This is a genomic window from Enterobacter sp. RHBSTW-00593 (assembly GCF_013784105.1).
GTDB classification, from domain to species: Bacteria; Pseudomonadota; Gammaproteobacteria; order Enterobacterales; family Enterobacteriaceae; genus Enterobacter; species Enterobacter ludwigii.
In genome coordinates this window covers 2,698,541-2,756,211 of the sequence record NZ_CP056393.1, presented here as the reverse complement: position 1 = coordinate 2,756,211, position 57,671 = coordinate 2,698,541, and the positions used below count along the sequence as shown (strand labels likewise).

General features: G+C 52.9%; 50 protein-coding genes and 5 pseudogenes (2 of these 55 running past the window's edge). 41 read left to right on the top strand and 14 right to left on the bottom strand.

The annotated features are described in order from the left end of the window. The 18 genes and pseudogenes from HV242_RS13070 to comJ form a co-directional block, all read left to right on the top strand. Positions 1 to 331, top strand: the 3' portion of a protein-coding gene (locus HV242_RS13070; protein ID WP_044867266.1) for an immunity protein Tsi6 family protein. Its footprint begins 50 nt before the window's first position; 331 of the gene's 381 nt are visible here — the last part of the coding sequence; the start codon falls outside the window, past its left edge; it ends in the stop codon at positions 329 to 331. A 35-nt stretch (positions 332 to 366) separates the two neighbouring features. Further along, complete coding sequence (gene tri1 / locus HV242_RS13065; protein WP_044867271.1) at positions 367 to 1,467, top strand: ADP-ribosylarginine hydrolase Tri1; 1,101 nt, start codon at positions 367 to 369, stop codon at positions 1,465 to 1,467. Positions 1,468 to 1,586: 119 nt separating this feature from the next. Beyond that, positions 1,587 to 2,036, top strand: a complete 450-nt coding sequence (locus HV242_RS13060) for a hypothetical protein (protein WP_044857986.1) — start codon at positions 1,587 to 1,589, stop codon at positions 2,034 to 2,036. A 1,185-nt stretch (positions 2,037 to 3,221) separates the two neighbouring features. Further along, entirely contained in the window at positions 3,222 to 5,144 is a 1,923-nt protein-coding gene (locus HV242_RS13055) for a type VI secretion system Vgr family protein (protein ID WP_050736955.1), read from the top strand. Positions 5,145 to 5,154: 10 nt separating this feature from the next. Next, complete coding sequence (locus HV242_RS13050) at positions 5,155 to 5,631, top strand: hypothetical protein (protein WP_072126450.1); 477 nt, start codon at positions 5,155 to 5,157, stop codon at positions 5,629 to 5,631. 75 nt (positions 5,632 to 5,706) lie between these two features. Further along, positions 5,707 to 6,261 (top strand): hypothetical protein, encoded by a 555-nt coding sequence (locus HV242_RS13045; RefSeq protein ID WP_237760687.1) that lies wholly within the window; start codon positions 5,707 to 5,709, stop codon positions 6,259 to 6,261. 3 nt (positions 6,262 to 6,264) lie between these two features. Beyond that, positions 6,265 to 7,341: a hypothetical protein gene (locus HV242_RS13040; protein ID WP_050736954.1), complete on the top strand. Its 1,077-nt coding sequence runs from the start codon at positions 6,265 to 6,267 to the stop codon at positions 7,339 to 7,341. Between the two features lie 76 nt (positions 7,342 to 7,417). After that, positions 7,418 to 7,858, top strand: coding sequence for a DcrB-related protein (locus HV242_RS13035; RefSeq protein WP_050736953.1), 441 nt, complete (start codon positions 7,418 to 7,420; stop codon positions 7,856 to 7,858). 3 nt (positions 7,859 to 7,861) lie between these two features. Next, on the top strand, positions 7,862 to 12,250 hold the full coding sequence (locus HV242_RS13030; protein WP_050736952.1) for an RHS repeat-associated core domain-containing protein: 4,389 nt from the start codon (positions 7,862 to 7,864) through the stop codon (positions 12,248 to 12,250). Further along, complete coding sequence (locus HV242_RS13025) at positions 12,250 to 13,248, top strand: hypothetical protein (protein ID WP_044867400.1); 999 nt, start codon at positions 12,250 to 12,252, stop codon at positions 13,246 to 13,248. The genes HV242_RS13030 and HV242_RS13025 overlap by 1 nt, the downstream gene beginning before the upstream one ends. A gap of 760 nt (positions 13,249 to 14,008) precedes the next feature. After that, positions 14,009 to 14,491, top strand: a complete 483-nt coding sequence (locus tag HV242_RS13020; RefSeq protein ID WP_181616731.1) for a hypothetical protein — start codon at positions 14,009 to 14,011, stop codon at positions 14,489 to 14,491. Between the two features lie 456 nt (positions 14,492 to 14,947). Then, a pseudogene (locus tag HV242_RS13015) lies at positions 14,948 to 15,879 on the top strand (RHS repeat-associated core domain-containing protein); the annotation flags it as partial. 452 nt (positions 15,880 to 16,331) lie between these two features. Beyond that, complete coding sequence (locus HV242_RS13010) at positions 16,332 to 16,850, top strand: hypothetical protein (RefSeq protein WP_044867404.1); 519 nt, start codon at positions 16,332 to 16,334, stop codon at positions 16,848 to 16,850. A 396-nt stretch (positions 16,851 to 17,246) separates the two neighbouring features. Next, positions 17,247 to 17,540, top strand: coding sequence for a YciI family protein (locus tag HV242_RS13005; RefSeq protein WP_014170518.1), 294 nt, complete (start codon positions 17,247 to 17,249; stop codon positions 17,538 to 17,540). A gap of 91 nt (positions 17,541 to 17,631) precedes the next feature. Then, positions 17,632 to 18,585: pseudogene (locus HV242_RS13000) on the top strand (RHS repeat domain-containing protein); the annotation flags it as partial. A gap of 71 nt (positions 18,586 to 18,656) precedes the next feature. Beyond that, positions 18,657 to 18,998, top strand: a complete 342-nt coding sequence (locus HV242_RS12995) for a GIY-YIG nuclease family protein (protein ID WP_127341429.1) — start codon at positions 18,657 to 18,659, stop codon at positions 18,996 to 18,998. After that, entirely contained in the window at positions 18,995 to 19,426 is a 432-nt protein-coding gene (locus tag HV242_RS12990) for an immunity 26/phosphotriesterase HocA family protein (protein WP_050736948.1), read from the top strand. The genes HV242_RS12995 and HV242_RS12990 overlap by 4 nt, the downstream gene beginning before the upstream one ends. Before the next feature lie 141 nt (positions 19,427 to 19,567). Continuing rightward, on the top strand, positions 19,568 to 20,050 hold the full coding sequence (gene comJ / locus HV242_RS12985; RefSeq protein ID WP_044866952.1) for a competence protein ComJ: 483 nt from the start codon (positions 19,568 to 19,570) through the stop codon (positions 20,048 to 20,050). A 75-nt stretch (positions 20,051 to 20,125) separates the two neighbouring features. On the opposite strand, the pseudogene HV242_RS12980 reads toward comJ, so the two are convergent. Beyond that, positions 20,126 to 20,533 (bottom strand): annotated as a pseudogene (locus HV242_RS12980) (DUF933 domain-containing protein); the annotation flags it as partial. Between HV242_RS12980 and HV242_RS12975 the strand changes: the two are divergent. The 4 genes and pseudogenes from HV242_RS12975 to HV242_RS12955 form a co-directional block, all read left to right on the top strand. Beyond that, a pseudogene (locus HV242_RS12975) lies at positions 20,523 to 21,665 on the top strand (RHS repeat domain-containing protein); the annotation flags it as partial. The pseudogenes HV242_RS12980 and HV242_RS12975 overlap by 11 nt on opposite strands. Beyond that, positions 21,662 to 22,144, top strand: coding sequence for a hypothetical protein (locus tag HV242_RS12970; RefSeq protein WP_020882338.1), 483 nt, complete (start codon positions 21,662 to 21,664; stop codon positions 22,142 to 22,144). The pseudogene HV242_RS12975 and the gene HV242_RS12970, both read left to right, overlap by 4 nt. Positions 22,145 to 22,642: 498 nt before the next feature. Then, the gene (locus HV242_RS12960) at positions 22,643 to 23,008 is read left to right on the top strand and encodes a hypothetical protein (RefSeq protein WP_072049778.1); all 366 of its coding nucleotides are present in this window, start codon (positions 22,643 to 22,645) and stop codon (positions 23,006 to 23,008) included. 105 nt (positions 23,009 to 23,113) lie between these two features. Continuing rightward, positions 23,114 to 23,407 carry a YciI family protein gene (locus HV242_RS12955; RefSeq protein ID WP_014170518.1) on the top strand — a complete coding sequence of 98 codons (294 nt, stop codon included), beginning with the start codon at positions 23,114 to 23,116 and terminating at the stop codon, positions 23,405 to 23,407. Between the two features lie 54 nt (positions 23,408 to 23,461). Here HV242_RS12955 and HV242_RS24515 read toward each other — a convergent pair. Next, positions 23,462 to 23,561, bottom strand: a pseudogene (locus HV242_RS24515) (DUF933 domain-containing protein); the annotation flags it as partial. 640 nt (positions 23,562 to 24,201) lie between these two features. Between HV242_RS24515 and HV242_RS24275 the strand changes: the two are divergent. Further along, on the top strand, positions 24,202 to 24,369 hold the full coding sequence (locus tag HV242_RS24275) for a hypothetical protein (RefSeq protein ID WP_237760685.1): 168 nt from the start codon (positions 24,202 to 24,204) through the stop codon (positions 24,367 to 24,369). After that, positions 24,362 to 24,433 carry a hypothetical protein gene (locus HV242_RS24510; RefSeq protein ID WP_072049784.1) on the top strand — a complete coding sequence of 24 codons (72 nt, stop codon included), beginning with the start codon at positions 24,362 to 24,364 and terminating at the stop codon, positions 24,431 to 24,433. The genes HV242_RS24275 and HV242_RS24510 overlap by 8 nt, the downstream gene beginning before the upstream one ends. 144 nt (positions 24,434 to 24,577) lie before the next feature. Here HV242_RS24510 and ychF read toward each other — a convergent pair whose 3' ends face one another. After that, complete coding sequence (ychF, locus tag HV242_RS12940) at positions 24,578 to 25,672, bottom strand: redox-regulated ATPase YchF (RefSeq protein ID WP_014170508.1); 1,095 nt, start codon at positions 25,670 to 25,672, stop codon at positions 24,578 to 24,580. Positions 25,673 to 25,798: 126 nt separating this feature from the next. Further along, on the bottom strand, positions 25,799 to 26,383 hold the full coding sequence (gene pth, locus HV242_RS12935; protein WP_006175913.1) for an aminoacyl-tRNA hydrolase: 585 nt from the start codon (positions 26,381 to 26,383) through the stop codon (positions 25,799 to 25,801). Between the two features lie 274 nt (positions 26,384 to 26,657). Here pth and ychH point away from each other — a divergent pair, with 274 nt between their 5' ends. Continuing rightward, positions 26,658 to 26,933, top strand: coding sequence for a stress-induced protein YchH (gene ychH, locus HV242_RS12930; RefSeq protein WP_014170506.1), 276 nt, complete (start codon positions 26,658 to 26,660; stop codon positions 26,931 to 26,933). A 124-nt stretch (positions 26,934 to 27,057) separates the two neighbouring features. After that, a complete protein-coding gene (locus HV242_RS12925) occupies positions 27,058 to 28,116 on the top strand; it encodes a MerR family transcriptional regulator (protein WP_050736928.1) in 1,059 nt (352 codons plus the stop codon). On the opposite strand, the gene dauA is transcribed toward HV242_RS12925, so the two are convergent. From dauA to lolB, 4 genes are all read right to left on the bottom strand, one after another. Continuing rightward, positions 28,102 to 29,781: a C4-dicarboxylic acid transporter DauA gene (gene dauA / locus HV242_RS12920; RefSeq protein ID WP_014170504.1), complete on the bottom strand. Its 1,680-nt coding sequence runs from the start codon at positions 29,779 to 29,781 to the stop codon at positions 28,102 to 28,104. The two genes, HV242_RS12925 and dauA, sit on opposite strands and share 15 nt — an antisense overlap. Positions 29,782 to 29,905: 124 nt before the next feature. After that, a complete protein-coding gene (prs, locus tag HV242_RS12915) occupies positions 29,906 to 30,853 on the bottom strand; it encodes a ribose-phosphate diphosphokinase (protein ID WP_003856663.1) in 948 nt (315 codons plus the stop codon). 126 nt (positions 30,854 to 30,979) lie between these two features. Then, positions 30,980 to 31,849 carry a 4-(cytidine 5'-diphospho)-2-C-methyl-D-erythritol kinase gene (ispE, locus tag HV242_RS12910; RefSeq protein WP_047356818.1) on the bottom strand — a complete coding sequence of 290 codons (870 nt, stop codon included), beginning with the start codon at positions 31,847 to 31,849 and terminating at the stop codon, positions 30,980 to 30,982. After that, complete coding sequence (gene lolB, locus HV242_RS12905) at positions 31,846 to 32,457, bottom strand: lipoprotein insertase outer membrane protein LolB (protein WP_020882344.1); 612 nt, start codon at positions 32,455 to 32,457, stop codon at positions 31,846 to 31,848. Before lolB ends, ispE begins: the two co-directional genes overlap by 4 nt. Before the next feature lie 201 nt (positions 32,458 to 32,658). On the opposite strand from lolB, the gene hemA reads away from it, so the two are divergent. Genes hemA through kdsA form a run of 6 tightly spaced genes read left to right on the top strand, consistent with a single transcriptional unit; the run spans position 32,659 to position 37,962 of the window. Then, a complete protein-coding gene (gene hemA / locus HV242_RS12900; RefSeq protein WP_014170500.1) occupies positions 32,659 to 33,915 on the top strand; it encodes a glutamyl-tRNA reductase in 1,257 nt (418 codons plus the stop codon). 41 nt (positions 33,916 to 33,956) lie between these two features. Next, positions 33,957 to 35,039, top strand: a complete 1,083-nt coding sequence (gene prfA, locus HV242_RS12895) for a peptide chain release factor 1 (protein WP_014170499.1) — start codon at positions 33,957 to 33,959, stop codon at positions 35,037 to 35,039. Beyond that, positions 35,039 to 35,869, top strand: a complete 831-nt coding sequence (prmC, locus tag HV242_RS12890) for a peptide chain release factor N(5)-glutamine methyltransferase (protein WP_014170498.1) — start codon at positions 35,039 to 35,041, stop codon at positions 35,867 to 35,869. The genes prfA and prmC overlap by 1 nt, the downstream gene beginning before the upstream one ends. After that, positions 35,866 to 36,258 carry an invasion regulator SirB2 gene (sirB2, locus tag HV242_RS12885; RefSeq protein WP_020882348.1) on the top strand — a complete coding sequence of 131 codons (393 nt, stop codon included), beginning with the start codon at positions 35,866 to 35,868 and terminating at the stop codon, positions 36,256 to 36,258. Before prmC ends, sirB2 begins: the two co-directional genes overlap by 4 nt. Before the next feature lie 3 nt (positions 36,259 to 36,261). Continuing rightward, positions 36,262 to 37,071 (top strand): invasion regulator SirB1, encoded by an 810-nt coding sequence (sirB1, locus tag HV242_RS12880; protein WP_014170496.1) that lies wholly within the window; start codon positions 36,262 to 36,264, stop codon positions 37,069 to 37,071. Positions 37,072 to 37,107: 36 nt separating this feature from the next. Continuing rightward, the gene (gene kdsA, locus HV242_RS12875; RefSeq protein WP_014170494.1) at positions 37,108 to 37,962 is read left to right on the top strand and encodes a 3-deoxy-8-phosphooctulonate synthase; all 855 of its coding nucleotides are present in this window, start codon (positions 37,108 to 37,110) and stop codon (positions 37,960 to 37,962) included. A 92-nt stretch (positions 37,963 to 38,054) separates the two neighbouring features. Here kdsA and chaA read toward each other — a convergent pair whose 3' ends face one another. Beyond that, a complete protein-coding gene (chaA, locus tag HV242_RS12870) occupies positions 38,055 to 39,149 on the bottom strand; it encodes a sodium-potassium/proton antiporter ChaA (protein ID WP_020882349.1) in 1,095 nt (364 codons plus the stop codon). Between the two features lie 269 nt (positions 39,150 to 39,418). On the opposite strand from chaA, the gene chaB reads away from it, so the two are divergent. Beyond that, the gene (chaB, locus tag HV242_RS12865) at positions 39,419 to 39,649 is read left to right on the top strand and encodes a putative cation transport regulator ChaB (protein ID WP_020882350.1); all 231 of its coding nucleotides are present in this window, start codon (positions 39,419 to 39,421) and stop codon (positions 39,647 to 39,649) included. 177 nt (positions 39,650 to 39,826) lie between these two features. Further along, the gene (locus HV242_RS12860; protein ID WP_020882351.1) at positions 39,827 to 40,522 is read left to right on the top strand and encodes a gamma-glutamylcyclotransferase; all 696 of its coding nucleotides are present in this window, start codon (positions 39,827 to 39,829) and stop codon (positions 40,520 to 40,522) included. A 40-nt stretch (positions 40,523 to 40,562) separates the two neighbouring features. Here the strand turns inward: HV242_RS12860 and HV242_RS12855 are convergent, their stop codons facing one another. From HV242_RS12855 to HV242_RS12845, 3 genes are all read right to left on the bottom strand, one after another. After that, positions 40,563 to 40,802, bottom strand: a complete 240-nt coding sequence (locus HV242_RS12855; RefSeq protein WP_014170489.1) for a DUF1883 domain-containing protein — start codon at positions 40,800 to 40,802, stop codon at positions 40,563 to 40,565. 211 nt (positions 40,803 to 41,013) lie between these two features. Continuing rightward, positions 41,014 to 42,798: a methyl-accepting chemotaxis protein gene (locus tag HV242_RS12850; protein ID WP_044867054.1), complete on the bottom strand. Its 1,785-nt coding sequence runs from the start codon at positions 42,796 to 42,798 to the stop codon at positions 41,014 to 41,016. Positions 42,799 to 42,904: 106 nt separating this feature from the next. Continuing rightward, positions 42,905 to 43,258, bottom strand: coding sequence for a DsrE/DsrF/TusD sulfur relay family protein (locus HV242_RS12845; RefSeq protein WP_020882353.1), 354 nt, complete (start codon positions 43,256 to 43,258; stop codon positions 42,905 to 42,907). 72 nt (positions 43,259 to 43,330) lie between these two features. On the opposite strand from HV242_RS12845, the gene nasR reads away from it, so the two are divergent. From nasR to HV242_RS12810, 7 genes are all read left to right on the top strand, one after another. Continuing rightward, on the top strand, positions 43,331 to 44,515 hold the full coding sequence (nasR, locus tag HV242_RS12840; RefSeq protein WP_050736927.1) for a nitrate regulatory protein NasR: 1,185 nt from the start codon (positions 43,331 to 43,333) through the stop codon (positions 44,513 to 44,515). 228 nt (positions 44,516 to 44,743) lie between these two features. Then, positions 44,744 to 45,991 (top strand): CmpA/NrtA family ABC transporter substrate-binding protein, encoded by a 1,248-nt coding sequence (locus tag HV242_RS12835; RefSeq protein ID WP_063858469.1) that lies wholly within the window; start codon positions 44,744 to 44,746, stop codon positions 45,989 to 45,991. Between the two features lie 2 nt (positions 45,992 to 45,993). Then, complete coding sequence (ntrB, locus tag HV242_RS12830; protein ID WP_063858468.1) at positions 45,994 to 46,875, top strand: nitrate ABC transporter permease; 882 nt, start codon at positions 45,994 to 45,996, stop codon at positions 46,873 to 46,875. 9 nt (positions 46,876 to 46,884) lie between these two features. Further along, entirely contained in the window at positions 46,885 to 47,673 is a 789-nt protein-coding gene (locus HV242_RS12825; RefSeq protein ID WP_014170481.1) for an ABC transporter ATP-binding protein, read from the top strand. Between the two features lie 11 nt (positions 47,674 to 47,684). Further along, positions 47,685 to 51,671, top strand: a complete 3,987-nt coding sequence (nirB, locus tag HV242_RS12820) for a nitrite reductase large subunit NirB (RefSeq protein ID WP_074172487.1) — start codon at positions 47,685 to 47,687, stop codon at positions 51,669 to 51,671. Next, entirely contained in the window at positions 51,668 to 54,166 is a 2,499-nt protein-coding gene (locus HV242_RS12815; protein ID WP_063858467.1) for a nitrate reductase, read from the top strand. The genes nirB and HV242_RS12815 overlap by 4 nt, the downstream gene beginning before the upstream one ends. Positions 54,167 to 54,241: 75 nt before the next feature. Beyond that, the gene (locus HV242_RS12810; RefSeq protein ID WP_050736924.1) at positions 54,242 to 55,648 is read left to right on the top strand and encodes a YchO/YchP family invasin; all 1,407 of its coding nucleotides are present in this window, start codon (positions 54,242 to 54,244) and stop codon (positions 55,646 to 55,648) included. Positions 55,649 to 55,651: 3 nt separating this feature from the next. Here HV242_RS12810 and narL read toward each other — a convergent pair whose 3' ends face one another. After that, a complete protein-coding gene (gene narL, locus HV242_RS12805; protein ID WP_003856701.1) occupies positions 55,652 to 56,302 on the bottom strand; it encodes a two-component system response regulator NarL in 651 nt (216 codons plus the stop codon). Beyond that, on the bottom strand, positions 56,295 to 57,671 hold the 3' portion of the coding sequence (narX, locus tag HV242_RS12800) for a nitrate/nitrite two-component system sensor histidine kinase NarX (RefSeq protein ID WP_050736923.1). It continues 420 nt past the right edge of the window; only the last 1,377 of its 1,797 coding nucleotides appear in the window; its start codon lies off the right edge, out of view; the stop codon is at positions 56,295 to 56,297. The genes narL and narX overlap by 8 nt, the downstream gene beginning before the upstream one ends.

Sequence of the window (57,671 nt, the reverse complement as noted above, 5' to 3'; positions counted from 1 at the left end):
TCAAAAGAGATATGCTGAAGTTAGAAAAAGTAATCCCCAATCCCCGCTTTTGCAAATGTACGACTCTACAGTACAACAATTATTATTTCTGCGGGACCTAATCGAAGACAAGGAAAAGGATAAGGCGAAGTTATGGAAAATGACGTTCGGTATGTATGCAGCTAAGGAGTTTGATAATTCGGATGAGTTGTTTTTTGAAAGGTTGTCGGATGCCTGGTTTATTGTTGATCAAATCCGCCGAGGATTAAAGGTTAGGCTCCCGCATGAGGTTGATGCCAATTATAGAATAAAACAACAAAATCTTAAAATGAAATATCCTGATGAATTTTAGGGTTGATATTAGATATATTTTATTATGGGTGGATGGTGATTGATTTACATGCTAATTTGAATGTATTGTTAAAATATGTAGATAGATATCGTAAGTACTTACCTGTTAGTAGTCTTTCAGTCCAGCAGAAAATGCAGTATAAATATAATGATAAACTATTAGAATCATCTTTTGATTGCGATGCCCAAAAACAATGGGACTTAACACCATCATGCAACATCTCACTAGTGGAATCGCGAGATCGTGCTGTTGGTGCGCTTATTGGTCTTGCTGTTGGAGATGCTGTAGGGACGACGCTCGAATTTCTACCTCGTGACAGAGCATACGTCAAAGATATGACAGGAGGTGGGCCATTTCGACTTCGCGCAGGCGAATGGACGGATGACACATCCATGGCATTATGTCTTGCGGAAACGCTTCTTGAGAAGGGTGATGCTGATACTATATGCTTCAGGAATAAGCTTCTGGAATGGTATCAGCATGGTTATAACAGTTCAAATGGCATCTGTTTTGATATAGGTAATACAACTCGCTTTGCTTTAGAACAATATTTAACTGTTGGTCCTGGGTGGAGCGGTAATACTTCGCCAGAAACTGCAGGTAATGCTTCTATTATCAGACAAGCGCCTGTCTCAATTTTTTTTAGAAAGTCATTAAGCAAAGCGTTTTATGAAGCTAAAAAACAGAGCATCGCCACGCACGGTGCCGCGGAAGCAATAAATAGCACACAGTATTTAAGTTATTTACTTGTACAAATGATTAATGGCAGCAATAAAGATTTTGTTTTTGCTCCACACGTCATGCCGCTTCAGCCACGTGTAATGATTATCAACGCGGGTGAATATAAGCAAAAAACTCGCGATCAGATTCGTTCAAGTGGTTATGTCATCGATACGCTTGAGGCCGCGATGTGGTCCGTATGGAATACGGATAATTTCAGAGATGCTATTCTGTTGGCCGCCAATCTTGCCGATGATGCTGACAGCGTTGCGGCGACGGCGGGGCAAATCGCGGGTGCGCTGTATGGTTATTCCGGTATCCCACAGGAGTGGAAAGACAAATTGGTACAACACGAACGTATCGCCAGAATGGCAGGTGAATTATTCGACAGGGCTCCTGAAGATACTTTCTTGTAATTGTTTTCATATTTGGATAGTGAGGGTTTGAGCTGGTCGTAATTTCCGCTCAGGCAGATGGCGGAATTAATGGTATTGCTGAGTGTGTTGCCCTTTTGAAAAAAGATTAAAGAGGATAAATGGGAAATATTGTAATGCATTGGTTTTTCTTTATTTTCTTTATGATTTGGACACTAGCGCTTATCTGGAATGGGAAAGATTTTTTTAACAAGAAAAAGTGGCTCCTGGCGGGGATGATGTTGGTTCTGGTGTTAGTAGCCACAGTTGTCATTGGCTTTACGCTTAAATGGCTTTCTCAGTCGATGTCATTGTTTTCTATCGCAACGGCCAAACAATATTCGATCATTTTTTCTATGTCTTTTCTGTGCGTATGGGGTTTAAAGGTCACAGTTGTGCTGCTCTGTACTGTTTTCTCGGGGATTCTGAGGGGGCACAAAAGCTACAATGTGGAAAATTATGAAAAAATATCGTCTATATCACGCATCGTCGCGCCTGGCTTACTTATCGTTGCTAAAAGCTTAATTTCCCTCGGAAGCGTCCTTATGTTTTCGGGTCTTTGGCTAAAGTAAGCACAATGATTAAGGTTGCATAACGGATACCCTAGTTTCTACTGTTACCGCAACCACGTCTCCGCTTTGCGTCATGCCCTTGACCCGACCCGGATGCGTGCATCGACCGCAGCAGGCAGCTCGGTCAACTGGTTGCGGTGATCATCCTCACGCAACCCGCCATGCGCCAATTGTTAATACTGGGCGGTGTGACTGTCATAGTCGGGCGAGCGAATAAGGAGCAGCGGATTCAATGAAGTTTCTCGGGTTTATTATTTTTTCATTGGGTCGCTCTTGCCTATATCTGGAATGGCAAAGATAATTTTAACAAAAAAGAATGGGTGGTTTTTTTCGTAAAATTATCTTTTATATTAGTCGGCACTTTTATTCTGGTTTTCGTGTTGATCGGATTGCGGGAAATTTTCCCCTCGATGACAAAAGAAGATGGTGAGTTGGTACTAATCGTTATTCCGCCTTCGTTTGTTACACTGTTATTGGCTAAATTTTTCGTCATTATGCTTTGCACAATATTTGAAACTATAATGCGTTTTCATCAGCGATATAACACGGTGAAAAATTATTCGATTTTGTCATCGCTGGCAAATAGATATGGCCCCAGGTTGCTTTTGCTGGCGAAATGCCTGGCATCATTTGGATGCATTCTTATATTCTATGGTATCTGGCTAGCCTCCGCGGCCTAAGTGAAGAGACATTATAAACACTTAGAACAACTATCCGTTTCCCATAGCCTCCGCTACCAGTAACGAAGACCTTGAGGCGAACGATTGGAAATGGCTGTACACCTCAACTGACAAGTAAATACTTCATTACCAGGTGATATTGCCCATGCGTGTTAAGCCAGCAGGTTTGACTCCACCACACATTACTGAAGTCGGCTTGACGAATGAGAGGGGGTATCCATCTCCGGGAGTAACACTGTGGACGTGCTGGGGAAATTTCATCGCTGCGGAAGAAATGTGTGCTTTATACCAATGCTTTGTTTTTAGCATGGGGAAAGTATGGTGCCATGCGTAGGGTGTATTTTTAATTAGTTAATTAAGTGTTCCATATTAAATGATAGATTCCTCGTTGATTTCCCTCAGGTGATTTTTCATCTGCCTGGTTACATGTAATAGTAAATGACTTTTTTCATTTATCCGTTTTTTATTATCTTCTCCAGCATAAAACCATTACGGAATAAAGATTATGCTCAACCGAATTACCGTTCAGCTCCCGGTGGAGGGGCTTCTGTTCTGGAAACTCACAGGTCGCGAGGCGATGTCCGAGTCGTTCGCCCTGACGCTGACCGTGCTCGGCACGGACGCGCGCATTGACCGCAGCAAACTGCTGGGTCAGCCGGTCACGGTGACCATCCCGACGCAGAGCCTGCTGACGCCCCGCTATATCAATGGAAAAATCACCCGCGTGACGGTGAGTGCCGTCGAGCTGACGGGCACCCGCTATGCGGTGTACCAGCTGACGGTGGAGCCGGACCTGTGGCCGATGAAGCGCGACCGTAACCTGCGTATCTTCCAGGGCCAGACGGTGCCACAGATTGTGAAAACCCTGCTGGGTGAACATCAGGTCAACGTGGAGGATAAGCTCACCGGGAGCTACCGGGTGTGGGACTACTGCGTGCAGTATCAGGAGTCGAGCCTGGACTTCATCAGCCGTCTGATGGAGCTGGAGGGGATTGCGTATCACTTCAGCCACGAGGCGGACAAGCACACCCTGGTGCTCACCGACGCCGCGACGCAGCATCAGCCGTTCAGCGGCTACGAAGTCATTCCTTACCACCAGACGCCGTCAGGCGGCAGTACGGATGAAGAAGGTATCAGCCAGTGGGCGCTGGAGGACAGCGTCACCCCGGGGATTTACAGCCTCGATGACTACGACTTCCGCAAGCCGAACGCGTGGCTGTTCCAGGCGCAGCAGAACCCGGCGTCACCGAAACCGGGCAGTATCGACGTGTACGACTGGCCGGGACGGTTTGTTGAGACCGGGCATGCGGAGTTCTACGCCCGTATCCGTCAGGAGCGCTGGCAGGTAGAGCACCAGCAGATTCAGGCGACGGCCACGGCCGCGGGTATTGCACCGGGACACACCTTCACCCTGACTAACGCCCCGTTCTTCAGTGATAACGGTGACTATCTGGTCACGGCGGCGGGTTACCACTTCGAGGAGAACCGCTACGCGAGCGGCGAGGGGGAAACCATTCACCGCACTGATTTCGCGGTCATCCCGGCGTCGGTGTCATACCGTCCGGCGCAGAGCACGGCGTGGCCGCGCACCTACGGCCCGCAGACGGCAAAGGTTGTGGGACCAAATGGGGAGAGTATCTGGACGGACAAATATGGCCGCGTGAAGGTGAAATTCCACTGGGACCGTCTGGCGAAGGGGGATGACACCAGCTCCTGCTGGGTGCGCGTGTCGAGCGCCTGGGCGGGTCAGGGGTACGGCGGAGTGCAAATCCCGCGCGTCGGCGATGAGGTGGTGGTGGACTTTATCAACGGTGACCCGGACCGTCCGATTATCACCGGCCGGGTGTACAACGAAGCAAGCATGCCGCCGTGGGCGCTGCCGGCGGCGGCCACGCAGATGGGTTTTATGAGCCGCACGAAGGATGGCTCCGTGGATAATGCCAATGCCCTGCGCTTTGAGGACAAGGCGGGCGCAGAGCAGGTGTGGATCCAGGCTGAGCGCAACATGGACACCAGCATTAAGAACGATGAAACGCACAGCGTCGGTGGCGAGCGCAGCCATTATGTGAAGAAAAATGAGCTGCATCGGGTGGAAGCGAATCAGATCCAGGCGGTGAAAGGCGGAACAGAGATCCTGACGGGCAAAGGCAAGCTGGATGCGGCGGTGGAGCAATATGTCATTGCTTCCGGTACGAAGCTACGGCTGGTCTCTGGTGAAAGCGCAATTGAGCTGAACGCTAACGGCAAGATTAACCTCATTGGCAAAGAGTTTAATTTCTTCGTTGAAGGGGATGGTCATATCACCACCGGCGGTAAGCTGCACCTGAATACGTCTGGCACACAACCGGGCACCACGGCGCCGGGTTCCGGGCATAAAGGGGATATTGATGCGGCAGTTCAGGAGAAATTTACGACTAAAGGTGAGTAAGGTCGTAGCAGTGCTTATTGCATTATTAACGACAGGAGTGGCTGAGGGAAATTCAGAGAAAAAGGATCTCTGGGCGTTCATTTCACAAATGAGCGCCTCACTCAAAACGTTATCCGTTACGAGTCTAAATGACATGCCGTTGCATTTTAACTACATGAAAAATAATGCATATATGAACTTCTACCATGCTGATGATTTCAAGCTTTTGGAGGGTACGAGCATTACTACCATTGATTTACGAGTAAGCAAAGAAAATGATGGCATGGCTCCCTTACTGAATTTTTCACCATCAGGCCAGTGCATCACACTTCAAACCGTTAAAAAGCATTACCCACAACTGACGTTAACTGATTATCCCCGAGGCCGCTCGGAGAATGAAGTGACCAGTTATACAGCACCAAAAGATATGAATGGACAAAAAGTGAGTTTCAGTTTCACCGTAAAAAAACCTGACTGTCTGAGCTCTGTTGTTATTAGCGCTGACTAAGAAAACAGCTTCCATGACTCGCGGTTTCCCACATCGGTGAGAAGCGTAATTTAGATTGAGAAAATGACGATTAACGTGAAAAAACAGACTCCGACATATCTTTGTTTTGTTCTGATGCTTACCTGTCTGTGCAGCAGTGCGGTATTGGCTCAAGTTATACCGCCCGTTCTGACAAATCACGATTTTTCTGTGCAGATAAAAAGTCAGCCTGTCGAATTGGGTGACAGATGGACTCCTGACGTTGCGCGCAGAATTGACGTGCCAGTGGAAGGCAGTTTTACCGGTGAGGTTCCTTTTGACGGAGCTAACTATAAATTCTTCCAGCATCAAAAGTCTGGGTTAGACATTTTCAGTTCCAATCTCTGGTGGGATAAAGCGGAACGAAGCGTTGATGATTATATCGTGTCGCAGATCACGCTGACTGCTACAGATGTCGCAACGCCGCGTGGTGTCCATGTTGGTTCAACGAGAACGGACTTGAACACAGCATACGGTGACGGTCAGGTCGCAAAGGATGCCGGAGAACAATGGATTACCTATGAGTTGGGTAAAAAGGTCCTCTCTTTTGAGATCAAAGACAGTAAAATTGTTAAGATAACAATGAATTACGACAATGGAAATCCAGAGTAATTTATGAAAAGGAAATATCTGGCAGCCGTATTGCTCACCGCTTTCTTGGCAGATGCAGCTGAAACTGCAACTGCGCTACAGTTATCACAATACAATAAGCTCAATACGGTCAGTCGCATCGTTAACGATAGCGAAGTGACAGACCTCCTCAGAGAGGCCCTGGGAAGCGATTACCAGACGTTTATCAACAATTTTGATGTATTTGGTGAACCGCATTCCACGGCTGACGGAGGATTGTTGATTGAAGGCTGGCTAAAAAATCTTTATCTGGAAAACGCCTCTGCTTTGGTTATCGAACCAGATGGCAAAATCTACGCTGCCTGGGTCATACCCGAGTCTGACGTTATTCATTATCAGTCTTCTGAACATCGCCAGGATATTAACGGCGATATTAAAAAATGGGCTGCAAGATTTGGCACACTGCATTTTGAAACGATAAGCCAATCTGGTCCCGCATTTGGCGGAGTATGGTCAGGCGGGTACGCGAACGACTCGACGTTAACTCTGCGGTTAGCTGAATCAGGTGGCCGTATCTCCGGATCTTATTGCTATATTTCTCAAAGAGGAAACCGCATTGATTGCCCGGAAGATGATGAGCGTAATCTTAGCGGTACGATCGCGGGCAATCGTGCCAATGTTGAGTTCAACTCATCGTTTGGCGGTATAGGCGGACGGGCTGTTCTGGAAATTAAGGGGAGTGAAATGGAATGGCGTTTAGTTACTCCTCCTCAAAAAGGAAATTATTATGCTCCGCAGCGTTATACGTTACAGAAAGCTGCTTCGGCTCAGACAGTTGAAACCCGAAAACTCAATACTGAAAAGTTCGCTATTTCTCTGGTCAATAAATGCGGGCGTTTTACTAGTGAATGTGACCAGATGTATTATCTCGGCGTGCGCAAAAGTGATAATAGTACGCTCTCCCTTAAGGGGAAAACGTTGCACGATCCTGCAGGTAAAATAATTGGCTCTACCTATAAGAATGGCGAGATCGCTTACACCGTGACTTACTCACCCGTGAAATTGGTCGTGAGCAAAGGCAGCCATGTGTTAGTTGAACAGTCAGGTCAGTGGCTTAAATAATGCATTCGCCAGCCAAAAGGCCAGCATGGATTGGCCTCTTTTGTTTCTCACACTATTAATCATCCCGAGTTCCCATATGAAATATACCCTCCAGGAAGGTTCCTTCTCCCTTTTTCCTGCCGCGTGGCAGGATAACAGTATGAACATTATTCGCGACGACGAAAGCGGGTTGTCCGTGGTGGTCAGTCGCGGCGTTATTCCGGATGGCAGCGACTATGAGAAAGAGTTTCACCGCCAGTGGGAACTACTACGTCCGCAGATGGGCGAGATTGCCCAAAGCGCATTCCAGGGCGTAAAGGTCGGGCCTGACGGAAAAATTAACGCGCTGGAAGTCGAGACGACTTTTGACAGTAACGGACAGCGCATTTGGCAAAAACAACTGGCCGTACAAACGCCGGGCAAGCCGGTGTTGATGATTTTTACCCTCTCGGCGCTCAGAGCATTCACCGCAGAGGATGAGGGGCGCTGGAGCGCACTTAAGCAGAGTCTGACGCTAAACGACAACCGGAATGTGTAAGGCATGAGCGATAACAACGCGGCCCGTCAGGGCGACGAGATCATTCACTCCAGCATTTTTGCGGATATCACCAGTATTGTGGCGGAAGGTGCGGCCTATGCCGTTATCGGCGCTGCCGTAGGCGCGGCGGCAACCGTTGCTGCTCCGCTGCTGGGGGCGGGTGCTGCCGCCGCGGGCGTGGCGGCGATTGGATCCAGCTGTCTGTTAAGTGGGATCATTGGCGGCGTACTGGCAAACGTGGCGGGTATAACTGACGATATCAGCAACGCCGCCGAAGGCTTAGGCAACGCGCTGTTCCCGCCGTCGCCAGCGGGCAAAATCACCACCGGGTCTGATAACGTTCTGACGAACGCAATTCCCGCGGCACGAGCGGCCGGGACGCTGACGCCCGCCGATACACCGTCACCTGAACCACAGTCTCCGGGCAGCTTTGCCGATTACGCCGGCATGCTGCTTTCCGCCGCTGGACAGTTTGGCAGCGAGATGTGGCAGCCGAGCGTGGCTTCTGCCGCCGCGGGAACCTCGCCGCTGGAAGAAGACAAGGTGGCGTGCGAAAAGCACTCCGGGCCGCAGTATCTGGCGGAAGGCTCTAAAAGCGTCTTCATTAACGGGCAGCCCGCGGTACGTGCAAAAGATCGCACCACCTGCGAAGGCACCGTTTCCGACGATGTCTCCCCGAATGTGATCATCGGCGGGGACACGCTCACGGTCCGCGATATCAAAAGCGGTAAAACGCCGGGTCTGGCGCTGGGGATGATTGCGCTCTCCCTGCTGCGCGGGCGTCCGGGTAAAATCCTGAAAAATATGCCCTGTGCGCTGGCGGCAGCCGGCGGTGGCATGCTGGCCGATATGGCCGTTAATGCTGTGTTTGGCTCATCGCACCCGGTTCACGCCGCCACCGGCGTGAAGGTGCTGAATGATGACGATGAACTCGATTTCTCGCTGCCGGGGCGCTTCCCGCTGCGCTGGCAGCGCAGTTACAACAGCCTGACCACCCGTGAAGGGCTGTTTGGTCTGGGTTGGGCGACAACCTTTGACAGCTATCTGACGCTCGAAGAGAACAACGCGATCTGGTTCGACGAAACCGGCCGTGAGCTGAGCTTTGAGCTGCCGCCCGTCGATCGCGCGTTTTACAGCATCAGCGAAGGCATCATCATCCGCCGCAATGAGAGCGGCGACGTGGCGATTGCCGACGATGACGGCGCGGTATGGCGTCTGTATAAACCAACCCGGGCGAATCCCACCCTCCTGCGTCTGGCCTCCCTCAGCGATGAATATGGCAACGCGCTGCTGACGGAGTGGGATGAACACGGCAGGCTGGTCAATCTTCACGATGAGCCACGGGCGATTGATGTCACCCTGCGCTATGAAGATGAGCGTTTCCCGCAGCGCGCCACCTCTGCCAGCCATTTTGACGGCAACCGTACCTGGCCGCTGATGCAGTGGGGTTACGATGCGCGTGGTCAGCTGGCGAGCGTGACGGATGCCTCTGGCGTAGTAACGCGTGAATACCGCTATAACGACCACGGCCTGATGGTCTGGCATCGCCTGCCGGGCGGGCTGGAGAGCGAATACCGCTGGCAAAAATTTGACCACTGGCGCGTGGTGGAAAACCGCACCAGCTCCGGCGACGGCTGCCGCTTCACCTACGATTTAGCCGCCGGGCTGACGACCGTCGAACACTACGATGGTCAGACGCGCCGCCACTACTGGAATGCCCAGAATCTGATTGTCCGCTACGTTGACGAGCGCGGTGAAAACTGGCGCTATGAGTGGGATGACAACGAACTTCTGACCCGTCGCATCGATCCGCTCGGTAACGCCGTCACCTTTGTCTACGACGAAATGGGCAACCGGGTGCAGGAAATCGACGCCGACGGCAATACCCGCACCACCACCTGGCTGGAACACCGCGCGCTGCCGTCAGCCATCATTGAAGCTGACGGCAGTGCGACCCGTTTCTGGTACGACGAGCATCACGGGCTGAAGCGTGTGGTAGACCCGATGGGGCAGACAACATTGCTGCGCCGGGACGAGTTTGGTCAGGTCGTTGAAGAAGTTGATGCCGCGGGAAACAGTCGCTACCAGGAGTACAACGAGGCCGGGCAGGTCATTCGTGCCACAGACTGTTCAGGACGTATAACCCGCTATACCTATCATCCGCTGGGCTGGTTAACGACTGAGATCGGCGCTGACGGCGAAGAGACGTGCTATCGCTACGATGCCGCAGGGCGTCCGGTGCAACTCGATCGACCGGAAGGCTGGACAGAGTCGCTCGCATGGAACGAACGCGGCCTGCCGGTGACCCATGCGGGCGCTGATGGCAAAGAAAGTGAGTTTAAATACGACGAGGCAGGACGATTAACCGCTACGCGTAATACTCAGGGTGAAGAGGTCCGTCGCCGCTGGGACAGCCGCGGGCGACTGATTGCCCTGGAAAATGAAAACGGCGAAGCTTACCAGTTCCGCTGGGGCGCGGACTCGCTGCTGCTGGAAGAGGTGGGGCTCGATGGCGTGGCCTCACAGTATCGCTATGACGCCTGCGGGCGTACGATAGCGCGCACGTTTGCCGCCGGTCATCCGGAAGCCATCACCCATGCCTTCGCCTGGAGCGCCAGTGGCCAGCTGGTTGCCCGCACCACGCCGGAAGGGCAGACCCGTTATCACTACACACCGTCAGGTTTGCTGAGTCGTATTGGACTTCATCCGGCACTTTCCGTTGACGCCTGGAGTGCAGAGGCAGAACAGGAACTTGCCTTTGAGTATGACGCCCTGGGGCGTGTCACGCATGAAGTGGGCGAGCACGGTGAGCTGGCATGGGAGTATGATGCTCTCGGCAACCGCACCTCCGTCACGCTGCCCGATGGCCGCGAGCTGAAGCAGTTTTACTACGGCAGCGGGCATCTGCTCAGCATTGCTCTCGATAAGCTGTCGGTCTCCGATTTTACCCGCGATGAACTCCACCGGGAGACCAGCCGCACTCAGGGGCTGCTGACCACCCGTAGCGAATACGATCGTCTTGGGCGACTGCATCGCCGGGACGTCTTTACCGGCAATGCCCAGCGCCCGTCGCCGCGCCGCTGGTCCCGCCGCTGGGATTACGACTACCGCAATAACCTGGTGCGGGAAGAGCGGGACGATAACCCGTTCAGCTGGTACCGCTGGCAGTACGACAGCGCCGGGCGTCTGCTCGTTCAGGACGGCACGCTGCCCGGCCAGGAGCAGTGGCGCTGGGACGCTGCCGGTAACCCGCTCGAAGGATCTGCTGAGAAGGTCACGCACAACCGCCTGACGCAGCTGAACGGCATTCGCTGGCGCTATGACATCCACGGCCGCACCGTGGAGAAAGATAACGGCCAGACCCGCTGGCACTACCGCTACGACGGTGAGCACCGTCTGACGGAAGTCATCAGCCAGCCGCGGGACCGCAACAAACCGCAGACGCAGGTCAGCTTCCGCTACGATCCACTCGGGCGACGCATCAGCAAAACGCGACGCCAGATGCTGGGCGGACAGCCAACCGGCAAGCCGGTTACCACCCGGTTTGTCTGGGAAGGGTTCCGCCTGCTGCAGGAGCTGCACGGGGATGTGCCGCTGACCTACGTCTACAGCGATCAGGACAGCTACGACCCGCTGGCGCGTATTGACGGCGTTGATGCCCCGGAGATCTTCTGGTTCCACTGTCAGCCGAACGGCACGCCGGAGCGGATGACAGATATCGAAGGGCAGGTGCGCTGGGAAGGGGTGAACAGCGCCTGGGGCAAGCTGCTGCGTGAAAGTGAAACGCAGGTATCAGGATATTCTCAGAACCTGCGGATGCAGGGGCAATACCTGGACCGTGAGACGGGGCTGCACTACAATCTCTTCCGGTATTACGACCCGGACTGCGGGCGGTTTACGCAGCAGGACCCGATAGGGCTGGCGGGGGGGATAAACCTTTACCAGTATGGTGCAAATAGTTTAACCCGAATAGACCCTCTGGGATTAAAACAAGAGGAAGTTATACGCTATATGAGTAAAGATGAAGCGATTGCATCAGCTTCTGAACGCGATGGTAAAGGCGGATTGGTTCCTAATAATCGTGGTGAAAAAGCCATATGGGTTAATCATGATAGCCGACCAGGGTTTAACCCTGGAAATGAAAAGTATCGTGCCGTTATGACCGTAAATGACTCTGGGGTTGAGCTTCTTAATCAACATAGTGATATATCAAAAGTTGATTACAAAGAAACCGGGCTGAAAGATGGAGTTCTATCAAAGAGAAATGAACCTGGAGCAAGGGGCATCGGTAAAAATATCCTTTCTCGTTTTAATGATAAAATCACTTCATTCCAGATTGAAAAGAAAGATGCTAAAGGTAATTGGAAGAAATGTGGTAAGAGGATTACTTAATGATTTTTGAAATGTATCTACATAAAATTGAACACTTCACTAATGCGAGAGCAGAGATTGAAAGTTTTGGAAATTATGTCTATGTTCAAGATGAACCAGACCTTTTTCCCGTTTATTTTAAAAAAGAAAATGGGAAGTATGCAGAGTTGAGTCGTTGGCAAACTTGCTTTCCTAAGGTTATGTTACAGCGTGCATTAAAGAAGCTAGGCCTAAGTGAAGAAGGGAAATATGCATTTGAAGTTTTTCTTTCTCGATTAGGTTATCTGTTTCAAATAGATAATCGACAGCGTATAGATAAAGATATCGTTATATTATTTTATATACATCAACTTCTTTCCTTAAAAAACAGCAAAGAAGATTACGCAATAAAAGCAAAAGACTTTTTTTTAAGGTTTTTGTGTTTTGAAATGGGCATGGATGATGACTCTTATAATTTACTATGCATTACTAATGATGGGCTCTGTATAAATACTGTTCGGCATGGCAATGTAACTGTATTATCATTGCTTGAGCAATTTTATGCACAATTTGAAAAAAAGAAAAACTTTGGAGATATTAAGGCTATAAAATACTATCAATCATCGGTATTGAATTTTTTGTTTGTTGCGAATAACGAAGATAATCACCTGTTGTTTAATGATAAAAATTGCTATCTTATCGATCCTGGTAATTTTATTAATGCATATAAAAAATCTAAAAAAATAATATATAAAGCTTTGGAGCAGTGTTTTGATAAGTATCAATCTACAAAAAATTTATTAATATCCAACTTCATTCTAATGAATTACGCTTATTATATTCTTAGAGATAATTTAGCAGATCTTAAAACATTGAGAAGACACGTTTCTTCAGATATATTTGGAAGGATAATTTCCGCTATAGTATACAGAGGTTTCTTTGTAGATGAAGAAAAAATACTGAGGTTAGTTGGTGATGAATATAAATTCGGACCTGAAGGTGAAGATCGGAAATTATTTAATTTAATATATTCGATTTAAAATGTTAATGTTCGACCACAATCGAGGGTGTTAGGATTTGAATAATGAATCCGATGTGGAACCCTCGATTCTAAAAAACCAGGTTATGGACTGTTAATAACTTTACGGTACGCATGTTGTCAATAGAACAATATGTATACCTCTTACAGTGCATTAGTGTACGCTGCTATAAAGATTACAGATTATTTTCTTAACAAAAAGTATCATATAAATTTTATTGATGTTCGGTATTTAAGGTTATGCTAACAAACCACAGACGACTTTGTGGCATTCGCTGGCGCTATGACTCCATAAACTTACCGAATGTGTTGAAAGATAACGTCCAGATTTCCTCTCAACCTCATATTCATGGTAATGAATACTGGAATGTTTATCGCGAAGTTGATGGTGCTAATGTGGTAAGTGGCAAGGACCTCATAATAAAGATTATAAAGGTATTGATAGTTACTCGAACAGAACGCTTAAAAAAGAACGATCCTCTATGCATTGCATTCAAATGGTGATCAGTTACCTGCATATACCATAACTCATACTACAGTTAGGCAATCTAAAGGTGATTCATTAGGATATCATGAGGTGTCACAAGTGACACTTAACTCAGATTTCCCTATAGGAACCAAAGTTAGGGAATATTATGTATTAAGGATATATTTGTTTCTAGGGGTTGTGCAACGGCGAATCCTCAATCCGGAAAGGGGGGGCAGTTTTACATACCTGAAGAAGCAAGAGGTAAATTAATTCCTGGTAAGATTATAGATATATGAAGAAGATGACATTTAATGTTAAAAATGGGAATGTTAAAATTGATGGTTATCCTATTGAACTTAGCTCTTTTGAAACATTCACTTCATCTGAATTTTACAAAACCCATCCGCAATTCACTAAGATAGGTAAATTTTATTTTTCGAAAAATGATATTGAATGGGAAGGGCAGAACTTTATCGTAGAGTTCAGACCAGCAATTTTCTCATTTAACCCATCTCTTTTTCTTACAAGTAAAGACGGAGATTTTTATCAATCACTCAAAGATTGGGATAAGAGGGCATCGTTAAAAAATCTAGAAGAGGAAGAAAGACGATTGACAGAATGGGTTCAAAATAAATTTTCCAGAAACAATATGGGAAAGATAAATAAGCCTCAATATGGAACAAAATGGACTTATGAATGGGGAGAGATAACAGTGCAATCAAATGAAAGATCCTTTGATTGTGGGATATATATTGGATGGGATCTTAATCTCTGATGGTAATAAATCGTACATTACATATATGAGTTATCCATTCATGTAACGGAAGTCATATTGTCCAATAGTGATATTTAAATTTATTATAGATGACTGCCTTATTTGGTATACGAGATAAAAACTCGGATTAATCCCTTTTTTCTAAATGAAATAATAATCTTCTTTGTACATCTTTTAAAAATGAGTCTAAAAAAGAGAAATGTATAATGAAATGCATAAAGAATAGTTAGATAATAATTTTGTAAAAATTGGATTTATGGCGAGATGAATTACTCACTTTCAGGATTCACTATATACACCTTAGTTGATCTTTCAATAAAAAATCAAGATATGGCGTTGGTTATTTGTAAATGCCTTAAGGTAAAGAGAGTCTCAAGACACAACTGAAACTATTTAAACTTTACTCAGGAAGTTTAGTATGTCGCCATCTTTAACAGTGCAATTTTTCCATTCTGCACGCAGGGGGCGCTGACCACCCGCAACGAGTACGACTATTTTGGTCGACTGCATCGCCGGGACGTCTTTACCGGCAATGCCCAGCGTCCGACACCACGATGCGAGTCCCGCCACTGGGATTACGACTACCGCAATAACCTGGTACGGGAAGATCGGGATGATAACCCGTTCAGCTGGTACCGCTGGCAATACGAAAGGGTCGGGCGTTTGCTTGTTCAGGACGGCACGCTACCCGGGCAGGAGCAGTGGCGCTGGGATGCTGCCGGTAAACCGCTTGAAGGTTCTGCTGAGAAGGTTACGCACAACCGCCTGACGCAGCTGAATGGTATTCGCTGGCATAATAATATCCATGCTCGCACCGTAGAGAAGGATAACGGCCAAACCCGAGGAACCGCAACAAACCGCAGACGCAGGTCAGCTTCCGCTACGATCCGCTCGGTCGCCGCATCAGCAAAACGCGACGCCAGATGATGGGCGGACAGCCAACCGTCAAGCCGGTCACTACCCGGTTTGTCTGGGAAGGGGTCCGCCTGCTGCAGGAGGTGCACGGGGACGTGCCGCTGACCTGTGTCTAAAGCGATCAGGACAGCTACGACCCGCTGGCGCGCATTGATGGCGTGGATGCCCCGGAGATCTTCTGGTTCCACTATCAGCCGAACGGCACGCCGGAGCGGATGACGGATATTGAAGGGCAAGTGCGCTGGGAAGGGGTGAACAGCGCCTGGGGCAAGCTGCTGCGGGAAAGTGAAACGCAGGTATCAGGATATTCCCAGAACCTGCGGATGCAGGGGCAATACCTGGATCGTGAGACAGGGCTGCACTACAAACTGTTCCTGTATTACGGCCCGGGCTGAGGACGGTTTACGCAGCAGGATCTGATAGGGCTATATGGCGGGTTAAATCTTTACAGCTATGCTCCTAATCCATTAGGTTGAATAGCTCCGCTGGGTTTATGCAAGAGAGGGGATCCCAATGCAACTGAGTATATATTTAGGATTCAAGCGGGAATTCCACCAAATGCAAGTCGGGTCAGAATCAAATTAGATTCTGCTAATAACCCCAAAATTCAGCGTGGACCCTTAAATAGTGGAACCTTAAATATCAGTATTGGAGATAGCTCGCATGCTCAGCATTTCCTTGATATTAGAGGTGGTAATGCAGAAATTGTCTCCTTTCAACTTCCTAAGTGGATGGCGGATTTCATAGAAGAAAGTGCAATACCTCAGGCCGTTTATCGTACTAATCCGTTAAATCAAGGTTGGTTAGCTCCTAAGCGTGTCGATCCGACAACGCCAGGTAGATCGTATGAATTACCATCAATATGGGCAGAATGGCTTGAAGAAGTAGCGATTCCAGGCACGGGGAATGTAAAATAGGTTACTATATGAATGTTAATAAAGATGATGAACTCCTTGTAATAGTAAAGAACGAAGGAAGATTTTACTGGTTCGTTGCCTTTAAAGAAATGTGGGTTTTGGACAGAGTTAAATGGGTAGACGATTTTGTGAAAAACGGGGTGGAAATTAACTTACAGGATATCCATAAAGAAAGATATGACATACCAGTAGTAAATGAAGAAAACGTACAAATATTCATTGATAACTTAATTAAAGAGGGTTATTTATACGATAAGGATGATATGTCTGTGGCGTTTTACAATAGTCTTTCAGACAAAACAACCTGGTGGGATATATATGATCTAATGCCGGATTTGTTTATAGACTTTGATAGTAAGCGACTATATTCTGAATATGTTGAGAATATGCATTATCACAAATATGTTCCTGATGGATGGTTAGGTGAACTTGTTGATTTCTGCAGTGATGGAACGTTACCTCAAGATGAAATATTCTGGATAAAAAATGAAACAGATTATAGAAGCATTGTGATCGTTAAACGGTAAAAATATACTTTCGGCATATCATTATTAGACTATGCAATGTTAGATTCAACACGTTAATTAGTCTTTGTATTAAATGAACAAAAGCCGTTACCAGCCGTTTTGACAAACTTCAATGCACTGTGTGAGAAAGTATATTTGTCTGCACTTCCCCAAGGGACTTTTTTATTGCTTAACATTCACTCTTCCAAGGGAAGTTGTCATTGTCTGTAGCTTTGCGGTAAAAAAAACGGCTGGCATGATTGGTTTTTTCCTATGATGCATAACGTGTTGTCCCAATCCGGACCCGCTTATTAAGATTAAAATACACATAAACGTTATAACAATACTGGGTGGCAACAGAGGAGCTGCATAAACAGTTCCAACAATCGGCGTAAAAACCTAACTGAGAGGCAAAGGATGAGCACGGTTTACATTGTCATTTTGACCTATATAAAACCACTCGATGAAATCGACGCAGCGATACCTGCTCATGTTGAGTGGCTAAAAAAGGGGTATGCAGAGGGGATTTTTCTGGCGTCCGGTAGACGGATCCCAAGAAACGGTGGTGTCATTCTCGCTAAGTGTGAGAGTCTTGCCTCTCTTGAAGAGCGCTTACGCGAGGATCCTTTTCAGAAGTTAAAGCTTGCGACTGTTGAAATCATTCCCTTTGAACCCAGCATGAAAACAGAACTCCTGGAAAATGTGTTTTAACCCCGTAAGAAAATCAAACGTTAAACAAGAGTTCATCACATCGCCATATTTAACGATGTAATCTTTGCCTTACGCACGCATCTTGCCTGCTTCTTCGCCCCTTGTTCACCCTGCTCTCAATAAGCTGTCGGTCTCAGATTTTAGCCGCGACGAACTTCACCGTGAGACCAGCCGCACCCAGGGGCTGCTGACCACCCGCAGTGAGTACGACCGTCTTGGTCGACTGCATCGCCGGGATGTATTCACTGGCAATGCCCAACGTCCGTCGCCGCGCCGCTGGTCTCGCTGCTGGGATTATCACTACCGCAATAACCTGGTACGGGAAGAGCGGGACGATAACCCGTTCAGCTGGTACCGCTGGCAATACGACAGCGCCGGACGCTTGCTTGTTCAGGACGGAACGTTGCCTGGCCAGGAGCAGTGGTGCTGGGATGCTGCCGGTAACCCGCTGGAAGGTTCTGCTGAAAAGGTCACGCACAACCGCCTGACGCAGGTCAGCTTCCGCTACGATCCACTCGGTCGCCGCATCAGCAAAACGCGACGCCAGATGCTGGGCGGACAGCCAACCGGCAAGCCGGTCACTACCCGGTTCGTCTGGGAGGGGGTCCGCCTGCTGCAGGAGGTGAACGGGGACGTGCCGCTGACCTGTGTCTACATCGATCAGGACAGCTACGACCCGCTGACGCGCATTGATGGCGTGGATGCCACTGAGATTTTCTGGTTCCACTGTCAGCCGAACGGCACGCCGGAGCGGATGACGGATAGCGAAGGGCAGGTGCGCTGGGAAGGGGTGAACAGCGTCTGGGGCAAGCTGCTGCGGGAATGCGAGAAGCAGGTATCAGGATATTCCCAGAACCTGCGGATGCAGGGGCAATACCTGGACCGTGAGACAGGGCTACACTACAATCTGTTCCGGTATTACGACCCGGACTGCGGGCGGTTTACGCAGCAGGACCCGATAGGGTTAAATGGCGGGTTAAATCTTTACAGCTATGCTCCTAATCCTATAATCTGGACGGATCCTTTAGGTCTAACACCTTGTAAGGTTTTACCTTCTACACGTAGGGGTGGGGGGCAGGTAAACATTATGATCCTGTAAATGGACAAGGGTTGTATGTGCTACACGATGGAAAGAATATTATCTATGTAGGACATGGGGATGCACCAACGCGTTTGAATAGCCATGCGAATACACAGGGTAAATCTCATTTGGAACAGTTGACCATATTTGATAATAATTCGACCAAAGCTGAAGCTAAATACTTGGAACAAAGAATTATGGATCTTAATGGTGGAGCTAAGTCAACGAATTTTTTAACAAATCTCCTCAATAAAATCAGATCGTATAGTCCTAATAACCCAAAGGCTAGCACATATGATATTGTGGGTCATAGCAGTGATTGGGGTGGAAAAGTATTGAATGATGCGTTATCAATTCTGAAAGGTAATGGCTTATGAAAGTAAAATACAAAGAGGGTGACATCTTTGTCATTCCATTGAGCAATGGGAAATATGCGATTTGTCATATTGTTTTTGCTCCAAGCAAAAAATTTCAGCAAGCCATAGGGTTCTGCATATTATCAATCCAGCAGGGTAAAGAACTTATTGATGGCGGTTCATTAACACCGCTAAGTTTTGAAAAGTTTGGTAAAGAGACGAAAGTTATCTTTACCGGCAACCAAAATATCAGCAAGGGCGTTTGGAAAATTATTGGTCACACTGATCTTACAGAAGAAAAAAAACAATTGAAAATATTTAATTATGCTGGTGGTTTATATAATGGAGAGGACGAAATCAGGCGGTTATCTGTTGCCGAATACCCTAATTACACAACAATGGGGGTATCAGGGTTTGAGCTTGTCGATAATACCCTGACCAATATTTGAGCATCAGGGGTAGGGTGCTTCCCCTGTCAGATTTCGTATTACCGCCACTCATTAACACCTTAAAAATATCACAGGTATTTTATTTTTGATGGCCTGACCTCACATTATTGGTAGAACGATAATAAAAATCGAGGTAATGTAATGAATGATAAAAAAATACAAATAGTTGATCTACTGATTTCACATAGTCAAATAGTGTTACGATCCCGAGACTATGACGAAAAGCTGAGTCAGTGGGGAAAGGGTAATGTTTCTCAAGGTGCTGTTCTTCATAAGGATTATGTTATATTCGATCCATTACCAGAGGACGCGTTTGGAGCAAACGTCAATATCAAAATAGAGAATGCTTTCAAATTGGATGAAAATGCTCAGCGCTGTATTGTTGTACCATTTTTCATTACGGATAAACATAAGCTGCAAATCGCTTCTGCAACTGAGAAATTAGATTTAAATATAGATGTGAACGATAAAGTTTATTCACTCTTTTATGAGATTTGTGAAGGCGATGAAATTTACTATAATTTCACTCTTGTACCGGCAAAAGAAGCTGTTGCTGCTAAGTTTTTGCTAGATGACCCTTGGGGAGGAATAAAAGACCATCCTCTCAAAGAAGGTATTTTTTAAATTTAATACTATCTGGGAAATTTATCTCGGAATAAAAATCCGCGCCTAAGCGTGGATTTTTTCATTCAAAACCAATCAAACGTTAAACAGGAAGTTCATCACATCGCCATCTTTAACGATGTAATCTTTCCCTTCCGCACGCATCTTGCCCGCTTCTTTCGCGCCTTGCTCACCTTTGTAGGTGATGAAGTCTTCAAACGCGATAGTCTGCGCACGAATGAAGCCTTTCTCGAAGTCGGTGTGGATCTTACCGGCTGCCTGAGGCGCAGTCGCACCGACAGGGATGGTCCACGCACGCACTTCTTTTAAACCAGCGGTGAAGTAGGTTTTCAGGTTCAGCAGCTCATAGCCCGCGCGGATCACGCGGTTCAGGCCCGGCTCGGCCATGGACTCTTCACGGTCGGCGTCGTCCATTTCAGCGGTATCGGATTCCACCGCGGCGCAAACCGCTACCACTACAGAACCTTCACTGCTCGAAGGTTCTGCTGAGAAAGTCACGCACAACTGTCTGACGTAGCTGAACGGCATTCGCTGGCGCTATGATATCCACGGCCGCACCGTGGAGAAGGATAACGGCCAGACCCGCTGGCACTACTGCTACGACGGGGAGCATCGCTTGACGGAAGTGATTAGACAGCCGCGGGACCGCAACAAACCGCAGACGCAGGTCAGCTTCCGCTAGGAGCCACTCGGGCGACGCATCAGCAAAACGCGACGCCAGATGCTGGGCGGACAGCCAACCGGCAAGCCGGTCACTACCCGGTTCGTCTGGGAGGGGGTCCGCCTGCTGCAGGAGGTGAACGGGGACGTGCCGCTGACCTGTGTCTACATCGATCAGGACAGCTACGACCCGCTGGCGCGCATTGATGGCGTGGATGCCACTGAGATTTTCTGGTTCCACTGTCAGCCGAACGGCACGCCGGAGCGGATGACGGATAGCGAAGGGCAGGTGCGCTGGGAAGGGTGAACAGCGTCTGGGGCAAGCTGCTGCGGGAAAGCGAGACGCAGTTATCAGGATATTCCCAGAACCTGCGGATGCAGGGGCAATACCTGGACCGTGAGACAGGGCTGCACTACAATCTGTTCCGGTATTATGACCCGAACTGCGGGCGGTTTACGCAGCAGGACCCGATAGGGCTGGCGGGGGGGGATAAACCTTTACCAGTATGCGCCTAATGCGCTGGGGTGGGTGGATCCGTGGGGGTTGAGTCGTAAATGTAAGGATCCATCTAAAGAAGCAACGAAGTGGCAAGGCCCTAGAAATGATGATTATCCCGGTATTGATGTTTATAAGAATAGGAAGCTGAAAAAAGGTACAATTCTTTATGCTCTTTACCCGAATGGGAATCAGCAACCCTCATATACTGTGACATTCCCAACAGTCAATCAATATAGAGGCGATCCTTTGGGTTGTCATCAAGCGTTACAGGTAAAATTAGATCCTCGATGGCCTGTACGTACGAAATTAAGGGTTTTCTATGTAAGCGAAGACATAGATGTTGCTTACGGTAGAGCTGCAGCCAATAAGTTGTATGGAGATGGGGGAGGACTTCAGTTCTTTATCCCAGAGGAATCGAGACATCTTTTAACCCCAGGAAAGATTTTAGATATATGATAAACTTAAATTTTAATGCGAAAACGGGAAAGCTAATTTTCGATGGTCTAACTTTAGAGATTGATACTGAAGAAGGATTTTGCAACAGTAAACTTTATCACAAACTAAATACGTTTAATGCTGTAAAGAAATACATGCCTTATCACTATCTTATTGATCCGGTATTTTTTTGCGATAAAGAATTTGAAATTAACATACGGCCAATATGTTTTGGTTTTCCTTTTATGGTTCATCTTGTCGATAAAGATAGTGAATATTATAAATCCCTAAAGGACTGGGATGCGAGAACTAATATTAACATGCTAAATAACTCAGTGAAAAGCTTGTCTGATTGGCTAAGCCTTTCTCTGAATTTAGGGGTTCCTGATATTACGAAAACAGAAATGATTAGATGGGATTATGAATGGGGCCGAATTTCTGTCTCGTATGAGACAAAGTCATTCAACCATGGTATATATATAGTTTGGAATTCAATATAATCAATGACTAAGGCTTGCCTAAATTAAGTTATTGACTAATAACGTCATCCATTTACTTTTAATCTTACTTGTTATTATTGGAGTTAAAAGTTATAGAGAAAATGAAAATAACTAATCGACTTAAAAAGAAGTTATTAGTCCTCGATGGCATTGACAATGATTTCATAGAGTATGGAAAGGAAATATCATGCCCTGAATGTGACGGGGTAATAGTCTACTCTATCGTAAACTCATATGAATTTGACACGCTTACTGAAGAGGTAAAAAGCTTTTTGGTTAAGAAAATGAGAGGTGTGAAGCTTGTTAGTGAACATAAGAGATATAGCTACGACGATAGCCAATTAGATGTTTCGAAAAATACATGTTCAAAGTGTTTGAAAGATTTTTCTAGTGTATTAACGTATAAAGAAGTGCAACCAGCACGATACCGGGTATATCTTGTGGGGCTTTTTGAAGGTGATTTGAAAAAGATCAACCTTTAAAGGTTGAGGTTTACCAATGATTGAAAATCTCATTTATTTTAAAGAAAATAACCTGCTTCATTGGGCTAGTGGTGAAAGTAACAGAGTGGTTAGTATGCCATTTTTAGACCATGCAATGGTCGACTCAACACGCCAGTTAGTCTTTGCGTTAAGCGAGTCTAAGCCATTACCAACCGTTTTGACCATCTTCGATGCTCAGGGCGAAAAACTATTTTGTTCTGCACCTCCTGAAGGTGCGACTTTCTATTACTTAACATTCAATCTGTCAAAGGAAGTGGTCGTTTTCTGTAGCTATCCAGCAAAACAAAATGGTTGGCATGATTGGTTTTATTCCTGGGATATGAAGCGTAACGCGTTGTCTCAATCGGGCCCTGCATATTAAGATCAAAAGCGCTAAAAAAAATGATAACTATAACCGGTGGCAAAACGGGGACTGTATCAGCAGTTCCAACAAGCGGTTTAAAAAAAAAGAGTTAAGAGGCAAAGGATGAGCACGGTTTACATTGTCATTTTGACCTATATAAAACCACTCGATGAAATCGACGCAGCGATACCTGCTCATGTTGAGTGGCTAAAAAAGGGGTATGCAGAGGGGATTTTTCTGGCGTCCGGTAGACGGATCCCAAGAAACGGCGGTGTCATTCTCGCTAAGTGCGAGAGTCTTGCCTCTCTTGAAGAGCGCTTACGCGAGGATCCTTTTCAGAAGTTAAAGCTTGCGACTGTTGAAATCATTCCCTTTGAACCCAGCATGAAAACAGAACTCCTGGAAAATGTGTTTTAACCCCGGAATAAAAAAATCCATGCCAAAGCGTGGATTTTTTTCATTCAAAACAAATCAGACGTTAAACAGGAAGTTCATCACATCGCCATCTTTAACAATGTAATCTTTCCTTCCGCACGCAGCTTGCCTGCTCCTTCGCGCCTTGTTCACCCTGCTCTCAATAAGCTGTCGGTATCAGATTTTAGCCGCGACGAACTTCACCGTAAGATCAGCCGCATCCAAGGTGCTGACCACCCGCAGCGAATATGACCGTCTTGGTCGACTGCATCGCCGCTGGGATTACGACTACTGCAATAATCTGGTGCCGGAAGAGCAGGACGATAACCCGCTAGCTGGCATCGCTGGCAGTACGACATCGCCGGGAGTCTGCTGGTTCAGGATGGTACGCTGCCTGGCCAGGAGAAATGGCGCTGGGATGCCGCCGGTAACCTATTCGAAGATTCTGCTGAGTAGGTCATTAATAATCGCCAGACGCAACTGGGTGGACAGCCAACTGGCAAGCCAGTCACTTCCACAATCTGTTCCGGTATTACGACCCGGACTGAGGGCGGTTTACGCAGCAGGACCCGATAGGGTTGGCGGGGGGGGTAAACCTTTACCAGTATGCGCTGGGGTGGGTGGATCCGTGGGGGTTGTCGAAATGTAAAGCACCGAATGGATATAAAATTGGTGACGTCGATCCGCATGGTACTCTTTCTCCAGGTGTAAATAGAGCGTCGGGACATACAAATAGTAAAAATGATGGATTTTTACAAAGCCACCATCCAATTTAAGAAGCCTGGGCTAAGAAAAGAATAAACGGTTACCAAAGAAATACTGCACCTGCTACGTTACTTAAATCCGCATCAGGCAGTCCACACATTAATATAAGTTCTGCTCAACGAACGCGTAGAGTTTTGCCTGGAGGTTGGGGAAATAACATTGAAACAAGAGTTTCATATCAGTTACAAAGAAATGATTGATGCGGGTGTTCCGAAGCAGCAGGCAAGAAAAGCGATTAGTGATTCTTATAAATATTTTAATTAATTGAAAGAGTCTAAAGGAAGCCTTGACATGGATAAAGAAAGCAATAGCATATTTATGCTATAATATTCCGTATTTATTAAACAACTAATGCAGTATATTTAAAAAATCCACGCCAAAGCGTGGATTTTTTTCATTCAAAACCAATCAAACGTTAAACAGGAAGTTCATCACATCGCCATCTTTAACGATGTAATCTTTCCCTTCCGCACGCATCTTGCCTGCCTCTTTCGCGCCTTGCTCACCCTTGTAGGTGATGAAATCTTCAAACGCGATAGTCTGCGCACGAATGAAGCCTTTCTCGAAGTCGGTGTGGATCTTACCGGCCGCCTGAGGCGCAGTCGCACCGACAGGAATCGTCCACGCACGCACTTCTTTCACGCCAGCGGTGAAGTAGGTCTGCAGGTTCAGCAGCTCATAGCCTGCGCGGATCACGCGGTTCAGGCCCGGCTCTTCCAGACCCAGCTCGGCCATGAATTCGTCACGGTCAGCGTCGTCCAGCTCTGCAATGTCGGATTCAACGGCAGCGCAAACCGCTACAACCACTGAACCTTCAGCCGCCGCGATTTCACGCACTTTGTCCAGGTATGGATTGTTCTCGAAACCGTCTTCGTTAACGTTGGCAATGTACATAGTTGGCTTCAGAGTCAGGAAGCTCAGATATTTGATTGCTGCCTTGTCTTCTTCTGTCAGGTTTTTCAGCGCGCGCAGCATGCCCGCGTTTTCCAGCTGTGGCAGACATTTTTCCAGCGCAGCCAGTTCTGCTTTCGCATCTTTGTCGCCACCTTTGGCTTTCTTCTGCACGCGGTGAATAGCGCGTTCACAGGTGTCGAGGTCAGACAGTGCCAGCTCGGTGTTGATCACCTCGATGTCGTCAGCCGGGTCCACTTTGTTGTTAACGTGGATGATGTTGTCGTTCTCGAAGCAACGCACAACGTGACCAATTGCTTCCGTTTCACGGATGTTGGTCAGGAACTGGTTACCGAGGCCTTCGCCTTTGGATGCACCTTTCACCAGGCCCGCGATGTCCACGAACTCCATGGTGGTCGGCAGAATGCGCTGCGGCTTCACGATTTCCGCGAGCTGGTCCAGACGCGGATCGGGCATTGGCACTACGCCGGTGTTCGGTTCGATGGTACAGAACGGGAAGTTCGCCGCTTCAATACCTGCTTTGGTGAGTGCGTTGAACAGGGTGGATTTGCCCACGTTTGGCAGACCGACGATACCGCATTTGAATCCCATTTCTAAATCACCTTAATATCTTGATAATCAATCCGTTAACGATAACCGATTGATGAAAAGTAAATAACTACGCCTATTATACACGTAACCCGCATCACGCGCGGTAAAAAAGCCGTATCGGGCGGATTATTGCGCTTTGAAAGCGTGTAAGCGGTTTGTCGCTTTGGTTAGGCCATCTTGCAGCCAGATTTCGGTGCAGCGCACCGCTTCGTCGACCGCTTCGTCAATCAGTTTCTGCTCAGAAACCGGCGGTTTACCTAACACAAAACCGACAACTTTGTTTTTATCGCCCGGATGGCCGATTCCCACGCGCAAACGGTGGAAATTGGGGTTATTGCCCAGCTTGCTGATAATGTCTTTCAGACCATTGTGACCGCCATGACCACCGCCCAGTTTGAATTTTGCCACACCGGGGGGCAGGTCCAGCTCATCGTGGGCCACCAGAATTTCATCCGGGTTAATGCGATAAAACGTCGCCATGGCTGCAACAGCTTTGCCGCTCAGGTTCATAAAGGTGGTGGGCACCAGCAGACGGACATCTGCGCCAGCAAGATTGATACGTGAGGTATACCCGTAGAATTTTGGTTCTTCACGCAGGGGAGCACGTAACCGTTCGGCCAGCAGATCAACGTACCAGGCACCGGCATTGTGGCGGGTCGCCGCGTACTCTGCGCCTGGGTTCGCGAGGCCGACAATCAGTTTAATCGTCACGATTCAATTCCTAATGGGTTCCAGATCTGGCGCGTAGTTTACTGTCTGACGCGCCGCTTGACAAAATTCTGCTGCTCGAACCGCGAGATATGAATAATTACTTATCTGAACAATTAGAATTTCAAGCTGTTCAATGTCTTATTTGTAAACTTTTGTCTGGGAGTTATCTGTAAATGTGATCATTCACGCAACTCATAAAAGAGCCGTTGTCTATACTTTACACACAAGGATCAGGGGCTTTTCCCCTTACAACCCAAAGTTCCGGAGGTGACATATGAAACGCAAAAACGCTTCGATACTCGGTAATGTGCTGATGGGGTTGGGACTGTTTGTGATGGTCGCTGGCGTGGGTTATTCAATTTTAAACCAATTGCCGCAGCTTGACCTTCCGCAATACTTTGCGCATGGCGCGGTATTGAGTATCTTCCTTGGTGCAGTGCTATGGCTTGCCGGTGCGCGCGTGAGTGGTCATGAAGAAGTCTGCGATAAATACTGGTGGGTGCGCCATTACGATAAGCGCTGCCGCAGGGACCAGCACAAACACAGCTAACGTGCTACGACGAAAGAACACCGAAACGGCTCCTCATGGAGTCGTTTTTTTTTGCATGAAAGGTTGACCCTCACGTAACGTAAGGCTTCAGAGTGGTGCCACTGGCAAAGTAAAAGGAGCCGTTATGTTGATTCAGGTGGGTGAACTCGCGAAACGTGCCGGGATCACCGTGCGAACATTGCATCACTATGAGCAAACAGGGTTGTTACTGCCTTCTGCCAGAAGTGCGGCAGGTTACCGGCTGTATAATCTGGCGGATGTGCAACGTCTGCATATGATTCAGGTGCTGGCAAAAGCCGGGCTGGAACTTGCTGAAATCAGGGATTTTCTGAAACAGGAGTCGCTGTCGTTAACCGAATTACTCGATGCGCAAATCAGTTTGCTGGATAAGCAACTTCGCAGCATGCTGACACTGCGCGAGAGGCTGGTGGAATTGCGTACCGGGCTTACCGACGATGCGGCACCCAATCTGGAATCCTGGCTACAGACTCTGGAGTTAATGAATATGTACGAACGCTGGTTTAGCAAAGAGGAATTACAGCAGTTGCCGTTTGCCGTACAGAAGGAGGCACTTGCGGATATCTGGTCAGGTCTGGTTGCTGAGGCAAATAACCTGCTGAAGCATAATATCGACGTTTCGGATCCCCGTGCCAGGGATCTGGCGACGCGCTGGATGTCACGCCTGGAGCAGGATACGGCAGGTAAGCCGGAATTTCTCACCCGGCTGAACGAGATGCACAGCGTCGAGCCGCAGATGCGTGAGCAGACGGGTATTACGGCGGAAATGACTGACTATATTACGCGGGCGTTTGCCGAATCGAAGCTTGCCATCTGGGAAAAGTATCTCTCTGCAGAAGAGATGGCCTTTACCCGCGCGCACTATTTTGATCGCATGATGGAGTGGCCGCCACTGGTAGCGAAATTGCATCAGGCGCAGCGGGAAAACCTTGACCCGTCTTCCGGTGAGGCGCAAATGCTCGCTGAACACTGGCGGATATTGTTCCAGTCATACGCGGGAACGAATCCTGAAACCCAGCAAAAGTTTCGCGTTGCCATGCAGCAGGAGGCGCATCTGATGAAAGGAACATGGATGACGCCTGCCGTGCTTGCATGGCTCCAGCAGGCGATAGCCGTGATGATGCAGAGACGTTTCTCTGCATCAGGGCATTCACAGATCCGCTAACGCGGCTTCACGGTTGGGATAAAAGGCCAGGCGGCCAGGGATCGGCTGCACGCCAGCGCGCGCCATGGTGCGCAGCGGCTGGAATTCGAGATTACTCACCCGCAGTTCGCAGCCTTCCGGCAGACGCGAAACGAAGCGCTGAAAGGCATCCAGACCACCCGCATCCAGCACCGGCACGGCATCCCATTTCAGCACCACAATGCGTTTGCCCACGATACGGGTTTCCAGTTCGCTGAACAGACCTTCCGCAGCAGCAAAGAACAACGGGCCAATCACACGCAGCACCAGCACATCGTCAGGTACCTCTACGTTAACCGGGGAAAGGCGCGTCATCTGCGCTATACGGCGCATAAACAGCAGGGAGGCCAGCACGATCCCGACGCTGATGGCGATAACCATATCGAACAGCACGGTCAGCGACATACACATCAGCATCACGATGATGTCGTCTTTCGGTGCGCGACGCAGCAGATTGACCACCTTATGTGCTTCGCTCATGTTCCACGCCACCATCAGCAGCAGGGCCGCCATGGCTGAAAGCGGCAGCCAGGAGAGCAGCGGGGCGAGGACCAGCAGGGCGAGGATCACCAGCACGGAGTGGATAACTGCTGATACCGGCGACGTAGCCCCGGCACGTACGTTTGCCGCAGAGCGGGCGATGGCTGCTGTTGCCGTAATACCGCCAAAGAACGGGGCGATGATGTTGCCCAGACCCTGCCCAACCAGTTCGCTGTTGGCTTTATGCTTGGTGCCGGTCATGCCGTCCAGCACGACGGCACAGAGCAGGGATTCAATGGCCCCCAGCATCGCCATTGAGAAGGCCGCGGGCAGAAGGGCGCGCAGGGAGTCCCAGCTTAAGGTGAAGCTGGAACCCGGCATATCCCATGGCAGTACCAGTTGCGGTAGCAGTTGAGGAATACCGCTTCCCTGTGAACCGTCAGCCAGAACATAGTGGAACTGAGATCCAATGGTCGCGACGTGCCCACCAAAGAGATTAACGATGGCCATCACCGCACAGCCCAGCAGCAGGGCGGGCAGGTGGCCAGGCAGACGAATGCCTAAACGAGGCCAGATAATCAGCGTGCCCAGGGTAACAATCCCGATGGCGGCATCGCCGGGGTTGGCGGTGGGGAGCGCCATAAACAGCGCCCCAACTTTTTGCAGGTAATGTTCAGGGACGTGGGCTATCTGCAGGCCGAGGAAGTCCTTGATCTGCATTGTCCCAATGGTAATGCCAATCCCGGAGGTGAACCCCAGCGTCACGGAAAGGGGGATGTATTCAATCAGCCGGCCAAAACGGGCCAGACCAAACAGGATCAAAAAGACGCCGGACATCAGGGTGGCGACCAGCAGGCCTGCCAGGCCAAACTGCTGAGAAACGGGATAGAGGATCACCACAAATGCGGCTGTCGGGCCGGAAACGCTGAAGCGAGACCCGCCCGTTAGCGCAATCACAATCCCGGCGACGGCCGCCGTGTAAAGCCCATACTGCGGTGCTACGCCGCTGCCAATCGCCAGTGCCATGGCGAGCGGAATGGCGATAATCCCGACGGTGATACCGGCAATAAGGTCACGCATAAAACGTGAAGCGGTGTATTTCTCTTTCCAGCAAGCGTCGATGAGGGCGCGAAAGGGAAGAACATGTGAGGAGGTTACGTGTTTCACAATTATCTCTCATCCGTGTGCGCATCATCTGTCATATGAATGGCAGGTGAAGGAGGCATTGATCATACAAATAAATATCAGAGACAAAAAAACCCGCCGCAGCGGGTTTTTCGGCCGTGTTCGATTAGTGTTCGAACATTGCTGAGATAGATTCTTCGTTGCTGATACGACGAATCGCTTCGGCCAGCATCCCGGACAGGGTCAAGGTGCGCACGTTTGGCAGCGCTTTGATCTCGTCACTCAGTGGGATGGTATCGCACACCACTACTTCGTCGATAACGGAGTTGCGGAGGTTGTTTACTGCATTGCCGGAGAAGATCGGGTGAGTCGCGTAGGCGAATACGCGCTTGGCACCACGCTCTTTCAGCGCTTCTGCTGCTTTACACAGCGTACCGCCGGTATCGATCATGTCGTCAACCAGCACGCAGTCACGGCCAGCAACGTCACCGATGATGTGCATCACCTGAGAAACGTTAGCGCGTGGACGACGTTTGTCGATGATTGCCATGTCGGTATCGTTCAGCAGCTTAGCGATAGCACGAGCACGTACCACGCCGCCGATGTCCGGAGAAACCACGATTGGGTTATCCAGATTCAGCTGCAGCATGTCTTCCAGCAGGATTGGGCTACCGAATACGTTATCAACCGGAACGTCGAAGAAGCCCTGGATCTGTTCTGCATGCAGGTCAACGGTCAGAACACGGTCAACGCCAACGCTGGAGAGGAAATCAGCGACAACTTTGGCAGTGATTGGCACGCGCGCGGAACGGACACGACGGTCCTGACGGGCATAGCCGAAGTAAGGAATAACAGCAGTGATACGGCCTGCTGAAGCGCGACGCAGGGCGTCGACCATAACAACCAGTTCCATCAGGTTGTCATTTGTTGGAGCACAGGTGGACTGGATGATGAAAATATCACCACCGCGTACATTTTCATTGATTTGTACGCTGACTTCGCCGTCGCTAAAGCGACCTACAGCGGCGTCGCCGAGGGAAGTGTACAGGCGGTTGGCAATACGTTGTGCTAGTTCCGGGGTGGCGTTACCAGCAAAAAGCTTCATATCAGGCACGAGAAGAACCTCAGGCATGCGTCCAGTGGTGGATAGCGTTCGCCGCAAACTGTGCGGGCCAGGCGAAATGCTATCCAGGCGGTGTATTAAAGAGCGCGATGCAACGTCTGGAACAGGGTGACGTTGTCACCGAAACTCAGTCTGCGCCAGAATGGCTTGCTGTAGGGGGGAGGTGTTCATCCCACGTGCTACAAAACCATGCAGCCAAACCGGCGCTTGCTCAAGCACCTGACGAGCGGCGGATTCGGTGTCAAATTCAGCAAAGACACAGGCCCCTGTGCCAGTCAGGCGCGACGGCGCGTATTCTAACAGCCAGGAAAGCACCGCATCAACCTCGCGAAAACGTTTTCTTGCGATAACCTCGCAATCGTTGCTGAATTCACAATTTAATAACGTTTCTATTGACCGCACCGGGGTATTCCGTGGCAGGTCAGGATCGTTGAAGATGACCGGGGTCGGAATGCTGACGCCCGGGTGGGCCACCAGGTACCATTTTTCCGGCGGCTCGACCGGGGAAAGTATTTCGCCCACCCCTTCAGCAAACGCCGCATGACCGCGCACGAAGACCGGGACATCCGCCCCCAGTGTTAAGCCTAACGCTGCCAGCTCATCCTGAGATAACCCGCAGCCCCAGAGGTGATTCAGGGCAACCAACACGGTGGCGGCATTTGATGAGCCACCGCCCAGTCCACCGCCCATCGGCAGACGCTTCTCAATACGGATATCCGCGCCGCTTCCTGCCGTCAGGCGACCGGTGTCCGACGCCACTTTCATCAGCAGACGTGCAGCGCGCACAATCAGGTTATCTTCATGCGCCACGCCATCAACCGGCGTCAGCAAGCAAACCTCGCCGTCCTGACGCGGGTCAATCGCGATTGTGTCGCCGTAATCAAGAAACTGAAACAGCGTCTGCAGGGTATGGTACCCGTCAGCACGCTGTCCGGTGATGTATAAAAACAGGTTCAGTTTTGCCGGAGAAGGCCAGTGGGTCATCATTTAACGATCCAGTTGTCCATTTTCAGCTTGATGCGCTGGCTGCCCTGGGTCAGTTCCATGTTGGATGGCAGGGAAGGCCTGGTGTTGCTGTCATAGGCGCTGTACACCACTTTCCAGGTTTTGCCGTTCTGGGTGTAGTTCACCTGGCTCAGACGGTACTGGTCGTCAAGCTGGTAGTCGGTCGCGTCACCCGGCAGGCCCAGGATCCACTGGCGCAGGCTGTTCAGCGGAATAGGCATTCCGGTCAGCTTGCCGATCATCTCTTCGGCGTCGGTGGCGGTATAGTGCTTGCCTTTGTTATCGGTGATCTGCGCTTCACCCGGTTTGGCAATAAGCTCCAGTTCGGTGCTGCCCAGCGGGTTTAACAGCAGCAGGCGATAGTTGTCCTGCCCGGTTTGCTGCCAGAAGAAACGCGCATACACTTTTTGTTCATCAGAGAGATAAGCGAAGGCACCACGGGTCTGGTACTGGCTCAAATTGCGGACGTCCTGCTGGTGCTGACGCCACTGCGGTGAATCAGGGCTTTTGCCCGGGCCTTTAGGTTGGGTGACGGTACATGCGGTCAGAACCAGTGCCGCCAGGGGCAGCAGGCGAATCAGTCGGGTCATAATGAGGACAAATCCTTGAGATACGTTGCAGTTATAACTGTTAATGCTAGCGTCGAAGGGTGCCACCGTCTACGTTCAAATTATCTCAAAGCATTGTATAAGCTATTACTCCGAAAGGGGGCAGTCTCTTTTATTGATCTCGCGCATCCTGTATGATGCGTTCTGCTAACCTTATTAACGCTGGTACTACTCCCGCTCAACATGACCCTATTAGCACTCGGTATTAACCACAAAACAGCCCCGGTTTCGCTGCGAGAACGCGTCACGTTTTCGCCGGATACGCTTGACCTGGCGCTGGACAGCCTGCTTGCACAGCCGATGGTGCAGGGTGGCGTGGTGCTCTCGACGTGCAACCGTACTGAACTCTACCTAAGCGTTGAAGAGCAGGACAACCTGCATGAAGCGCTGATCCGCTGGTTATGTGATTACCACAACCTCAACGAAGAAGAGCTGCGTAATAGCCTGTACTGGCATCAGGATAACGATGCAGTCAGCCATCTGATGCGTGTGGCCAGCGGCCTGGACTCGCTGGTGCTCGGCGAGCCGCAAATTCTCGGTCAGGTGAAAAAGGCGTTTGCCGATTCGCAAAAAGGGCATCTGAAAGCCAGTGAACTGGAGCGTATGTTCCAGAAGTCATTCTCCGTGGCGAAGCGTGTGCGAACCGAAACCGACATTGGTGCCAGTGCGGTTTCTGTTGCTTTCGCGGCCTGTACCCTGGCCCGTCAAATCTTTGAATCCCTGTCGACCGTCACTGTGATGTTGGTCGGGGCGGGCGAAACCATCGAACTTGTGGCGCGCCATCTGCGCGAACATAAAGTTAAAAAGATGATTATCGCTAACCGTACCCGCGAACGTGCTCAGGTGCTGGCGGACGAGGTGGGGGCCGAGGTGGTTGCGCTGAGCGACATCGATGAGCGCCTGAAAGAGGCAGATATTATCATCAGCTCTACCGCCAGCCCGCTGCCGATTATCGGTAAAGGGATGGTCGAGCGAGCGCTGAAATCCCGCCGTAATCAACCGATGCTGCTGGTGGATATTGCCGTCCCGCGCGATGTCGAACCGGAAGTCGGTAAACTGGCGAACGCCTACCTTTACAGCGTGGACGACCTGCAAAGCATCATTTCGCATAACCTTGCCCAGCGTAAAGCGGCGGCGGTTCAGGCGGAAACCATTGTAGAGCAGGAAACAAGTGAGTTTATGGCCTGGCTGCGCGCGCAAAGCGTCAGCGAGACTATCCGCGAGTACCGCGGTCAGGCGGAGCAGGTGCGTGATGACCTGACCGCCAAAGCGCTGGCCGCCCTTCAGCAGGGTGGCGACGCAGAAGCCATTATGCAGGATCTGGCCTGGAAACTGACCAACCGCCTGATCCATGCACCAACCAAATCTCTTCAGCAGGCCGCCCGTGACGGGGATGATGAACGCCTGACTATTCTGCGCAACAGCCTCGGGCTGGAATAGCGCCCTATACCCATTTTCTATTACAAGGTGCATTTACGCCTATGAAGCCTTCTATCGTCGCTAAACTGGAAGCTCTGCACGAGCGCCATGAAGAAGTACAGGCGCTGCTCGGCGATGCCGGGACCATTGCTGACCAGGAACGTTTTCGCGCGCTCTCGCGTGAATACGCGCAGTTGAGTGATGTATCAAAATGCTTTACCGACTGGCGACAGGTCCAGGAAGATATTGAAACTGCGCAGATGATGCTCGACGACCCTGAAATGCGCGAGATGGCGCAGGAAGAGTTGCTGGACGCAAAAGCGCGTTCTGAAGAGATGGAGCAACAGTTGCAGGTGCTTCTGCTGCCAAAAGATCCGGACGATGAGCGTAACGCCTTTGTCGAAGTCCGCGCCGGGACCGGCGGTGACGAAGCGGCACTGTTTGCCGGCGATCTGTTCCGTATGTACAGCCGCTACGCCGAAGCGCGTCGCTGGCGCGTTGAGATTATGAGCGCCAACGACGGTGAACATGGCGGCTACAAAGAGGTTATCGCTAAAATCAGCGGTGACGGCGTGTACGGTCGTCTGAAGTTTGAATCCGGCGGTCATCGCGTGCAGCGCGTACCTGCCACCGAATCTCAGGGGCGAATTCACACTTCTGCCTGTACGGTTGCGGTGATGCCAGAGTTGCCTGAAGCAGAATTGCCGGACATCAACCCGGCGGACCTGCGTATCGATACCTTCCGCTCCTCCGGGGCAGGGGGTCAGCACGTTAACACCACCGATTCCGCTATCCGTATTACCCACCTGCCAACCGGCATCGTGGTGGAGTGCCAGGACGAACGTTCTCAGCACAAGAACAAAGCCAAAGCCTTATCCGTGCTGGGCGCGCGTATCCACGCGGCTGAAATGGCAAAACGTCAACAGGCGGAAGCCTCCACGCGTCGTAACCTGCTGGGCAGCGGCGATCGCAGCGACCGTAACCGTACCTATAACTTCCCGCAGGGCCGTGTTACCGACCACCGCATCAACCTGACCCTGTACCGTCTGGACGAAGTGATGGAAGGAAAGCTGGATATGCTGATTGAGCCTATCGTGCAGGAATACCAGGCCGACCAGCTGGCAGCACTGTCCGAGCAGGAATAATGGAGTTTCAGCACTGGTTACGGCAGGCCGCCAGTGAGCTTTCCGCGAGCGAAAGCCCTAAACGTGACGCCGAAATTTTGCTTGAGTTTGTGACGGGGAAAGCCCGCACTTACCTGCTGGCTTTCGGCGAGACCCAGCTGAGTGCTGAGCAGGAAGCGCAGCTCGCTACGCTGCTTGCCCGACGCAAAACCGGTGAGCCGGTGGCGCATCTGGTCGGGGAGCGTGAGTTCTGGTCACTGCCATTGTACGTCTCCCCAGCGACCCTGATCCCACGTCCGGACACCGAGTGTCTGGTGGAGCAGGCGCTGTCGCGTTTACCCGCACAAGCCTGCCGAATTCTTGATCTTGGAACCGGCACTGGCGCAATTGCCCTGGCGCTGGCAAGCGAGCGTCCGGACTGCGAGGTGACGGCGGTTGACGTGATGCCCGATGCGGTAGCGCTGGCGCAGCGTAACGTGGCGCGTCTGGGCTTCCCGAACGTCACCGTTCTGCAAAGCAGCTGGTTTAGCGCGCTGGATAACCGCACGTTCGGGATGATTGTCAGCAACCCTCCCTATATCGACGAGCATGACCCGCACCTGACGCAGGGGGACGTGCGTTTCGAACCGCTGACGGCGCTGGTCGCTGCCAACGAAGGGCTGGCGGATATTGTGCATATTGTGACAACGTCACGACAGCATTTGCTCCCCGGCGGCTGGCTGCTGGTCGAGCACGGCTGGACGCAAGGGGACGCGGTGCGTGACGTGTTCATCGCTGCAGGTTATCGTGCCGTGGAGACCTGTCGCGACTATGGCGGCAACGACCGTCTGACGCTGGGACAATGTGCATGAGTCTCTTTACCGTGCTGATCACGGCCCACCTGATAGCCGTTGCCCTGACCATCAGCTTTTTCATCGTCCGTTACGGGTGGCGTTACAGCAATAATCCGCTGATTGACGCCCGCTGGGTGCGTATTGCGCCGCACTGTATTGACACGGTGCTGTTTCTCTCAGGGGCCGGATTAATGTGGAAGACCGGCTATCTGCCATTTACTGATAAAGGCGCATGGCTGACTGAAAAGCTGTTTGGCGTTATCATCTACATCGTTTTGGGTTTTATCGCGCTTGGGCGTCGTCGTCCGCGCAGCCAGCAGACCGGTTTTATCGCCTTTCTGCTGGGGCTGGTGGTGCTGTACATCATCATTAAACTCGCCACCACAAGAATACCGTTACTGGGGTAAGTCATGAGGTCCTTAGCCGATTTCGAATTTAATAAAGTGCCGCTTTGCGATGGCATGATCCTGATTTCGGAGATGATCCGCGACGATTTTACGTCGCAGTACGTCTACGAAGAGCTGGAGAATCTGGTCAGCCTGGCGCGTGAAGAGATCAATCAGGCGCGCCCGCAGGACTGGCAATTAGAGAAGCTGCTTGAGCTTTTCTACGGCGAATGGGGTTTCTGCGACACGCGTGGCGTGTATCGTCTGTCTGACGCACTATGGCTGGATCAGGTCTTAAAAAATCGTCAGGGCAGCGCGGTTGCGCTGGGTTCCATTTTGCTGTGGGTCGCGCATCGTCTGGATATTCCACTGGTGCCGGTCATTTTCCCGACGCAGATGATCCTGCGAGCGGAGTGGCTGGACGGTGAGATGTGGCTCATCAATCCGTTTAACGGCGATACGCTGGATGAGCATACGCTGGACGTCTGGTTAAAAGGCAATATCAGCCCGGTTGCCGAGCTCTTTAATGAAGATCTCGACGAGGCGGATAACGCCGAGGTGATCCGTAAACTGCTGGATACGCTGAAATCTGCGCTGATGGAAGAGCGTCAGATGGAGCTGGCATTACGTGCCAGCGAAGTGCTGCTGCAGTTTAATCCGGAAGATCCGTACGAAATCCGCGATCGCGGGCTGATTTATGCCCAGCTTGATTGCGAGCATGTGGCGCTGAACGATCTGAATTATTTCGTTGAGCAATGCCCGGAAGACCCGATCAGCGAAATGATTCGTGCGCAGATCAACGCGATCTCGCACAAACAAATTACACTGCATTAATCTTAATTCCGATTCACACCTGAATAAGGCGATCCTATGAAACAAAAAGTGGTTAGCATTGGTGATATCAACGTGGCAAACGACCTGCCGTTCGTGCTGTTTGGCGGTATGAACGTGCTGGAATCCCGTGATCTCGCGATGCGTATCTGCGAGCACTACGTGACCGTGACCCAAAAACTGGGTATCCCGTACGTGTTTAAGGCCTCTTTTGACAAAGCCAACCGTTCCTCCATTCACTCTTACCGTGGCCCGGGCCTGGAAGAGGGGATGAAAATTTTCCAGGAACTGAAACAGACCTTTGGCGTGAAAGTGATCACCGACGTGCACGAAGCTTCTCAGGCGCAGCCTGTTGCGGACGTTGTCGACGTTATCCAGCTGCCGGCGTTCCTGGCGCGTCAGACGGACCTGGTGGAAGCGATGGCGAAAACCGGCGCGGTCATCAACGTGAAGAAACCTCAGTTCGTGAGCCCTGGCCAGATGGGTAACATCGTCGATAAATTTATCGAAGGCGGCAACGACAAAGTGATCCTGTGTGACCGTGGCGCAAACTTCGGTTACGACAACCTGGTCGTTGATATGCTCGGCTTCAGCGTGATGAAGAACGTGTCCAACCAGTCTCCGGTCATCTTCGATGTGACCCATGCGCTGCAGTGCCGCGACCCGTTTGGTGCAGCTTCTGGCGGCCGCCGTGCGCAGGTCACCGAGCTGGCGCGCGCCGGTATGGCGACTGGCCTGGCCGGTCTGTTCATTGAAGCACACCCGGACCCGGACAACGCGAAGTGCGACGGCCCGTCCGCATTGCCGCTGGCTAAACTGGAGCCGTTCCTGAAACAGATCAAGGCGATTGACGATCTGGTGAAGAGTTTCGACGAGCTGGATACCAGCCACTAATAAAAAAACCCGCTTCGGCGGGTTTTTTTGGGCTATTCCTCTCCCGATGGAAGAGGTGTCGGGTGTGGCCTCAGAGCCTCACCGAACAACGCTTAGGCAAATATCGTCATCAGATAGGCCACAAACAGCGCCATGTGCGCCGCGCCGTTCAGCACGTTGGTGCGCCCGGTCGAGAAGGATATCTGACACAGCAGCAGTGAAGCCACCATCACAATCATCTCTGGCGCACCCAGCGCGAACTGCAACTCGTTACCGGTCATAAAGGCAATCAGCGTCACTACCGGCACGGTGAGTGAGATTGTCGCCAGGACCGAGCCAAAGAACAGATTCATTGCGCGTTGCACCTGATTGTTCAGCACCGCCCTCAACGCCCCCAGACCCTCAGGCGACAGGATAAGTAGCGCCACCAGGAAACCGGTAAACGCGACCGGGGCATTCAGCTCGGTTAACAGCGTCTCCAGCGGGTTGGCGTTCATTTTGGTCACGGCGATAACCGCAATCAGATGTACGATCAGCCAAACCGTATGCCACGCGCTGCTGTGAGCCGACGGCTTACCGTGATGCGGGTCGTCGCCATCATCTTCATGTTCATAGACGAACAGGCTCTGGTGCGTTTTGGTCTGAATCAGCAGGAACACGCCGTACATGGCTGCGGAAATCAGCGCAACCAGCAGCGCCTGACCGGTTGAGAAGTTGGCCCCCGGCAATGCCATCGGGAAGACCAGCACAATAATTGCCAGCGGGAAAAGGGCAATCAGATACTGTTTTATGCCGAACAGATTCATGTACTGGGTCGCAAATTTGCGGCCGCCCAGTAACAGTGAAAAGCCCACCAGACCACCTGTCACAATCATAATGATGGAGTAGAGGGTGTCACGCATCAGGGTCGGTGCGGCGTCACCGGTCGCCATCAGCGCGGAAATCAGGCTGACTTCGAGGATAACCACCGAAAGGCTGAGAATTAGCGAGCCGTAAGGCTCACCCAGGCGATGGGCTAATACGTCCGCATGGCGAACGACGCTAAAGGCGCTGGTTAAGATACCCACCAGAGCAAGAATATTGATACCAACTACCACTGGCAGTGACTGACTGCTTCCCCAGAAGAGCAGCACAGCCAGTGCCAGGACCGGGAAAATGAGTGATGTCTCCTTGTGGCGGGTCTTCACCGCCTCGTGTGCTGCTGTCATGTGCTTCTCCATCAATGCAGGTGCTTGTAATTATAGATAGAATTTTCGGTCATTAACTTAACAGATCTCTGTTAAATACCCTTGATTTTTTACTCAATTTTACTGTTTGTAATGTTTTGGCTTTGGGGTGTCAATAACGTAACGTGTTCTGTAATTAATCCTTTAATAACATAATATTAAAATTATCATTTATGCATAATTCTCAATTGACTGGCACCCTGCCGTATCGTCGTCCACACTTATCTCTTTAACCAAAAGAGGGGTTAGCGATGCCATATAAAACGAAACGCGAATTACCAGACAGCGTGCAACACGTATTGCCCGCGCACGCGCAGGATATCTACAAAGAGGCCTTTAACAGCGCCTGGGAACAGTACAAAGATAAAGAAGATCGACGTGATGATGCCAGCCGTGAAGAGACCGCGCACAAAGTCGCCTGGGCCGCAGTAAAACATGAATATGAGAAAGGAGACGACGATAAATGGCATAAAAAGAAATAGCCGTGAAATCATTCGCTGCCTTCGTTTTGACTTTTCAGGCGGTTGAACTTCCGTTGTATTGCAACTGGCCCGTGAATTGCTTATCGTTACTCAACTGCTGGCAAAATGACCAGCACACAATGCCGGGAAGGCGGATTACAGATGTCGCAAGGAAGCATGCAGTGGCGGAGGTGGAAAGTGTTAACGCGTGATTTCTTAATGAAGGCAGATTGTAAGACGGCATTTGGTGCTATTGAGGAATCGCTTCTCTGGTCAGCTGAACAACGTGCGGCGTCGCTCGCTGCCACGCTGGCGTGCCGCCCGGATGATGGCCCGGTATGGATTTTTGGCTACGGTTCGCTGATGTGGAACCCGGCTCTCGAATTTGTCGAATCGGCAACAGGCACACTTCCTGGCTGGCATCGCGCATTTTGTTTGCGCCTGACGGCCGGTCGAGGTAGCGCGTGTCAGCCTGGACGCATGCTTGCACTAAAAGAGGGCGGACGCACCACGGGGGTGGCCTACCGCCTGCCGGATGCAACGCTGGAAGACGAACTGACGCTGCTGTGGAAGCGCGAGATGATCACCGGCTGCTATATGCCGAGCTGGTGCAAGCTGGAACTCGATGACGGACGTACCGTTAACGCGCTGGTGTTTATTATGGATCCGCGCCATCCGCTGTATGAAGCGGATACCCGCACGCAGGTCATTGCCCCGTTGATCGCTGCCGCCAGTGGGCCGCTGGGCACCAACGCGCAGTATCTCTTTTCGCTCGACCAGGAGCTGACCCGCCTCGGCATGAAGGACGATTGTCTGAATGAGCTGGTGGTGAAAGTGAAAGCGCTGCTGGAAGGGAACCCGCTGAATAATACGCTGCGTCCCGGTTTTGCCTGAGAATGCGCCCGGCTGCGTGAGCAGACCGGGCGTTTGTCTCTTATGCAGCAACGTAGCTTACGGAATGCTCCAGTGACTGGCTATGGCTGTCAATCAGGACATCCCACGTGCCGGTGTACGGCACGGTAAGCCATGCCTTGTCATCCTGCACGGTCAGGATATCCGCCTGCGAGTGTTGTTGTGCTTTCGAACTCATCAAATGAATGCGGCAGCGCTCAGAACACCGCACCACGACCGTATCCCCGCCAAACAATTTCAAACTTGTTTTTACCAGTGCCATTTTTTACCCCGTAGTCTTAAACAACGCTCTCCCTGCTGCCATATCCGAGCGTGATATTGTTCACAATTCACTCATGGCATAACACCAAAGGGGGAGGGTGAGGATGCTGACTTTGATCAAAAAATGGCGTAACGATTAAACAAAAATGACAAAATTCCTGAAAATTTACTCTGGCGCGCGTTTTGCCCGGTGAACGCGCGCCACCCTAACATTAAATGCGGAAATGCCCGGCAGTTTCAGCAAGGTCGCCCGCCTGGCTCTGCAGCGCGCCGGCTGCAGCGGCAGATTGCACCACCAGTTCGGCGTTCTGCTGAACCATTCTGTCCAGATGGGTCACCGCATGGTTAATCTCCTGGATGCCTTTCATCTGCTCGCTGGTGGCGATGGAGATTTCACGCATGATGCCCGACACGCTACCGATGCTGGAGCGGATTTCGTTCATGCTTTCCCCGGCCAGATGAACGTAGCGGGAGCCGGTGGCCACGCTGTTGGTGGTGGAATCGATAAGCGTTTTAATCTCTTTCGCCGCCTGCGCGCTGCGGCTGGCCAGATTACGCACCTCGCCGGCCACCACGGCAAACCCACGGCCTTGCTCTCCGGCGCGTGCGGCTTCCACCGAGGCGTTCAGCGCCAGGATATTGGTCTGGAAGGCAATCCCGTCAATCACGCTGGTGATGTCGCCAATCTTCGCGGAAGCCACTTCAATGGACTGCATGGTGTTGATGGCCTGAGATACCACCTCGCCGCCGCGAGCCGCCGCCGCAGAGGCCTTACTCGCCTGGTCATTGGCTTCAGCCGCAGACTCGTTCGACTGGGTTACTGACGCGGTGATCTCTTCCACGGCGCTGGCCGTTTCGCGAAGGCTGGAGGCGGCCTGCTCGGTACGCCCTGAGAGGTCCTGGTTACCTGCCGCAATTTCCCGTGCGGCGTTTTTCACCGATGCGCTGGCATCCCGCAGTTGTACCATCACCACCGAGAGCTTGTCGCTGAAGGCGTTAAACGCCTGCGCTATCTGCGCCACTTCGTCATCGCCGCTGTCCGGCAGGCGTTGCGACAGATCGTTAGTGCCGTTCGCAATGTTATGCATCGCATCGCGAATGTCAGACAGGCGCTTCAGCAGACGCGCAATCAGGAAGTGAACAATGGCGCCGCTGAGTAAGGCCAGGATCACCAGCGAGATGGCCGAGGCTTTCAGCAGCGAGCGCATTCCGGAGGTGGCATCGCCTGTGTCCAGGGCAACAACCAGCATCCAGTTCGTGCCCGGCACGGCGGTTGCCACGAAGGTTTTTTCGGCGCCATTGAAGGTCCCGTTTACCGGGTTTCCGCTTTTCAGCGCCGCAAAGTCGATGCCTTTGAGGGTTTCGGCGAACGGTTTAAGCGTCAGGGCAGGGTCGCTGGCGGCAATGACGGTGCCATCGCTATTCAGCAGCAGCCCGCTGCTTGCCGGGGTTGGGTGGATCCCGCGCACGTTAGCAACCACGCTGTCCATCGCCACATCGCCAGCCACCACGGCTTTCAGGGTACCGTTTTCTTTCACCGGCACGGCAAACGTCACCACCAGTTTTCCACTACCGGCGTCAACGTAAGGCGCGGTCACGACCGGGCTATCCTGGCTTACGACCTGCTGATACCAGGGACGGATCGTGGGGTCATAATCTGCCGGTACGCCCGCTGGTTCAGAGAATTTCGCCGTTTTGCTGGCATAGCCAACATAGACGTTAGTGAACCCACCCGCCTGGGCAAGCTGTTTAAAGACCGGAACCGGATCGTCACTGAGCGCAACGGTTTGTGCGGAGGCGATAACCGTCATTTTGCTCTTCACCCAGTCCGCAATCGCCATGTTATGGCTGGCGCTGGTGCTGGTCAGGATGTCGCGCTGTGACTGCTGGTTATCCTGGCGTGTGACCTGAAAATTGATGACAGTATTAAGAAGAAGGGCGACGACCAGACAACCTGTCGTCGCGGCAATGATGCGTGCACGAATGGATCTGAACATAAGTGAAATACCTGCTGTGTTGTTTCCATGCCTATCGGCAACCCTGCAGGTAAACTTGATGCTGAAACCGCGTCCATAAGAAAATAATATTTTTACGGGTTTATTATTAAAAAGTTAATACTTTATCGGCGCGCAGAGTCCACTCGGCCAGTTCAACGAGCGTGCCGATTTCCACACCTTCAATCAGCGGTAATCCGGTGATGCCGCGCCCGTCGGTGCAGGTCTTGCACAGTTTGACCGGAACGTTTTGCGCGGTCAGGATCTCCAGCATCTGCTGGATGTTGTAACCTTCTGCCGGTTTTTGTCCCTTCAGCCCGGCGGTGACCGCATCCGACATTAAAAAGAGCCGTAACTCCAGTTCACTCTCTTTATCACGTAGCGCGATCGCCAGGCGCAGGCTGTTAAAAAGGGATTCGCTGCCGTAAGCCGCACCGTTGGCGACGATAACAATCTTTTGCATGTTGACTCCTGTTCTTTTAAAGGCACGAATATTGCTTAGCTATCCAGGGTTTCGCTGTCCGGGAGAGTAAGCATGACATTAATGGCTGGCATTTCGCCAGGTGCGACCGAATGGCTCCAGCGTGCAAGGTCGATGCGCCGGGAGCAACTGAGCAGGCTGGCACAGCTTGGCGTGCTGGTTAACGCCATCAGCCTGCTGGTGCATATGCTGCAGTGCGAGCGTGGAGCCTCTAACGTCTGGCTCTGCTCACAGGGTAAGCTGTACGCTGCCGAATGCAAAGCGAGCCGGGCGCTGGTGAATGAGAACCTCACTGCGCTTTATGACGTTCTGGATAATCACTCCCCGTTCCAGGGCAGCGGCGTGTGCGAACGTATAGCCGGCGCGCTGCTCAGTCTGGATAACCTGTCAGCCCTTCGTGACGGCGTTATTCAGCAAACCATCACGGCCCCGCAGGCGATGGATCACTATTGTCGCATCCTGCGTCATCTGCTCAGTATCGTACCGCAGCTTAATGACAGCATTGACGATCCGCAAATCGCAGGCCGTTTTGTCGCGCTTTATAGCCTGATGCAGGGTAAAGAGCTGGCGGGACAAGAGCGGGCGCTGGGCGCCATTGGCTTCACGCAGGGCTATTTTGACGATGGCATCCGTCAGCGGCTGGTGGACCGGATTGACGGACAGCAGGCCTGCTTCGAGATTTTCATGACCCACAGCACGGCGGATGTGCAAACCACCTTTTCCCAGAATTGCCAGCCTGACCGTGAGACGGAGCAACTGAGGCGCCTGGCCTGTACCCGCCAGCCAGCCGCTGACAATGGCCATACCGCGCTGGCCTGGTTTGCTCTGCAAACGGCACGCCTTGAGCATCTGCGCACCCTGGAGGAGATGGTTATTGCCGATCTGATGATCGCGGTGGACGAGCGTATCCATCGACAGGAGGAGTACACGCTCCCGGCTGAGGAGCAGGACGATCCGCTGGCCTCTTACCCGGATAAGCCCTTGTTAACCCTGGTTCGCCAGCAGGCGCGCGAGATAGAACAGCTTTCCCGTCAGCTTGCGTCACTGCGCGATACGCTCGAAGAGCGCAAAACCATCGATAAAGCGAAAAGCGTACTGATGACCCATCAAAAGATGAGTGAGGAACAGGCATGGACGGCGCTGCGTAAAATGGCGATGGACAAAAATCAGCGCATGGTAGATATCGCCCGCGCGCTGCTCACCGTGAAGAGCTTGTGGCAGGTAACCCCTAAGGAGTAGCTGCACAATCAGTGGGCATTTAGTGCCTGATTGAGGTGCGCGGTCGTGGAGAAATCCCGGTAAACGCCCGGAAAACAGGGCAGTAAAACCTGGCATTCTCTTTGCATTATCTGATTAACCATTTTTGACGGTGCGCCAACGGCGGTGCATCTGTCTTCGGGATAAAGGCGTCCAGCGGTGCTTCGGCACGGGTGGGCGCTTTTTTTTGTCTTTTTTTCAGGAGTGGTCATGGCGGATTTGTCGAGACGGCGGTTTTTACAGGCCAGCATGCTGGCGAGCGGCGCCATGTTGTTACCGGGTGTCATGCAGGCCGCGTGGGCGGCAGGCTCGGATAAACCGGAGCAGGAGACGGTGCGCATCGGGTTTATACCGTTAACCGACTGCGCGCCGGTGGTTATCGCGGCGCTGAAGGGGTTTGATAAAAAATATGGCATCACCATCGTGCCAACCAAAGAGGCAAGTTGGGCAGCCGTGCGCGATAAGCTGGTGGCCGGCGAACTGGACGCCGCCCACATTCTTTACGGCCTGCTGTACGGGCTGGAGCTGGGGCTTGCCGGTAAGCCACAGCAGATGGCAAACCTGATGACCCTGAACCAGAACGGTCAGGCCATCACGCTCTCCAGCGATCTGGCAGAGAAGGGCGTTCGCGATCTTGACGGGCTGAAAACGCTGATTGGGCAGCAGGCACCCGGCACTTACACCTTCGCACACACTTTCCCGACCGGTACGCATGCGATGTGGCTGTACTACTGGCTGGCCAGCGCGGGCATTAATCCGTTCGAAGACGTCCGGACCGTGGTTGTGCCGCCGCCGCAAATGGTGATGAACATGCGGATTGGCAACATGGTCGGCTTTTGCGTTGGTGAGCCGTGGAATGCGCGCGCCATTAACGACCGCATCGGGTTTACCGCCGCAACGTCCCAGTCGATCTGGGCCGATCATCCGGAAAAAATTCTTGGCACACGTCGCGACTGGGTGGAGAAAAACCCGAACACCGCGCGGGCGCTGGTGAGTGCGGTACTGGAAGCCGCACGCTGGATCGATGCATCACCAGACAACAAACGTGAGACCGCCCAAATCCTCGCTCGCCGGGCGTGGCTGAACACCAAAGAGCAGTATCTCACCGGACGGATGCTGGGAGAGTACGACAACGGGCTTGGCCAGCGCTGGCAGGATGCGCATCCGATCCGTTTCTTCAACGAGGGAGCCGTCAGCTATCCGTACCTCTCCGACGGGATGTGGTTTTTAACCCAGTTCCGCCGCTGGGGCTTGCTCAAATCGGCGCCGGATTATGCCGCCATCGCGCAGCGCATTAACCAGACCTCGGTCTGGCAGGATGCCGCCACGGCGGTGGGAGGCATATCCACCCCGTCATCACCGTATCGCAGCAGCACCCTGATGGACGGTACCGTCTGGAACGGTACCGATCCGGACGGATACGCCAACCGCTTCGCTATTCACCGTAAAGGGGCCTGATTATGCAGCATCTGCACAGCACGAAATCGAAATACGAGACGCCGGCGAGCGGGGAAGTGATTACCCTCCCTCCGGTACAGGTTCGCCGCCGCGCACCAACGTTCACGCGACGGATGAATGACCTTCTGCAGCGCGTGATCCCGGCGCTGCTGGGGCTCGGGTTACTGGTGTTGCTCTGGCAGCTGGCCGCGATCAACAGCAAAGGGTTCCCGACGCCGCTCAGCACGCTGGATTCCGCATTAACGCTCTTCGCTGACCCGTTTTACCGCGACGGGCCAAACGATATGGGTATCGGCTGGAACGTGCTCGCTTCGCTGCAGCGCGTGGCGGTGGGCTTTGGTCTGGCGGCGCTCGCGGGGATCCCGCTCGGTTTCCTGATCGGTCGCTTCACCTTTTGCTCGCGCATGTTCAGCCCGTTGATTGCACTGTTACGCCCGGTCAGTCCTTTAGCCTGGCTGCCTATCGGCCTGCTGCTGTTCCAGAAAGCGGAGCCCGCCTCCAGCTGGACCATTTTTATCTGCTCAATATGGCCAATGGTGATTAACACCGCCGAAGGGGTACGTCGTATTCCGCAGGATTACCTTAACGTTGCCCGCGTGCTGCAGCTCTCCGAGTGGACCATCATGCGGCGGATCCTCTTCCCGGCCGTGCTGCCCGCGGTGCTGACCGGGGTTCGCCTCTCTATTGGCATCGCCTGGCTGGTCATTGTCGCCGCCGAGATGCTCACCGGTGGGCTGGGGATCGGCTTCTGGATCTGGAATGAGTGGAACAACCTCAACGTCGAAAACATTCTCATCGCCATCGTCATCATTGGCGTGGTCGGGTTGCTGCTGGAGCAGGGGCTGATGCTGATCGCCCGTCGCTTTAGCTGGCAGGAAAAATAAGGAGCGAAGATGAAACCATTAATTCAGGTCCAGGCCGTGAGCCAGCGTTTTTCTACCGCCAGCGGCGAGTTTCTGGCGCTGCAGAACGTCTCTTTTGATATTCACGAAGGCGAAACCGTGAGCCTGATTGGCCACTCCGGGTGCGGCAAATCGACGTTGCTGAACCTGATTGCCGGGATCACCCTGCCGACCGAAGGTGGGCTGATTTGCGATAACCGCGAAATCGCCGGGCCAGGACCAGAGCGTGCGGTGGTGTTTCAGAACCATTCTCTGCTGCCGTGGCTCACCTGCTTCGACAACGTTGCGCTGGCGGTGGATCAGGTCTTTCGCCGCACCATGAGCAAGGCGGAGCGCAAGGAGTGGATTGAACACAACCTCGATCGCGTCCAGATGGGGCATGCCCTGCATAAACGGCCTTCGGAAATCTCCGGCGGCATGAAACAGCGCGTTGGCATTGCCCGTGCGCTGGCGATGAAGCCGAAGGTCCTGCTGATGGATGAACCGTTTGGCGCGCTGGATGCGCTCACGCGCGCGCATCTGCAGGACTCGGTGATGCAAATCCAGCAGGCGCTGAACACCACCATCGTGCTTATCACCCACGATGTGGACGAGGCCGTGCTGCTCTCTGACCGGGTACTGATGATGACTAACGGCCCGGCGGCCACCGTCGGCGAGGTGCTGCACGTTGACCTGCCTCGCCCGCGCAATCGGGTTCAGCTGGCGGACGATAGCCGCTATCACCATATGCGTCAGCAGATCCTCCATTTCCTCTATGAAAAACAGCCTAAAGCGGCGTAACGGAGGCGGTGATGCGACTGATCGTTATCGGTAATGGGATGGCCGCAACACGGCTGATTGCCTCGCTGACCGAGCGTGCGCCCGGTCGCTTTACGATCACCGTGTTTGGCGAGGAGTCGGAACACGCTTACAACCGCATCATGCTCTCGCCGGTACTGGGCGGGGAAAAACAGGCGCAGCAGATTCGCCTGCAGGATGACGCCTGGTATCACGCACGGGGTGTGACGGTACGACGGGGCGAAAAGGTGCTCTCCGCGGATGTTGAGAAACGCGAGGTCCATACCACAGCAACCACGCTGGCCTGGGACGAACTGGTTTTTGCCACCGGGTCGACGCCTTTTGTCCCCCCCATTCCGGGCGGTGACGCTCCGCATGTGTTCACCTTTCGTACGCTGGCCGATATCCGCGCGATTCAGGAGAACCCGGGGCCAGCTGTAGTGCTGGGCGGTGGGGTGCTCGGCGTCGAGGCCGCTGCGGCACTGGCCCGCTCTTGTGACAACGTCACGCTGGTGCATCGTGGTGCCTGGCTGATGGAACAGCAGCTCGATCGCCAGGCAGGCGTTTTGCTTGAAGAGGCGCTGGCGGAGCGCGGCGTTCGCTGCGAACTGTCATCGGGAATGACCGCCATTGCGGCGGATGCCGTGACGTTACACAACGGACGCAAGATTAACGCCTCTCGCGTGGTGCTGGCGACCGGCGTGCAGCCCAATGTCGCACTGGCAAAAGCCAGCGGCATTCACTGTGCCCGCGGCATTGTGGTTAACCACCAGATGCAGACCTCAGTCCCGGCGATCAGCGCCATTGGTGAGTGCTGTGAAATCGACGGCCAGACGTTCGGCCTGGTCGCACCTTGCCTGGCGCAGGCAGATATCCTCGCCGCCCGGCTGGCTGGGGAGGCTAGCACGCCATTTGCCCTGACCGACAGCGGCATGCGCCTCAAAGTACCCGGTGTGGAGCTGTTCAGCGCCGGGCGAGCAGAGGTTCTGCCGGACGATGTGGTCTGGAGCGCCTGGGATCCGCTGACCCGTCACTATCGCCGTTTGTTACTGCATCGCGGTGCGCTTGCTGGCGTGCTGCTGATGGGGGATTGCCGCAACGCGGCAACATTCACCGATTTACTGGCAACGGCTGCGCCCGCCCACGCGGACTGGCTGTTCAATCGATTCACTACGCAACCGCAGGTTGCAGGACAAAACGCTATGACAAAACCTACGCTGGTGGTGGTTGGACACGGTATGGTCGGTCATCATTTTCTCGAAGACTGTGTGAAGCGCAATTTGCACCGGCAGTACCAGATTATCGTTTTTGGCGAAGAGCGCTATGCCGCCTACGATCGTGTGCATTTGTCAGAGTATTTTGGCGGACGAAGCGCAGAATCGCTCTCACTGGTGGACGGTGATTTCTTTGCTGAACACGGCATTGAGCTTCGCCTCTCGCAGCAAATTGTGAGTATCGATCGCGACGCACACGTCGTGCGTACCGCCAGTGGGCATGAAACCCACTGGGACAAACTGGTGCTGGCGACCGGCTCGTACCCGTTTGTGCCTCCGGTACCGGGCAGCACGCTGCCGGGCTGCTTTGTTTACCGTACGCTGGACGACCTGGATAACATCGCCGCGCAGGCAAAGCAATCCCGTCGCGGGGTGGTCATTGGCGGTGGCCTGCTGGGACTGGAAGCTGCGAATGCCCTGAAACAGCTGGGCCTGGAAACGCACGTCGTGGAGTTTGCGCCACACCTGATGGCGGTACAACTCGACAACGACGGCGCGGCCATGCTGCGCAAAAAGATCGAAGCGCTTGGCGTGGGCGTTCACACCAGCAAAGCCACCACCGACATCGTCTCTGCGAACGGCGGGCTGGTGATGCGCTTTGCGGACGGCGAACAGCTGGAAACTGACATCGTGGTCTTCTCTGCAGGTATTCGCCCGCAGGATGCACTGGGGCGCAGCAGTGGCCTGGTGACCGGAGAGCGCGGCGGGATTTGCATTGATAACCAGTGCCAGACTTCCGATAAAGACGTGTTCGCTATCGGCGAATGTGCGCTGTGGGAGGGTAAAATTTTTGGCCTGGTCGCCCCGGGTTATCAGATGGCGCGGGTGGCATCGGCCACGCTGGCGGGAGAGGCGAGCGCCTTTACCGGGGCTGACATGAGCACCAAACTGAAGCTGCTGGGGGTAGATGTGGCCTCGTTTGGCGATGCCCATGGAAGAACACCCGGCGCGCTTAGCTATCAATGGACGCATGGTCCGCAGCAAATCTATAAAAAGATCGTGGTCAGTGAGGACAATAAAACCCTGTTGGGCGGCGTACTGGTGGGGGATGCCAGCGAATATGCGACCCTGGTGCAGATGATGCTCAACGGCATAGCGTTGCCCAAAGAGCCTGAAACGCTGATTTTACCTTCCTTCGCCGGGAGCGCGCCAAAAGCCCTCGGCGTGGCGGCACTGCCTGACAGTGCGCAGATCTGCTCCTGCCATAACGTCAGCAAAGGTGATATCTGCCAGGCGGTAAGTGCCGGTGCCGCGGATATTGGAGCCCTAAAACAGTGCACCAAAGCCGCGACCGGTTGCGGAGGATGCAGCGCGCTGGTGAAACAGGTGATGGAGTACCAGCTTGCGGAGCAGGGCGTGGAGGTGAAAAAGGACATCTGCGAACACTTCCCGTGGTCGCGTCAGGAAATCTATCACCTGGTGCGCGTCAATCATATTCGTACCTTCGACCAGCTTATCAGCCGTTACGGGCAGGGGCACGGTTGCGAAATCTGTAAACCGCTGGTGGGATCAGTGCTCGCCTCCTGCTGGAATGAGTACCTGCTGAAACCGGCACATCTGCCGCTGCAGGACACCAACGACCGTTATTTTGCCAATATTCAGAAAGACGGGACGTACTCCATCGTGCCCCGGATGCCTGCAGGGGAAGTGTCGGCCGACGGCTTGATAGCTATCGGCCAGATCGCCAAACGCTATCAGCTGTACAGCAAAATCACGGGCGGACAGCGTATCGACCTCTTTGGCGCCACGCTCGACCAGCTGCCGGCGATCTGGCAGGCGCTGGTGGAGGCCGGATTTGAGACCGGTCACGCGTACGGTAAATCCCTACGCACGGTGAAATCCTGCGTCGGGTCGACCTGGTGCCGCTATGGCGTGCAAGATTCCACGCGTCTCGCGGTCACGCTTGAGCACCGCTATAAAGGCTTACGCGCGCCGCACAAAATTAAAATGGCCGTGTCCGGTTGTACCCGTGAATGTGCGGAGGCTCAGAGCAAGGACGTGGGCGTCATTGCGACCGACAAAGGCTGGAACCTTTATCTCTGCGGTAACGGCGGCATGAAACCGCGCCATGCGGATCTCTTTGCCAGCGATCTGGATGACGAGACGCTGATCCGCACCGTCGACCGTTTCCTGATGTTCTACATCCGCACGGCGGATCGCCTGCAGCGTACCAGTACGTGGATGGACAATCTGGAAGGGGGGATCGACTACCTGCGCGAGGTGATTCTTCACGACAGCCTGGGCATTGCGCACGAGCTGGAACAGGAGATGGCTCGCGTGGTGGAAACCTACCAGTGTGAATGGCAGACCACGCTTAACGATCCGAGCCGTCTGGCGCTGTTCCGTACCGAAGTGAACCGTCAGCCGGTGGAGGAGAATAAACGCTGGCAAGCGGTCTGCGCTATCGATGAGATCCCTGAGCAGGCGGGGATCGGCGCCCGGCTGGGGCGAAAACCGATTGCGCTTTTCCGCTTTGGTCAATCTGTCTATGCCCTCGACGACCTCGAGCCGGGCAGCACAGCAAACGTGCTTTCACGCGGCATTCTCGGCGATGCTGCCGGCGAGCCGGTGGTCATCTCTCCGATCTATAAGCAGCGTATCCGTCTGCGCGACGGCTGTCAGGCCGATAACGGGGAACCTGCGGTGCGCGCCTGGCCGGTGAGAATAGAAAACGGTCAGGTGTGGGTCGGGAACGACGCGCAGATCTTGCGTGCGGAGGCGTCATGAATGAAACCCGAACGACGTGCCCTTACTGCGGGGTGGGCTGCGGCGTGATCGCAACGGTAGAGGGTGAGAAGGTTACCGTGCGCGGAGATGAACGCCATCCCGCCAGTTTTGGACGCCTGTGCGTTAAAGGCTCGGCATTAGGCGAAACGACCGGTCTGCAGGGGCGACTGCTGCACCCGGTGGTCGACGGGCAGGAGGTGGAATGGTCCCGGGCGCTGGCGGCGGCAGGTGAACGGCTGCAGACCATCATCGACACCTGGGGACCGCAGGCGGTGGCGTTTTACGCCTCCGGCCAGCTGTTGACCGAGGACTATTACGCCGCCAATAAGCTGATGAAAGGGTTTATCGGTGCGGCAAACATTGATACCAACTCGCGGCTCTGTATGTCGTCCGCGGTGACGGGCTACAAGCGCGCGTTTGGTGAAGATGTGGTGCCGTGTAGCTATGAGGATGTGGAAAACAGCGATCTGGTGGTGCTGGTCGGGTCGAATGCGGCATGGACCCATCCGGTGCTGTATCAGCGGCTGGTACAGGCGCGCCAGAACAACCCTGCGATGAAAGTTGTGGTTATCGATCCGCGCAAAACGGCCACCTGCGATATTGCTGACCTGCATCTGGCGCTTACGCCCGGCAGTGACGCCGGGCTGTTTGTCGGTTTACTCAATCTGATTCAGGGAACCGACGCGTGGCCCATCGCCCAGGTGGCTGAGTTTTGTGGGCTCTCAACCGAGGACGTGGGGACCTTCTACGACTGGTTTGTGACTGCGCCGCGGGCCATCACGCTCTACACCATGGGCATTAATCAGTCCTCAAGCGGCAGCGACAAGTGTAATGCCATCATCAACGTTCATCTGGCCAGCGGAAAATTCGCCCGTCAGGGTTGCGGACCGTTTTCGCTGACCGGACAGCCTAACGCGATGGGGGGGCGGGAGGTGGGTGGGCTGGCGAACCAGCTTGCTGCTCACATGAATTTCGAGCCGGAGTCTCTTTCGCGGGTGGCGCGTTTCTGGGGGACGGAAAGACTGGCCCAGACGCCGGGCCTGATGGCGGTGGAGTTGTTTGATGCGATCGCCCGCGGCGAAGTGAAAGCGGTGTGGATCATGGGTACCAATCCTGCCGTCTCGCTGCCGGACAGCCACGCAGTGTGCCAGGCGCTGGAACATTGCCCGCTGGTGATTGTCTCCGAGGTGATGCAGGAGACCGACACCAGCCGCTATGCCCATATCCGCTTCCCGGTGCAGGCGTGGGGGGAGAAAGACGGTACGGTAACCAATTCCGAGCGGCGTATTTCGCGCCAGCGCGCCTTTTTGCCGGCGCCAGGCGAGACCAAACCGGACTGGTGGGTCATCGCCCGGGTGGCACAGGCGCTGGGCTATGGTGAAGCCTTCGCCTGGGAACATCCGCAGCAAATTTTTTGTGAGCATGCAGCGCTCTCGGCCTTTGAAAATGACGGTGCGCGGGCGTTTAACCTTCATGAACTGGCGTCACTTACCCGTGAGGAATGGGACCGACTTGAGCCTTATCAGTGGCCAGCGGGGGCCTTTGCGCGCCGGGAAATTGTGCCGGTAGAGCCTCAGCCACACGGTGCGGCAATAAACGCGCTATACCCGCTGATTCTCAATACCGGGCGTATCCGCGATCAGTGGCACACCATGACCCGGACGGGGTACGTCCCGAAACTGATGCAGCATAGTGCTGAGCCGTGTGTTGAGATCGACGCCGCCGATGCCATGCGCTTCTCACTGTACGACGGACAGCTGGCGCGCATTAGTTCTCCGCGTGGGGTGATGCTGGCAAGAGTACGTATCACTGACGGGCAGCGAGAAGGTGAGCTGTTTGTGCCAATGCACTGGAATGCCCAGTTTGCCCGCCAGGGGAAGGTGAATGCGCTGGTGGAAGGGCGCTGTGACCCGCTGTCCGGTCAGCCCGAGAGTAAACAGACGGCCGTCAGGATTATGCCCTGGCAGCCGGGCTGGCAGGGTGAGCTTTATGCCCGTGAACTGCCGGAGCTTCCCCCCTCTGTCTGCTGGTGGCGTAAAGTCTCACGTCTGACGGTGGCGGGGGATAAGCCGTTGCTGGCGTGGGTTATGCAGTACGCCAGTGAACGGGGCTGGCAGCTGCAGGTCGCGCAGACCAGCGAGCGCAGCAGCGTGCTGGCCTGGCATGACGGACAACTGATGCTCGGGTTCTGGGAAGGCACTGCGTTACCGACACTGGCGCACGCGGTAATTGAAGCCGCGTTTCGTTCACCTCCCGTGACGCTTGCTGAGCGCCACGCGTTGTTGAATGGACAGGGAACCGGGGACAGTGTCGATCCGGGCCGGATCATCTGCAGCTGTTTCAGCGTGGGGGAAACCGTCATACGCGAGGCGATTGGGGGAGGGTGTGACTCCGTCGCGGCGCTGGGTGCCAGGCTGCGCTGCGGAACGAACTGCGGCTCCTGTGTGCCTGAACTAAAAACAATGTTTCAGGATATTCCGGAAAATTCCTCTTAAGGCTGCAAAACGTGAGGAATAACGGTAAGGTACCCGGTGTTCTCACGTAAGCATCGGGTATTTCTTACGACGTTAATGGCTGTTTCATCTCATCTTCGTTTGCTTGCTTTACTCCCCCTCATTCCGGTCGGAGCCGTTCACGGTGCGCCGAATTCCTTTGTGCAACAGGCACAGAACCCCTTTGATAACAACGGGGATAATTTGCCCGATCTCGGCATGGCGGCGCCCACGACCGAGGGCGAAAAACATCTGGCAGAAATGGCGAAAGCGTTTGGCGAAGCCAGTATGACCGATAACGGCCTGACGACAGGCGAGCAGGCGCGTCAGTTTGCCTTTGGCAAGGTGCGTGACGCGGTGAGCGGCGAAGTGAACCAGCATATTGAATCCTGGCTTTCGCCGTGGGGGAACGCCAGCGTGAACTTGCTGGTGGATGACGACGGCAAATTTAACGGCAGCAGCGGCAGCTGGTTTATTCCGTGGAACGATAACAACCGTTATCTGAGCTGGAGCCAGCTTGGCCTGACGCAGCAGACTGACGGTCTGGTGAGCAATGCCGGCATTGGGCAGCGCTGGGTTGCCGGAAAATGGTTGCTCGGCTACAACACCTTTTACGACAACCTGCTGGATGAAAACCTGCAGCGTGCCGGGTTAGGTGCGGAAGTGTGGGGCGAGAACCTGCGTCTGTCTGCGAACTATTATCAGCCCTTTGCCGGCTGGCGCGATCGCTCTGATATTCAGGAGCAGCGCATGGCCCGGGGGTACGACGTAACCGCTAAAGCGTGGCTGCCGTGGTTCCATCACCTGAATACCAGCGTCAGCTTTGAGCAATATTTTGGTGATAACGTTGACCTGTTCAACAGCGGTACCGGTTATCACAACCCGGTGGCGGTCAATCTGGGGCTGAATTATACCCCCGTTCCGCTGGTGACCCTCACCGCCGGGCATAAGCAAGGAGAGAGTGGGGTGAGCCAGAATAATCTTGGCCTCAAACTCAACTACCGCTTTGGCGTGCCGCTGGTGAAGCAACTTTCTGCCAGTGAAGTCGCCGTCACCCGTTCTCTGCGCGGCAGTCGCTATGATTCGCCAGAGCGGGATAACCTGCCGGTGATGGAGTTCCGCCAGAGCAAAACGTTGTCCGTCTACCTGGCGACACCGCCGTGGGATCTTAAAGGGGGCGAAACCGTGATGCTTAAGCTGCAGATCCGCAGTAAGCACGGGATTCGCCAGCTGCACTGGCAGGGAGATACGCAGGCGCTGAGTCTGACATCGCCGGCCAACAATACCAGCGAAGACGGCTGGAGCGTGATTATGCCTGCCTGGGATGACAGTGAAGGCGCGAGCAACCGCTGGCGGCTTTCGGTGGTGGTAGAAGATAATGATGGCAAGCGCGTCTCGTCCAATGAGATCACGCTGGCTGTGGCGCAACCGCTTGTGGCATTACCCACCGACGATCCGCGCTGGAAGCTGCTGCCGGATGAGTAATGCTTAAAAAATACGTTCCTGGTGTACCCATACCGCGGCTTCAACCCGGGATTTTAATTTCATTTTCTTCAGCATATGTTTCACATGCACTTTGACCGTGCTTTCGGTGATATCCAGGCGACGCGCAATCATTTTATTCGGCAGGCCCTGGGCAATCAGCTTCAGAATATCGCGCTCACGCGGCGTTAGCTGGCTGACATCGCGATCCGAGGTGGCGCGGTTTGCCCGCAGGCTGGCGGCCAGCACCGGCGTTAAGGCTTCGCTCAGTACCATCTCACCTGCGGCGGCCTGTTGCAGGGCCTTGAGCAGATCTTCCGGCTCCATATCTTTCAGCAGGTAGCCGTCCGCGCCACGCTTGAGCGCCGTCACCACATCCTCTTCATGATTCGAGACGCTAAAAACCACTACGCGTCCGGAGAGCGATTTTTCCCGCAGCTTGTCGAGCGTTTCCAGACCGTTCATGCCCGGCATGTTGAGATCGAGCAGAATCAGATCGGGATCAAGCGATTCGGCAAGCTCAATGCCCTGTTCGCCATTGCTGGCTTCGCCAACGACGGTGATATCGGGTGCCATGCTGACCAGCTGTTTAACGCCAGTACGCAGCATCGGATGGTCGTCGATCAACAGGATGGATGCCGGTTCCTGATTAGTCATGGGTTTCTCCTTGAGCAGTTGTGAGCGGTTTTTCGGGAATAAAGGTGACCACGACTTCCGTGCCACCTGTCTCTCGCCGGCGAACCTGGCAATCACCGCGCAGGCTTTGGGCGCGGTCTCGCATGATAATTAAACCATAATGGTTAGTTCTTTCGGCATTTTCCGGCACGCCGCAGCCGTTGTCATGAACCGTGAGCCTGACCTGATTATCGTGCTGGCTGACGGTAACGGTGACCGCCGTCGCGTCAGCGTGTTTGAGCACGTTGCTCAGGGCTTCACGGGCGATCTGCAGTAGATGAATCGCCTGATGGGAGGGGACAAACCGCGGCGGCAGCTGATAATCAAGCTTCACCGGGAACCCCAGTCGGGCGCTAAATTCATGGCAGCTGGACTCCAGCGCGGGGCGCAGGCCAGGCTCGGTCAGCTGCAGGCGGAAGGTGGTTAATAGCTCGCGAAGCTGGATCCATGAGGTATTGAGTTCGTTGCGGATCTGGCTCAGCAGCTGTTTGTTGCTTTCCGGCATCTCCGCATCCTGCATCTGCAGACAGCTGACCTGCATTTTCATACAGGAGAGCGACTGGGCGATGGAGTCATGCAGTTCGCGCGCGATAGTCGCACGCTCTTCCATGACGATCAGCTGTTGTTGCTTTTCCTGATGGCGGTCGAGCGCCAGTGTAGCGGTCAGCTGCTCGACCAGCGTATCGACCAGCTGCTGCTGATCGTGGCTCAGATGCCGCCCGGCGGGCAGCGTGGCCAGCAAGATACCGTACTGGGTATGGCTGTCCGTCAGTCGCCACTTCAGCGTCGTACCGACGGAGGTCAGGGGCGGCAAGCCTCGCGGGCAAAGATGACAGCCTTTGTCATCGCAGGACATGTCGGACTGACAGGTAAATTCCTGATGATTATCTTCATCTTCCACATCGTAGACCCGCAGCTCCAGGTCATGCAGCAAGGTCAGATTTTGCAGGCCATTCAGCACCGGCGAGAGGCGTTCACATAACGGCACCTGCATATGCAGACGACGATTGGCCTGCCACAGGAAGGAGAGGATTTCATTTTTCTGCTCCAGCCCTGCTGTTTTCTCCTGCACGCGTTTTTCCAGCACGGCGTAGCTTTCGGAGAGTTCTTCCGACATGGTATTGAGCGCCTGGCCCAGCATCGCCATTTCATTACGCCCGCTGATATGCGTGCGCTGAGTAAAATCGCGTGCGGTTACCGCGCGGGCCATCGCCAGCAGCTGTTTCCAGGGATTCAACAGCCGGGCGCGCAGCCAGAGGATGGTGAAAATCAGCAGCAGCCCCATAAACAACGCCATGGCACGGTGAACCATCAGCACCCGGTCGATACGCAATTCTGTGGTCTGATCGAA

What these genes read in the sequence shown, in the direction of transcription:
- HV242_RS13060 (WP_044857986.1), top strand. Translation starts at nt 1,587, where the DNA reads ATGGGAAATATTGTAATGCATTGGTTTTTCTTTATTTTCTTTATGATT.
- HV242_RS13055 (WP_050736955.1), top strand. Translation starts at nt 3,222, where the DNA reads ATGCTCAACCGAATTACCGTTCAGCTCCCGGTGGAGGGGCTTCTGTTC.
- HV242_RS13040 (WP_050736954.1), top strand. Translation starts at nt 6,265, where the DNA reads ATGAAAAGGAAATATCTGGCAGCCGTATTGCTCACCGCTTTCTTGGCA.
- HV242_RS13035 (WP_050736953.1), top strand. Translation starts at nt 7,418, where the DNA reads ATGAAATATACCCTCCAGGAAGGTTCCTTCTCCCTTTTTCCTGCCGCG.
- HV242_RS13030 (WP_050736952.1), top strand. Translation starts at nt 7,862, where the DNA reads ATGAGCGATAACAACGCGGCCCGTCAGGGCGACGAGATCATTCACTCC.
- HV242_RS13025 (WP_044867400.1), top strand. Translation starts at nt 12,250, where the DNA reads ATGATTTTTGAAATGTATCTACATAAAATTGAACACTTCACTAATGCG.
- HV242_RS13020 (WP_181616731.1), top strand. Translation starts at nt 14,009, where the DNA reads ATGAAGAAGATGACATTTAATGTTAAAAATGGGAATGTTAAAATTGAT.
- HV242_RS13010 (WP_044867404.1), top strand. Translation starts at nt 16,332, where the DNA reads ATGAATGTTAATAAAGATGATGAACTCCTTGTAATAGTAAAGAACGAA.
- HV242_RS13005 (WP_014170518.1), top strand. Translation starts at nt 17,247, where the DNA reads ATGAGCACGGTTTACATTGTCATTTTGACCTATATAAAACCACTCGAT.
- HV242_RS12990 (WP_050736948.1), top strand. Translation starts at nt 18,995, where the DNA reads ATGAAAGTAAAATACAAAGAGGGTGACATCTTTGTCATTCCATTGAGC.
- comJ (WP_044866952.1), top strand. Translation starts at nt 19,568, where the DNA reads ATGAATGATAAAAAAATACAAATAGTTGATCTACTGATTTCACATAGT.
- HV242_RS12970 (WP_020882338.1), top strand. Translation starts at nt 21,662, where the DNA reads ATGATAAACTTAAATTTTAATGCGAAAACGGGAAAGCTAATTTTCGAT.
- HV242_RS12960 (WP_072049778.1), top strand. Translation starts at nt 22,643, where the DNA reads ATGATTGAAAATCTCATTTATTTTAAAGAAAATAACCTGCTTCATTGG.
- HV242_RS12955 (WP_014170518.1), top strand. Translation starts at nt 23,114, where the DNA reads ATGAGCACGGTTTACATTGTCATTTTGACCTATATAAAACCACTCGAT.
- ychF (WP_014170508.1), bottom strand. Translation starts at nt 25,672, where the DNA reads ATGGGATTCAAATGCGGTATCGTCGGTCTGCCAAACGTGGGCAAATCC.
- ychH (WP_014170506.1), top strand. Translation starts at nt 26,658, where the DNA reads ATGAAACGCAAAAACGCTTCGATACTCGGTAATGTGCTGATGGGGTTG.
- HV242_RS12925 (WP_050736928.1), top strand. Translation starts at nt 27,058, where the DNA reads ATGTTGATTCAGGTGGGTGAACTCGCGAAACGTGCCGGGATCACCGTG.
- ispE (WP_047356818.1), bottom strand. Translation starts at nt 31,849, where the DNA reads ATGATGACCCACTGGCCTTCTCCGGCAAAACTGAACCTGTTTTTATAC.
- lolB (WP_020882344.1), bottom strand. Translation starts at nt 32,457, where the DNA reads ATGACCCGACTGATTCGCCTGCTGCCCCTGGCGGCACTGGTTCTGACC.
- hemA (WP_014170500.1), top strand. Translation starts at nt 32,659, where the DNA reads ATGACCCTATTAGCACTCGGTATTAACCACAAAACAGCCCCGGTTTCG.
- prfA (WP_014170499.1), top strand. Translation starts at nt 33,957, where the DNA reads ATGAAGCCTTCTATCGTCGCTAAACTGGAAGCTCTGCACGAGCGCCAT.
- prmC (WP_014170498.1), top strand. Translation starts at nt 35,039, where the DNA reads ATGGAGTTTCAGCACTGGTTACGGCAGGCCGCCAGTGAGCTTTCCGCG.
- sirB2 (WP_020882348.1), top strand. Translation starts at nt 35,866, where the DNA reads ATGAGTCTCTTTACCGTGCTGATCACGGCCCACCTGATAGCCGTTGCC.
- sirB1 (WP_014170496.1), top strand. Translation starts at nt 36,262, where the DNA reads ATGAGGTCCTTAGCCGATTTCGAATTTAATAAAGTGCCGCTTTGCGAT.
- kdsA (WP_014170494.1), top strand. Translation starts at nt 37,108, where the DNA reads ATGAAACAAAAAGTGGTTAGCATTGGTGATATCAACGTGGCAAACGAC.
- chaA (WP_020882349.1), bottom strand. Translation starts at nt 39,149, where the DNA reads ATGACAGCAGCACACGAGGCGGTGAAGACCCGCCACAAGGAGACATCA.
- chaB (WP_020882350.1), top strand. Translation starts at nt 39,419, where the DNA reads ATGCCATATAAAACGAAACGCGAATTACCAGACAGCGTGCAACACGTA.
- HV242_RS12855 (WP_014170489.1), bottom strand. Translation starts at nt 40,802, where the DNA reads ATGGCACTGGTAAAAACAAGTTTGAAATTGTTTGGCGGGGATACGGTC.
- HV242_RS12850 (WP_044867054.1), bottom strand. Translation starts at nt 42,798, where the DNA reads ATGTTCAGATCCATTCGTGCACGCATCATTGCCGCGACGACAGGTTGT.
- HV242_RS12845 (WP_020882353.1), bottom strand. Translation starts at nt 43,258, where the DNA reads ATGCAAAAGATTGTTATCGTCGCCAACGGTGCGGCTTACGGCAGCGAA.
- nasR (WP_050736927.1), top strand. Translation starts at nt 43,331, where the DNA reads ATGACATTAATGGCTGGCATTTCGCCAGGTGCGACCGAATGGCTCCAG.
- HV242_RS12835 (WP_063858469.1), top strand. Translation starts at nt 44,744, where the DNA reads ATGGCGGATTTGTCGAGACGGCGGTTTTTACAGGCCAGCATGCTGGCG.
- ntrB (WP_063858468.1), top strand. Translation starts at nt 45,994, where the DNA reads ATGCAGCATCTGCACAGCACGAAATCGAAATACGAGACGCCGGCGAGC.
- HV242_RS12825 (WP_014170481.1), top strand. Translation starts at nt 46,885, where the DNA reads ATGAAACCATTAATTCAGGTCCAGGCCGTGAGCCAGCGTTTTTCTACC.
- nirB (WP_074172487.1), top strand. Translation starts at nt 47,685, where the DNA reads ATGCGACTGATCGTTATCGGTAATGGGATGGCCGCAACACGGCTGATT.
- HV242_RS12815 (WP_063858467.1), top strand. Translation starts at nt 51,668, where the DNA reads ATGAATGAAACCCGAACGACGTGCCCTTACTGCGGGGTGGGCTGCGGC.
- HV242_RS12810 (WP_050736924.1), top strand. Translation starts at nt 54,242, where the DNA reads ATGGCTGTTTCATCTCATCTTCGTTTGCTTGCTTTACTCCCCCTCATT.
- narL (WP_003856701.1), bottom strand. Translation starts at nt 56,302, where the DNA reads ATGACTAATCAGGAACCGGCATCCATCCTGTTGATCGACGACCATCCG.